Origin of the sequence: Methylobacterium sp. J-043 (assembly GCF_022829505.1) — a bacterium.
Classification (GTDB): domain Bacteria; phylum Pseudomonadota; class Alphaproteobacteria; order Rhizobiales; family Beijerinckiaceae; genus Methylobacterium; species Methylobacterium extorquens_A.
In genome coordinates, this window is record NZ_JAKSYB010000075.1 from 112884 (window position 1) to 170021 (window position 57138).

Annotated in this window: 48 protein-coding genes (2 of these 48 running past the window's edge); 28 read left to right on the forward strand and 20 right to left on the reverse strand. The window is 69.0% G+C overall.

Translation table 11 applies throughout. From position 1 onward, the window contains the following. From MKK50_RS23755 to MKK50_RS23775, 5 genes are all read right to left on the reverse strand, one after another. On the reverse strand, positions 1-37 hold the 5' portion of the coding sequence (locus MKK50_RS23755) for a hypothetical protein (RefSeq protein ID WP_012255296.1). 161 nt of this gene lie to the left of the window's left edge; 37 of the gene's 198 nt are visible here — the first part of the coding sequence; the start codon lies at positions 35-37; the stop codon falls past the left edge of the window. A gap of 180 nt (positions 38-217) precedes the next feature. Beyond that, the gene (locus MKK50_RS23760; protein ID WP_499025642.1) at positions 218-586 is read right to left on the reverse strand and encodes a DUF6481 family protein; all 369 of its coding nucleotides are present in this window, start codon (positions 584-586) and stop codon (positions 218-220) included. Positions 587-688: 102 nt separating this feature from the next. Next, positions 689-898: a cold-shock protein gene (locus MKK50_RS23765; protein ID WP_003599086.1), complete on the reverse strand. Its 210-nt coding sequence runs from the start codon at positions 896-898 to the stop codon at positions 689-691. Between the two features lie 351 nt (positions 899-1249). Further along, a complete protein-coding gene (mfd, locus tag MKK50_RS23770) occupies positions 1250-4840 on the reverse strand; it encodes a transcription-repair coupling factor (protein WP_499025643.1) in 3591 nt (1196 codons plus the stop codon). Between the two features lie 194 nt (positions 4841-5034). Beyond that, entirely contained in the window at positions 5035-5331 is a 297-nt protein-coding gene (locus tag MKK50_RS23775; RefSeq protein WP_499025645.1) for an FAD assembly factor SdhE, read from the reverse strand. Between the two features lie 226 nt (positions 5332-5557). On the opposite strand from MKK50_RS23775, the gene recG reads away from it, so the two are divergent. Together recG and MKK50_RS23785 are read left to right on the forward strand one after the other, a co-directional pair. Continuing rightward, positions 5558-7741 (forward strand): ATP-dependent DNA helicase RecG, encoded by a 2184-nt coding sequence (gene recG, locus MKK50_RS23780; protein ID WP_499025772.1) that lies wholly within the window; start codon positions 5558-5560, stop codon positions 7739-7741. Between the two features lie 356 nt (positions 7742-8097). Beyond that, on the forward strand, positions 8098-8424 hold the full coding sequence (locus MKK50_RS23785) for a hypothetical protein (protein ID WP_499025646.1): 327 nt from the start codon (positions 8098-8100) through the stop codon (positions 8422-8424). 21 nt (positions 8425-8445) lie between these two features. Here the strand turns inward: MKK50_RS23785 and MKK50_RS23790 are convergent, their stop codons facing one another. Next, positions 8446-9291: a DUF502 domain-containing protein gene (locus tag MKK50_RS23790; protein WP_499025647.1), complete on the reverse strand. Its 846-nt coding sequence runs from the start codon at positions 9289-9291 to the stop codon at positions 8446-8448. 193 nt (positions 9292-9484) lie between these two features. On the opposite strand from MKK50_RS23790, the gene MKK50_RS23795 reads away from it, so the two are divergent. After that, positions 9485-9919 carry a GlcG/HbpS family heme-binding protein gene (locus MKK50_RS23795; RefSeq protein ID WP_253369719.1) on the forward strand — a complete coding sequence of 145 codons (435 nt, stop codon included), beginning with the start codon at positions 9485-9487 and terminating at the stop codon, positions 9917-9919. Positions 9920-9968: 49 nt separating this feature from the next. Here MKK50_RS23795 and glmS read toward each other — a convergent pair whose 3' ends face one another. From glmS to MKK50_RS23815, 4 genes are all read right to left on the reverse strand, one after another. Then, positions 9969-11795 (reverse strand): glutamine--fructose-6-phosphate transaminase (isomerizing), encoded by a 1827-nt coding sequence (glmS, locus tag MKK50_RS23800; protein WP_499025648.1) that lies wholly within the window; start codon positions 11793-11795, stop codon positions 9969-9971. A 176-nt stretch (positions 11796-11971) separates the two neighbouring features. Then, the gene (gene glmU, locus MKK50_RS23805; protein WP_499025649.1) at positions 11972-13357 is read right to left on the reverse strand and encodes a bifunctional UDP-N-acetylglucosamine diphosphorylase/glucosamine-1-phosphate N-acetyltransferase GlmU; all 1386 of its coding nucleotides are present in this window, start codon (positions 13355-13357) and stop codon (positions 11972-11974) included. Between the two features lie 365 nt (positions 13358-13722). Beyond that, positions 13723-14250 (reverse strand): DUF2243 domain-containing protein, encoded by a 528-nt coding sequence (locus MKK50_RS23810; protein ID WP_499025650.1) that lies wholly within the window; start codon positions 14248-14250, stop codon positions 13723-13725. Between the two features lie 11 nt (positions 14251-14261). Continuing rightward, complete coding sequence (locus tag MKK50_RS23815; RefSeq protein WP_499025651.1) at positions 14262-15161, reverse strand: MBL fold metallo-hydrolase; 900 nt, start codon at positions 15159-15161, stop codon at positions 14262-14264. A 339-nt stretch (positions 15162-15500) separates the two neighbouring features. Here MKK50_RS23815 and MKK50_RS23820 point away from each other — a divergent pair, with 339 nt between their 5' ends. Beyond that, entirely contained in the window at positions 15501-16235 is a 735-nt protein-coding gene (locus tag MKK50_RS23820; protein ID WP_499025653.1) for a DUF4336 domain-containing protein, read from the forward strand. A gap of 111 nt (positions 16236-16346) precedes the next feature. Here MKK50_RS23820 and MKK50_RS23825 read toward each other — a convergent pair whose 3' ends face one another. Continuing rightward, positions 16347-16544, reverse strand: coding sequence for a hypothetical protein (locus tag MKK50_RS23825; RefSeq protein WP_499025655.1), 198 nt, complete (start codon positions 16542-16544; stop codon positions 16347-16349). A gap of 150 nt (positions 16545-16694) precedes the next feature. After that, positions 16695-17576 carry a S1 family peptidase gene (locus tag MKK50_RS23830; protein ID WP_499025656.1) on the reverse strand — a complete coding sequence of 294 codons (882 nt, stop codon included), beginning with the start codon at positions 17574-17576 and terminating at the stop codon, positions 16695-16697. Between the two features lie 370 nt (positions 17577-17946). On the opposite strand from MKK50_RS23830, the gene MKK50_RS23835 reads away from it, so the two are divergent. The 14 genes from MKK50_RS23835 (at position 17947) to MKK50_RS23900 (ending at position 30578) form a co-directional block, all read left to right on the forward strand. Beyond that, complete coding sequence (locus MKK50_RS23835) at positions 17947-19827, forward strand: methanol/ethanol family PQQ-dependent dehydrogenase (protein WP_003599114.1); 1881 nt, start codon at positions 17947-17949, stop codon at positions 19825-19827. A 280-nt stretch (positions 19828-20107) separates the two neighbouring features. Then, positions 20108-20986, forward strand: a complete 879-nt coding sequence (gene moxJ / locus MKK50_RS23840) for a methanol oxidation system protein MoxJ (protein WP_499025657.1) — start codon at positions 20108-20110, stop codon at positions 20984-20986. A 44-nt stretch (positions 20987-21030) separates the two neighbouring features. Then, positions 21031-21624: a cytochrome c(L), periplasmic gene (gene moxG, locus MKK50_RS23845; protein ID WP_253373999.1), complete on the forward strand. Its 594-nt coding sequence runs from the start codon at positions 21031-21033 to the stop codon at positions 21622-21624. A gap of 149 nt (positions 21625-21773) precedes the next feature. Further along, entirely contained in the window at positions 21774-22064 is a 291-nt protein-coding gene (locus tag MKK50_RS23850; protein ID WP_253369736.1) for a methanol dehydrogenase [cytochrome c] subunit, read from the forward strand. Between the two features lie 178 nt (positions 22065-22242). Beyond that, on the forward strand, positions 22243-23274 hold the full coding sequence (locus MKK50_RS23855; protein WP_253369738.1) for an AAA family ATPase: 1032 nt from the start codon (positions 22243-22245) through the stop codon (positions 23272-23274). Next, the gene (locus MKK50_RS23860; RefSeq protein WP_499025658.1) at positions 23271-24140 is read left to right on the forward strand and encodes a DUF58 domain-containing protein; all 870 of its coding nucleotides are present in this window, start codon (positions 23271-23273) and stop codon (positions 24138-24140) included. Before MKK50_RS23855 ends, MKK50_RS23860 begins: the two co-directional genes overlap by 4 nt. Positions 24141-24145: 5 nt before the next feature. Further along, complete coding sequence (locus tag MKK50_RS23865; RefSeq protein ID WP_499025659.1) at positions 24146-25069, forward strand: nonribosomal peptide synthetase MxaA; 924 nt, start codon at positions 24146-24148, stop codon at positions 25067-25069. 4 nt (positions 25070-25073) lie between these two features. Beyond that, positions 25074-26156, forward strand: a complete 1083-nt coding sequence (locus MKK50_RS23870; RefSeq protein WP_499025660.1) for a vWA domain-containing protein — start codon at positions 25074-25076, stop codon at positions 26154-26156. Next, positions 26156-26794: an MxaK protein gene (locus MKK50_RS23875; RefSeq protein WP_499025774.1), complete on the forward strand. Its 639-nt coding sequence runs from the start codon at positions 26156-26158 to the stop codon at positions 26792-26794. The genes MKK50_RS23870 and MKK50_RS23875 overlap by 1 nt, the downstream gene beginning before the upstream one ends. Then, positions 26791-27801: a vWA domain-containing protein gene (locus MKK50_RS23880; RefSeq protein ID WP_499025662.1), complete on the forward strand. Its 1011-nt coding sequence runs from the start codon at positions 26791-26793 to the stop codon at positions 27799-27801. The genes MKK50_RS23875 and MKK50_RS23880 overlap by 4 nt, the downstream gene beginning before the upstream one ends. Beyond that, complete coding sequence (locus tag MKK50_RS23885; protein WP_499025663.1) at positions 27801-28331, forward strand: SRPBCC family protein; 531 nt, start codon at positions 27801-27803, stop codon at positions 28329-28331. The genes MKK50_RS23880 and MKK50_RS23885 overlap by 1 nt, the downstream gene beginning before the upstream one ends. Then, positions 28328-29284, forward strand: a complete 957-nt coding sequence (locus tag MKK50_RS23890; protein ID WP_499025665.1) for a YncE family protein — start codon at positions 28328-28330, stop codon at positions 29282-29284. The genes MKK50_RS23885 and MKK50_RS23890 overlap by 4 nt, the downstream gene beginning before the upstream one ends. Continuing rightward, positions 29281-29892, forward strand: a complete 612-nt coding sequence (locus MKK50_RS23895; RefSeq protein WP_253369752.1) for an MxaH protein — start codon at positions 29281-29283, stop codon at positions 29890-29892. Before MKK50_RS23890 ends, MKK50_RS23895 begins: the two co-directional genes overlap by 4 nt. Beyond that, positions 29889-30578, forward strand: coding sequence for a response regulator transcription factor (locus MKK50_RS23900; RefSeq protein ID WP_253369753.1), 690 nt, complete (start codon positions 29889-29891; stop codon positions 30576-30578). Before MKK50_RS23895 ends, MKK50_RS23900 begins: the two co-directional genes overlap by 4 nt. A 217-nt stretch (positions 30579-30795) precedes the next feature. Here MKK50_RS23900 and MKK50_RS23905 read toward each other — a convergent pair whose 3' ends face one another. Genes MKK50_RS23905 through MKK50_RS23915 form a run of 3 tightly spaced genes read right to left on the reverse strand, consistent with a single transcriptional unit; the run spans position 30796 to position 33984 of the window. Further along, the gene (locus MKK50_RS23905) at positions 30796-31155 is read right to left on the reverse strand and encodes a hypothetical protein (protein ID WP_253369756.1); all 360 of its coding nucleotides are present in this window, start codon (positions 31153-31155) and stop codon (positions 30796-30798) included. Between the two features lie 9 nt (positions 31156-31164). Beyond that, the gene (locus MKK50_RS23910) at positions 31165-32574 is read right to left on the reverse strand and encodes a mannose-1-phosphate guanylyltransferase/mannose-6-phosphate isomerase (RefSeq protein ID WP_499025666.1); all 1410 of its coding nucleotides are present in this window, start codon (positions 32572-32574) and stop codon (positions 31165-31167) included. Between the two features lie 39 nt (positions 32575-32613). Further along, complete coding sequence (locus tag MKK50_RS23915; RefSeq protein ID WP_499025667.1) at positions 32614-33984, reverse strand: polysaccharide biosynthesis/export family protein; 1371 nt, start codon at positions 33982-33984, stop codon at positions 32614-32616. A 450-nt stretch (positions 33985-34434) separates the two neighbouring features. Between MKK50_RS23915 and MKK50_RS23920 the strand changes: the two genes are divergently transcribed. The 6 genes from MKK50_RS23920 to MKK50_RS23945 all read left to right on the forward strand — a co-directional run bounded on the left by MKK50_RS23920 (position 34435) and on the right by MKK50_RS23945 (position 41820). Beyond that, positions 34435-35436: a UDP-glucuronic acid decarboxylase family protein gene (locus tag MKK50_RS23920; RefSeq protein WP_499025669.1), complete on the forward strand. Its 1002-nt coding sequence runs from the start codon at positions 34435-34437 to the stop codon at positions 35434-35436. Next, a complete protein-coding gene (locus MKK50_RS23925) occupies positions 35433-36212 on the forward strand; it encodes a WecB/TagA/CpsF family glycosyltransferase (protein WP_499025670.1) in 780 nt (259 codons plus the stop codon). The genes MKK50_RS23920 and MKK50_RS23925 overlap by 4 nt, the downstream gene beginning before the upstream one ends. A gap of 465 nt (positions 36213-36677) precedes the next feature. Beyond that, on the forward strand, positions 36678-37685 hold the full coding sequence (locus MKK50_RS23930) for an NAD-dependent epimerase/dehydratase family protein (RefSeq protein WP_253369765.1): 1008 nt from the start codon (positions 36678-36680) through the stop codon (positions 37683-37685). Positions 37686-37748: 63 nt separating this feature from the next. Beyond that, the gene (locus MKK50_RS23935) at positions 37749-39284 is read left to right on the forward strand and encodes an exopolysaccharide biosynthesis polyprenyl glycosylphosphotransferase (protein WP_499025672.1); all 1536 of its coding nucleotides are present in this window, start codon (positions 37749-37751) and stop codon (positions 39282-39284) included. A gap of 71 nt (positions 39285-39355) precedes the next feature. After that, positions 39356-41560, forward strand: coding sequence for a GumC family protein (locus tag MKK50_RS23940; RefSeq protein ID WP_499025674.1), 2205 nt, complete (start codon positions 39356-39358; stop codon positions 41558-41560). Then, positions 41560-41820 (forward strand): hypothetical protein, encoded by a 261-nt coding sequence (locus MKK50_RS23945; protein ID WP_499025675.1) that lies wholly within the window; start codon positions 41560-41562, stop codon positions 41818-41820. Before MKK50_RS23940 ends, MKK50_RS23945 begins: the two co-directional genes overlap by 1 nt. Before the next feature lie 136 nt (positions 41821-41956). Here the strand turns inward: MKK50_RS23945 and MKK50_RS23950 are convergent, their stop codons facing one another. The 5 genes from MKK50_RS23950 to MKK50_RS23970 all read right to left on the reverse strand — a co-directional run bounded on the left by MKK50_RS23950 (position 41957) and on the right by MKK50_RS23970 (position 52714). Next, positions 41957-43384 (reverse strand): right-handed parallel beta-helix repeat-containing protein, encoded by a 1428-nt coding sequence (locus MKK50_RS23950; protein WP_499025676.1) that lies wholly within the window; start codon positions 43382-43384, stop codon positions 41957-41959. A 479-nt stretch (positions 43385-43863) separates the two neighbouring features. Further along, positions 43864-45294, reverse strand: coding sequence for a calcium-binding protein (locus MKK50_RS23955; protein WP_253369774.1), 1431 nt, complete (start codon positions 45292-45294; stop codon positions 43864-43866). Positions 45295-45687: 393 nt separating this feature from the next. Next, on the reverse strand, positions 45688-47211 hold the full coding sequence (locus MKK50_RS23960; protein ID WP_499025678.1) for a phosphomannomutase/phosphoglucomutase: 1524 nt from the start codon (positions 47209-47211) through the stop codon (positions 45688-45690). A gap of 77 nt (positions 47212-47288) precedes the next feature. Beyond that, on the reverse strand, positions 47289-52013 hold the full coding sequence (locus MKK50_RS23965; RefSeq protein WP_499025679.1) for a malectin domain-containing carbohydrate-binding protein: 4725 nt from the start codon (positions 52011-52013) through the stop codon (positions 47289-47291). A 509-nt stretch (positions 52014-52522) separates the two neighbouring features. Continuing rightward, positions 52523-52714: a hypothetical protein gene (locus MKK50_RS23970; protein WP_253369780.1), complete on the reverse strand. Its 192-nt coding sequence runs from the start codon at positions 52712-52714 to the stop codon at positions 52523-52525. 635 nt (positions 52715-53349) lie between these two features. Here MKK50_RS23970 and MKK50_RS23975 point away from each other — a divergent pair. The 4 genes from MKK50_RS23975 to MKK50_RS23990 all read left to right on the forward strand — a co-directional run. After that, the gene (locus MKK50_RS23975) at positions 53350-53547 is read left to right on the forward strand and encodes a hypothetical protein (RefSeq protein WP_499025681.1); all 198 of its coding nucleotides are present in this window, start codon (positions 53350-53352) and stop codon (positions 53545-53547) included. Positions 53548-53789: 242 nt separating this feature from the next. Further along, the gene (locus MKK50_RS23980) at positions 53790-56132 is read left to right on the forward strand and encodes a TonB-dependent siderophore receptor (protein ID WP_253369784.1); all 2343 of its coding nucleotides are present in this window, start codon (positions 53790-53792) and stop codon (positions 56130-56132) included. Positions 56133-56143: 11 nt separating this feature from the next. Next, positions 56144-56446 (forward strand): iron transporter, encoded by a 303-nt coding sequence (locus tag MKK50_RS23985; RefSeq protein ID WP_499025682.1) that lies wholly within the window; start codon positions 56144-56146, stop codon positions 56444-56446. Next, positions 56443-57138: the 5' portion of a PepSY-associated TM helix domain-containing protein gene (locus MKK50_RS23990; protein WP_499025683.1), read on the forward strand. Its footprint extends 897 nt past the window's final position; the window shows 696 of its 1593 coding nt (coding positions 1-696); the start codon lies at positions 56443-56445; the stop codon falls past the right edge of the window. Before MKK50_RS23985 ends, MKK50_RS23990 begins: the two co-directional genes overlap by 4 nt.

The following is a 57138-nucleotide window of genomic DNA, read 5'->3' on the forward strand; positions in this document are numbered from 1 at the left end:
GGCGGACGCGCTGGCCGATCTTGAACTTATGAAACATCGATGTCTCCTCGAACGCTTGCCGTCGAAGCGGGAAGCCGCTTCGGCGGAGGAGAGCCCCTTCAAGACAACGGGCCAGAGCTGGTCTCGATCGCGATGTTCGACCGAAAGCGGCCCCAGCTCCGTACCGGGGCAAGACCACGAGCCGGGGATCCGACTCACGGAAAAGCTATCAGCGCGCTCAGCGGCGCAGCTTGATCTTGGCCTTGCGGGCGGCGTAGCGGGCGTCCCGCTCTTCCTTCTGCTTGGCCTGAGCCTCGCGGGCACGCTCGGCGGCAGCCTCGATCTCGGCGGCCTTGCGGGCCACTTCGGCCTCACGCTCGGCGGCGGCGGCAGCAGCCAGCCGCTCGGCCTCGAGGCGGCGCTGCGTCTCGCGCTCCTTGACCCGCTCGTCGCGCGCAACGGCGATCGCGCGGCGCTCAGCCTGGCGGGCCTGCACGGCCGGATCGTCGTTGGAGGGGCGGGCGCGGAAGCGAGCGAGCATGGCTTCCCGGGAGGAAGCCGAATCCTGGCGACGGTCGTCGAAGGAGTTTTGTTTGGTGAAGCTCACAGAGTATCCTTGATCGTGCCGGGCCCAGGACGGACCACGGCCTTAAAAGCGCAAAGCCGCTCCAATGCGGAGCGGCTTCGACAAATCGGGTTCAAGCGCGAATTACGCGACTTGGAGCTGACCCGCCGACTGCTTGCCGGAGCGGCGGTCGGTTTCCATCTCGTAGGAGACCTTCTGGCCCTCGGTGAGGCCACGCAGGCCGGCACGCTCGACGGCGGAGATGTGGACGAAGACGTCCTTCGAGCCGTCCTCAGGCTGGATGAAGCCGAAGCCCTTCTGCTCGTTGAACCACTTGACGGTGCCGATGCTCATAAAATGTCCTTGTCTCCGCAGGATGTAGCTAGAGAGCCCAGCACCATGCAGCGCCGAGCTATGTCGTTCGACCGATAACGAAGGAAAATGAGAACCGCCCTGCGGAGGCGTCACGGCCCAGAAAATCCGGCCTCGCATCGATAAGATCTATATGCGACTCGAATGAAGCTTTATCAAGGCTTGTTTTATTTTTCGAGATGCAAGAATTGTTGGCACGTCACTCGAAATGACCTGCCGCTTCAAGCGATTCATCAACGCACAGCGTGAGTTGAGCGAGATCTCCCGCGCCGCGATGTCTCTTGCACGTGACACGCCTGCGCCGTCGATCCCACTCCAACGGCGAAGGCCCGGTCACGCCGCCTTCTTGGCGCGCTTTGCAATCGTCACGAGCCCGCGCAGGATCTGCGTCGTCTCCTTCAGCCGCCGTGGGATGCCGTCGAGTTCGCGGATGAACACGACGCTCATGTCGGGCCGCACCTTGGCGAAGGAGCCCTGCTCCACGACCATGGCGGCGAGCCCCTGCGGGTTGGCGAAGGACTTTTCGCGGAAGTGGACCACGACGCCCTTTGGCCCGGCTTCGACCTTCTCGACATTGGCCTCGCGGCACAGGATCTTGATGGTCACGATCTTCAGAAGCTGCTCCACCTCCGGCGGAAGCGGCCCGAAGCGGTCGATCAACTCGGCGCCGAAGCTCTCCATCTCGGCGTCGTTCTCAATGGTCGAGAGGCGGCGGTAGAGGCCGAGCCGGACGGTGAGATCCTCGACATAGTCCTCGGGGATCGTGACCGGGGCGCCGAGCGCGATGGTCGGCGACCACGCCTCCTCCACCGGCTCCTCGATCCCCGCCTTCAGGGCGGTGACCGCATCCTCCAGCATCTGCTGGTAGAGCTCGTAGCCCACTTCCTTGATGTGGCCGGACTGGGCATCGCCCAAGAGGTTGCCGGCGCCGCGGATGTCGAGATCATGGGAGGCCAGCTGGAAGCCGGCACCCAGCGTATCGAGGCTCTGGAGTACCTTCAGGCGCTGTTCGGCCTGGGTCGTGAGCTGGCGGTTGGCCGGCGTCGTGAACAGGGCGTAGGCCCGCGCCTTCGAGCGCCCGACGCGCCCGCGCAACTGGTAGAGCGCGGCCAGACCGAACATGTCGGCCCGGTGCACGATCAGCGTGTTGGCGGTGGGGATGTCGAGGCCGGATTCGACGATGGTGGTCGAGAGCAGCACGTCGTACTTGCCCTCGTAGAACGCGGTCATCACGTCCTCGAGCTGGCCCGCCGCCATCTGGCCGTGGGCGACCGCGACGGTGGTCTCGGGCATTTCGGTGTCGAGGAAGCGCTTGACCTCGGCCAGATCCTCGATGCGGGGGGCGACGTAGAACGACTGGCCGCCGCGGTAGCGTTCGCGCAGCAGCGCCTCGCGGACCAGCAGCGGATCGAACGGCGTCACGAAGGTGCGCACCGCCAGCCGATCCATCGGGGGCGTGGCGATGATCGAGAGTTCGCGCACACCCGTCATGGCGAGTTGCAGCGTGCGCGGAATCGGGGTGGCCGAGAGCGTCAGCACGTGCACGTCGGCCTGGAGCGCCTTGAGCCGCTCCTTGTGAGCCACGCCGAAATGCTGCTCCTCGTCGACGATGATGAGGCCGAGATCCTTGAACGCGACGTTCTTGGCGAGCAGGGCATGGGTGCCGACGACAATATCGACCTGGCCTTCGGCCAAGCCCGCACGGTTCTGCCGCTGATCGCCGGCGGAGACGAAGCGCGAGAGCTGGGCGACGTTGATGGGCAGGCCCTTGAAGCGTTCGGCAAACGTACGAAAGTGCTGGCGGGCGAGCAGCGTGGTCGGCACCACCACCGCCACCTGCTTGCCGGAGATCGCCGCGGCGAAGGCCGCGCGCAGCGCCACCTCGGTCTTGCCGAAGCCGACATCGCCGCAGACCAGCCGGTCCATCGGGCGGCCGGCATTGAGGTCGTCGAGCACCGCGTCGATGGCGTTGGCCTGATCCTCGGTCTCCTGGAAGGCGAAGCGGGCCGCGAACTCACCATAGAGGCCATCGGGCGCCTGGAGGCGCGGGGCGGATTTGACGAAGCGCGCGGCGGCGATCTTGATGAGGTCGCCGGCCATCTCGAGGATGCGGCGCTTCATCTTGGCCTTGCGGGCCTGCCATGCCCCGCCGCCGAGGCGGTCGAGCGCGACCTCCGAATCCTCGGAGCCGTAGCGGGTCAGGAGCTCGATGTTCTCGACCGGCAGCAGCAGCAGGCCGCCGGCATATTGCAGTTCGAGGCAGTCGTGCGGCGCGCCCACCGCGGTCACGGTCTTGAGCGTGACGAAGCGGCCGATGCCGTGGTCGGCATGGACCACGAGGTCGCCGGGCTGGAGCGCCTGCACTTCCAGGATGATGTCCTGCGGGCGCTTGGACTTGCGCTTCTGGCGCACCAGCCGGTCGCCCAGGATGTCGCCCTCGGCCACCACCGCGAGCCGGTCGAGGGTGAAGCCGGATTCCAGCCCCCAGACCGCGACCGCCAAATCGGTGCCGCGCTTGAGCGCGTTGACCGCGGCGAAGGTGTTGATCACCGTCGGCTTCTTGAGCCCGTGGTCGGTCAGCACGCCGCAGAGCCGGTCGCGCGAGCCTTCGGACCAAGATCCAAGGATCACGTGATGCCCGGATGCCTGGAGATCGCGGATATGCGCGACCGCCGCATCGAACACGCTGGCCGCGTCGTCGGCCCGCTCGGGCGCGAAGCTTCGCCCGGCCCTGGCGCCGCAATCGATCACCGCAAGCGCGTCGGAATCCGGCATCGCGAACGGGGTGAGCCGGGCCACCGTGCCGGCCTCGACCTTGCTCTTCCACTCGTTGGGCGTGAGGTAGAGCGCGCGCGGCGGCAGCGGCTTGTAGGGCGCGACGCCGCTCTGCGGGTTCTTCAGCGCCGCCTCGCGGGCCTGGAAATAGTCCTGGATCAGGGCGAGCCGCTCGGTGGCCGCCTCCTCCACCTGCGGGTCGAACAGCATCGGCACGTCGCCGAGATAATCGAACAGCGTGTCGAGGTGCTCGTAGAACAGCGGCATCCAGTGCTCGAGGCCGGCATAGCGCCGGCCCTCGCTCACCGTCTCGTAGAGCCGGTCGTCGCGGGTCGCCGCGCCGAAGCTCGACAGATAGCCCTGCCGGAAGCGCCGGATCGTCTCGGTGGTGAGCTGCACCTCGCTCATCGGCACGAGATCGAGGGAGCGCAGGCTCCCCACCGTGCGCTGCGTCTCGGGATCGAAGGCGCGGATCGATTCGAGGGTGTCGCCGAAGAAGTCGAGGCGGATCGGGTTCGGCAGGCCAGGCGGCGACAGGTCGAGGATGCCGCCGCGTACGGCGTATTCACCCGTATCGCGCACCGTTCCCGTGCGCAGGAAGCCGTTCGCCTCGACCCAGGCCACGACCTTGTCCATCGGCACCACGTTGCCGATCGCCGCCGAGAAGGTCTCGACGGCCACGCGCGACCGCGGCGGCACCCGCTGCACCAAGGCGTTGACGGTGGTGCAGAGGATGCGGGGCTTCTCCTCCGACGAGCGCGAGCGGGTAAGCCGAGAGAGCGCGGTCATGCGCTGGGCGGCGATGGCCCCGTTCGGCGAGACACGGTCGTAGGGCTGGCAGTCCCAGGCCGGAACGCTCATCGCCTCGATCTCGGGGGCGACGAACTTCAGCGCGTTCTGGAAGGCGTTGGAGCGGCCGGAATCGCGGGCGACGTGGACCAGCACCGCCGGCCCCTCGAACGAGCCGGACAGCGCGCGGGCGAGATCGGCCGCCACCAGCGCGTCGAAGCCGTCGGGGACGGAGGCCAGCGTCGGGCTGTCGCCGCGCTTGATCGCGTCGAGCGCCTTGGTCAGCGGCGCCGATTTCGGCAGGGCGAAGCGGGCGGTCTGCGGCTTCGGAGCGGGCGGCTTGGGTTGGGGCTTGGCCATCGGTTCGTTGATTTCTGCGTGCGCTCGACGTCGTCGCCCTCCCCTTCTTACGGGGGAGGATGACCCTCACGTCAGCGAGGGCCGGGTAGAGGGGAGCGCCGCTTCCAGAGGGGCATGAACCGCCCCTTCATCCGCCTGCTCGCGCAAAGGGAATGCCGGTGGGTCCTCAGGAAGCTGTCCGCGGCGGCAAACGTTCAGTTGTGGATCGGCGCGTCGTGCCGATGAAACGCCTTGAGCCGGCGATACACGGCGGTGTCGTAGTTCTCCGGCGTCGCGTCCTCGCCGGTGAGCCAGCGGAACAGGTCGCGGTCGGGCACCTCGATCAGCGCCTCGAACTGCGTCAACTCCTCCTCGGACAATTCACCGATCTCGGCATCGGCGAAGCGGCCCATGATCAGGTCCATCTCGCGGATGCCGCGGTGCCACGCGCGAAACAGCGCGCGGCGGCGGCGCGGGTCGAGGTCGGCGCTGGTGCGGGTGGTGCCGGACATGGGCTGTCCCCTGGTAATCCTGAACCCGCATGTAGAGGGGCAGGCGGCTGCGGGCAAACGGCGTGTCGGCGCAGAGCGCAGCCGGAGAGGCGGCCGATGCGAGCGGCGGCACGGAAGCCTCATGGTGGCAGAGCCGGTGGGAACTGCGCCCCCGATGCCGTATGCACGCGATGCGGCCGAAGCACGAAGTGCGGTAACCTCGGCCGGCCAGCATGACGCCATCCTGATGCCCTCGGACACCACCCCGGCCCTCGAACGCGACGCAGCCCCTCCCCGCCCCGGCGGAGAAGACGCTCCCGGCCTTCGCCCCAGCCTCCTCGACCCGCTCTTCGCGCCCGCCCGCGGCCTGCCCGGTGTCGGGCCGAAGATCGCGCCGCTCATCGAAAAGCTGCTCGGCTCCGAGGAACGGCCGGCTCGCGTCGCCGACCTGCTGTTCCACCTGCCGCAAAGCGGCGTCGCCCGGCCGCTCTGCGGCTCGATCCGCGATGCGCCGACGGGCGAGCCCGTCACGCTGGGCGTCACCGTGGTGGCGCACCGGCCGCCGATGCTCGGCAAGCGGGCCTTCCGGGTGCTGGTCGAAGACGGGACCGGCGACATCAGCCTCGTCTTCTTCGGCATGCCGCGGGGGCGCATCGAGAAGATGCTGCCGCTCGGGGCACACCGCTACGTCTCAGGGAGGATCGACCTGTGGGACGGCACCCGGCAGATGGTGCATCCCTCCCGCATCCTCGACCAGGACGGGCTCGCCGGCCTGCCCGCCGTCGAGCCGATCTACGGCGCGACCGAGGGGCTGACCTCGCGGGTCATCAGCAAAATCGTGCACGGCGCGCTCGACCGGCTTCCGGTGCTGCCCGAATGGCAGGACGCGTCCTACCTCGCCCGTAACCGCTTTCCCCCCTTCGCCGAGGCCCTGCGCATCGAGCACCGTCCGGAGGAGGCGCCCCCGCCCCCGGTCGAGGGGCAGGCCCCGCCCGCGAGCCCCGCGCGCAAGCGTCTCGCCTACGACGAATTGCTCGCCTCGCAGCTCGCGCTCGCCCTGGTGCGGGCCCGGCAGCGGCGCAAGCCCGGCCGGGTCAATGCCGGCGACGGGCATCTGAAAGCGCGCGTCGAGGCGGCGCTGCCCTTCGCGCTGACCGGCGCGCAGGCGCGGGCGGTCGAAGAAATCCGCGCCGACATGGCCGCCGAGCGGCGGATGCTGCGCCTGCTCCAGGGCGATGTCGGCTCCGGCAAGACGGCGGTCGCGTTGCTCGCCATGGCCTCGGCGGTGGAGGCCGGGCGGCAGGCCGCCTTGATGGCACCGACCGAGATTCTGGCGCGCCAACACTACGAGCGCTTGGTGCCGCTCGCCGGTGCCATGCGCCTGCGGCTGCTGACCGGCCGCGACAAGGCCGCCGAGCGCCGGGCGACGCTGGCGGATCTGGCGGCCGGCGAGATCGACATCGTGGTCGGCACCCACGCCCTGTTCCAGGATGCGGTGGCGTTCCGCGATCTCGGCCTCGCGGTGGTGGACGAGCAGCACCGCTTCGGCGTGCACCAGCGCCTCGCGCTCGGCGCCAAGGGCGAGGCGGTGGACATCCTCGTGATGACCGCCACCCCGATCCCACGCACCCTGGCGCTGACCTTCTTCGGCGACATGGACGTCTCGGTGCTCGACGAGAAGCCGGCCGGGCGCCAGCCGATCAAGACCATCACCGTGCCGGTGGAGCGCATCGACGAGGTGGTGGGCGGGCTGCACAGGGCGCTTCAGGGGGGCGACCGGGTCTACTGGATCTGCCCGCTGGTGGCGGAATCTGAATATGTCGATCTCGCCGCCGCCGCCGAGCGATTCGAGGATCTGCAGAAACATTTCGGCGACGCGGTCGGCCTGATCCACGGCAAGATGCCGGGGCCGGAGAAGGACGCGGCGATGGAAGCCTTCGCCGCCGGCCGCACCCGCGTGCTCGTCTCGACCACGGTGGTGGAGGTCGGCGTCGATGTGCCGGAGGCCACCATCATGGTGATCGAGCATGCCGAGCGCTTCGGATTGGCCCAGCTCCACCAGCTCCGCGGCCGGGTCGGGCGCGGGTCGAAGGCCTCCTCCTGCCTGCTGCTCTACCGCGGCCCCCTCGGGCAGGTGGCCAAGGCGCGCTTGGAGATGATGCGTTCGAGCGAGGATGGTTTTCGGATTGCCGAGGAAGACCTGCGCCTGCGCGGCGAGGGCGAGGTGCTCGGCACCCGCCAATCCGGCGCCGCCGCCTTCCGCCTCGCCCGGCTCGAGACCGACGGCGACCTGCTGGAGGCTGCCCGCGACGATGCGCGGCTGATCGTGGAGCGCGACCCACGCCTTCAGAGTGAGCGCGGCCGGGCGCTCCGGGTATTGCTCTACCTGTTCGAGCGCGAAGCGGCGATCCGGCTGATCGGTGCGGGGTGACCCCGCATCCGCGCCGTGGTCGAGGGTAGCCCGCTTTCTCCATCCGGAGGGGGTCTTCGGACGCCGAATATGACCGCCCGTTCAGAAAACCGTTCAGAAACGGACGATCCTGAACGACCCGTTCAGGAAGCCGCGGCCGCCACCTCGGACATTCCCGGCTGCGGCAACTCTGCGCGGGAAAAAGGATTTTTCCGTTTTCTAGTCAATCCCTTGCACAGCGCCGCTCGCGCTCGAAGCGAGCGTGCGGCAGGGCGGAAAAATCGGAATTACCTTGTATCTGCCCCAATTGCCGCTTAACTGAAGATGAACAAACGGCCTCGTAGACCGGGGTGCCACTGGAAAAAAGGAGGATCGCGATGTCGATCGCACCGTTCCAACGCCTGCCGGGTTCCTCCGAGAATTGGGGAGCCGACACGCTTTCCGTCGACCCTTGGCTCATGCCGATCTCGGACCGCGAGACACGTAATGAGAACACGACGGACGCTCTGGTGAGCGCCGTGCGGCAATCCTCGCGCCGGCTCTGGATCGCGGCCAACGCGCTGTGTGCGGGCCTCGCCCTGCTGGTGACGGTTCAGATCGCCAGCGATTGGTCCTCGCCGGTCGCCCGCCCCGCGGCCACACATCAGGTGGCCGACGCGACCCCGCCGACGCTGCCGGTCGAAAAGGCGTCGCTCCAGCACTGAGACCTCAGGTCTCGGAACGCTCTACAGATCCTGGCGCGCCGGTTCCCGGCGCGCCTTTTCCGTTTCTGAGGCCTCGCCTTCCTGCATCTGCGCCTGCCGCAAGGAAGCGGCCATGGCCTGAAGGCCCGCCCGCGGATCCTCCGGCTGGATCACGCCCGCCGACATCACGAGTTTGGCCGCGTCGTCCACGCTGATGCCGACCTCTACGATGTCCGAGCGCGGCAGGTAGAAGAAGAACCCCGTGGTCGGGTTCGGCGCGCAGGGCAGGAACACGCCGACGTAATCCTTGGCCTCGCCCCCCTCCTTCGCATGGAGCGCCCCCTGCACTTCATTGGCCGCGGGCGCGGAGAGGAACACCACCGACCACGTCCCCTTAACCGGAAACTCGACGAGTCCGACGGTGCGGAACGAGGTGCCGTTGGCCGAGAACAGCGTCTCGAAGATCTGGCGCAGGCCGCGGTAGAGCCCGGAGATGACGGGCGTGCGGGCGAGCAGCACCTCGCCGAACTCGACCACCGAGCGCCCGACGAGGTTGGCGGTGAGAAAGCCCAGCAGCGTCACCGCGACGAAGGCGATGACGAGGCCGATTCCGGGGATCGAGAAGGGCAGGTAGTGGTCCGGTAGGTAGCTGACAGGCACCAGCGGCTTCACCCATCCGTCGATGAGGGCGATGAACCACCACGTGATGTAGATCGTGATCGCGAGCGGGCCCGCGACGATCACGCCGGTGAGGAAGTAGGTCCGCAGCCGGCCTCGGGCGCTGACGCGCGTCTTGGACGAAGCGGGTTCCGGGGCATCCGGAATCGGCGAGAGGGTCGGCGCCACGCATGCACCTCGAGAGACGGACGAGCGGACGGACGGATCCATCCCGGCCTCCGGCTCTCCGGGGCAGAGACGTAGCGGCTGCGCATCGGCGGCTCAAGAGCGACCGGTGCCGGAGAGCGGCCAGGGCCCGGATTTGAGTGGTGCGCGAGGCAACTTGATCGGGGCCCGCGAAATCTTACCTCGAAGCGGCCCGGTGTGGCCAAGGTTCAGCGACAAGTTTCAGGGAGAAGACGCGATGCACGTCACCATCGAACAGGCGGAAAAAGCGATTCAAGCGGCCCGCGCCAAGGCGGTCGAACTCGGTACTCAGATGTGCATCGCGATCGTCGATTCCGGCGGCAACCTCAAAGCCTTCCACCGCATGGACGGCGCCTGGGTCGGCTCCATCGACATCGCGCAGAAGAAGGCCAAGACCTCCGTCTTCTTCGGCATGAAGACCGGCCAGATCGGCGCCCTGTCGCAGCCCGGCGGCTCGCTCTACGGCATCGAGCACTCGAACCAGGGCCTCATCACCTTCCCCGGCGGTATCCCGATCGTCGATGCGGACGGCGAGATGTCGGGCGCGATCGGCGTCAGCGGCTCGTCGGTGGAGAACGATGACGCGGTGGCGCTCGCCGGCGCCAGCGCGATCGGCGACACCGAGCTGCCCGACCACCCCTGGCGCACCTGATTTTCTGGCAGGCGCATCGGTCCGGAGGCCGGATCGATGCGCCACCCGCTCACTCCACGGTGACGGACTTTGCCAGATTGCGCGGTTGATCGACGTCTTTCCCCATGAAGACGGCGGTATGGTAGGCGATGAGCTGGATCGGCACCGCGTAGACGATCGGCGCGATCACCGGGTCCACGTCCGGCATGGTCAGCGTGGCCAGCGTGTCGAGCCCGGCGGCCGCCGCGCCCTTCGCGTCGCCGACTAGGATGATCTTGCCCCCGCGGGCGGCGACCTCCTGCATGTTCGAGACAGTCTTCTCGAAGATCGCGTCGTGGGGGGCGATCACGATCACCGGCACGCTCTCGTCGATCAACGCGATCGGCCCGTGCTTGAGTTCGCCGGCCGCATACCCTTCCGCGTGGATGTAGCTGATTTCCTTCAGCTTCAGGGCCCCTTCGAGCGCCATCGGGTAGCTCGTGCCGCGGCCGAGATAGAGCACGTCGCGCGCCTTGGCGATCTCGCGGGCGAGAACCTCGACCTCGGCCTCCATCGTTACCGCCTCGGCCATCAGGCCGGGGGCGGTGATGAGCGCATCGACGACGGCGCGCTCGCGCTCCGCGCTCAGGGTACCGCGGGCGCGCCCGGCCGCCAGCGCGAGGCAGAGCAGAACCGTGAGCTGGCAGGAGAAGGCCTTGGTCGAGGCGACTCCGATCTCGGGCCCGGCGAAGGTCGGCATCACTGCCGAGGATTCCCGGGCGATGGTCGAGGTCGGCACGTTGACCACCGCCAGCGTGTGCTGCCCCTGCGCCTTGGCGTAGCGCAACGAGGCGAGGGTGTCGGCGGTCTCGCCCGATTGCGAGATCACGAGCGTCAGCCCGTCCCGCTCCAGCGGCGGCTCGCGGTAGCGGGTCTCGGAGGCGACGTCGATCTCGACCGGCAGACGCGCCAGGGTCTCGAACCAGTACTTGGCCACCAAACCGGCATAGTAGGCGGTGCCGCAGGCGGTGATCGAAAGGCGCGAGAGCCGGGCGAAGTCGAAGGGCAGCTCTTCCTGCAGGACGACCTGACCGCGCGCCATGTCGATGTAGTGGGCCAGCGTGCGCCCGACGACCTCGGGCTGCTCGTGGATCTCCTTGGCCATGAAGTGGCGGTGGTTGCCCTTGTCGACGAGATAGGCCTGGGTCGCGATTCTTTGGCGCGGCCGGTTCACCGTCGCGCCGGCAAGATCCCGGATCTCGGCGCCGTCGCGGGTCAGGATCGCCCAGTCGCCCTCTTCGAGATAGGTGATCTGGTCGGTGAAGGGCGCGAGCGCGAGCGCGTCCGAGCCGAGATAGGTCTCGCCCTGCCCGAAGCCGATGGCGAGCGGCGCGCCGTGGCGGGCGCCGATCAGGAAGCCGTCCTCGCCCGAAAACAGGAAGGCCAGGGCGAAGGCGCCGTGCAGACGCGGCAGCGCCGCCTCGACGGCGGCCACGGGCCCGAGCCCCTGCCCCATCAGGTGGCTGACGAGCTGCGCCACCACCTCGGTGTCGGTCTCGCTCTCGAAGCGCGCGCCCGCGGCCACGAGCTCGACCTTCAACTCGCGGAAATTCTCGATGATGCCGTTATGGACCACTGCCAGCCGCTCGGTGGCGTGCGGGTGGGCATTGATCTCGTTGGGGCGTCCGTGCGTGGCCCAGCGAGTGTGGCCGATGCCGATCGCGCCCGGAAGCGGTGCCTGGACCAGCTTGAGCTGCAGGTTCGAGAGCTTTCCAGAAGCCCGGCGGCGGTCGAGCCGGCCGTGTTCCAGGGTGGCGACGCCGGCCGAATCGTAGCCGCGATATTCGAGCCGCCGCAGCGCCTCGACCAACGCGTCCGCGACCGATTCACGCCCGACGATGCCGACGATTCCGCACATGGCCGATCCTGAAGCCGTTGATCAGAGGCGCCGTTCCATCCCGTGATGGGATGTCCGCCCGAGGCGGGGCTTCCTGTGGTGCAAGGGAAGCCCGACCTTGGGCGTGGCGCGGATGGAAGGGCTTGTACGGAGCGCAGCGCGAGAAGACCAGCGCCCGCCGCCCCGTGACTTTCCGCTCAGTCCTTCTTCGCCTCGCGGGCAGCCTTGGCAGCCTTCAGGGTCTGGCGCAGGGTCTTGGCCGCCCCCTCGCGGGTAATCTGCCGCCCCCGCGCGACGGCGAGTGCGTCCGCCGGCACGTCGCGGGTGACGACCGAGCCGGCCCCGACCAGCGCGCCCGCGCCGACGCTGACCGGCGCCACCAGCGCCGAGTTCGAGCCGATGAAGGCGCCCTCGCCGATGAGCGTGCGGTGCTTCGACACACCGTCGTAATTGCAGGTAATGGTGCCCGCGCCGATATTGGCGCCCGCTCCGACCTCGGCGTCCCCGAGATAGGTCAGGTGCGAGGCCTTGGCGCCCGCATGGAGGGTCGCGTTCTTGATCTCGACGAAGTTGCCGAGATGGACGCCCGCCCCCAGCACCGCACCACCGCGCAGGCGCACATGCGGGCCGATATCGGCGCCCTCCATCAGCCGGGCGTCGTGCAGGTGTGAGAAGGCGCGGATGGTGCAGCCGTCGCCGACGACGACGCCGGGGCCGAACACGCAATGCGGCTCGACGACGACGTCGCGGCCGAGGATCGTATCGACGCTGAGAAACACCGTCTCGGGCGCGATCAGCGTCGCCCCACCGAGTTGGGCCGCCCGGCGCAGGCGTGCCTGGATCGTCGCCTCCGCTTGACTGAGCTGCACCCGGTCGTTGACGCCCTGCGCCTCCGCCTCGGCCACGGGCACCACGGCGACGGAGTGACCGTCGGCGGCAGCAAGCGCCACCGCGTCGGTGAGGTAGTATTCGCGGTTGGCGTTGTCGTTGCCGATCCGCTCCAAGAGGCCGAGGGCGTGGGGACCGGACAGCGCCATCAGCCCAGCATTCGACAGGTTGACCCGCCGCTCGTCCTGCGTGGCATCCTTCTCCTCACGGATCGCCAGGACGCGGCCTCCTTCCGTCAGCACGCGCCCGTAGCCGGTGGGGTCGGCGGCCTCGAAGGCGAGCACCGCCACCGCCGCACCCTCGCGCAAGGGCGCGCGCAGGCGGGCATAGGTTTCGGCCGTGACGAGGGGCGTGTCGCCGAAGGCCACGATCACGTCCTGCCCGCCCTCAAGGGCGTCGCGGGCGGCGAGCACCGCGTGCGCGGTGCCGAGCCGCTCGGCCTGCGGATGGATGCCGGCACCGGGCGCCAGCCGCTCGATCTCGCGGACGACGTCCTCGCGGCCCGGCTCGACCACCACGGCGAGGCGGGAGGCTCCTGCCTCCTGCACCGCGGCGAGCACGTGGCCGAGCATCGAGCGGTTGGCCAAGGCGTGCAGGACCTTGGGCCGGTCGGAGCGCATCCGCGTGCCCTTGCCGGCCGCCAGCACGATCGCGGTGAAGCCGCTCTCCGCCCCGTGGTTCGCACCTGCCGTCATCGAAATCCGCTCTCTGCCGTCGAGAAGTGCTTCACGAAACACCCGGCCACCGACCGCGACGGCGCAGCGGGGCAACGTGAAAGACACTGAATCGAGGGTCCGTTTAGCCGATCGGACGGCGTGCGCGAAGAGCGTGCGGAACGGCGCTGCTCCAGCGGCGCGAGGACGAGGCCGCGACCGAAGAGATACTCACCACGGCAGGCAGCGGATCTGAAGCAGATCCTCCGCGCTCATCCGGATTCCAAACGCCAGAACGCGCCAAGCCGGCATCGTCGCCAGGCCGAGGCCCGCGGCGAGGACGAGCCAAGGCCAAGCCCTCCGCAGGGTCTTCGTTTGCCGCCGCAGGCCGCCCTCTCCCGCCCGCCTCATCGCCGCAGCGCGGCGGGAGCCGCCCCGGTCGGCCGGCGCCTCGTCCGCAACAGCCAGACGCCGCACAGCAGCATGGCGAGGCCCCAGGCGAGGAAGCCGAGATCCCAGGCCAGCCAGTGCGACCGGTCCACCTGCTCGTTGACGTGGTGCACGCCGAGCCACTGGTGATCGATCAGTCCTTCGACGAGGTTGAACAGCCCCCAGCCGACGAGAAGGCTGCCGGCCAGCGCCCGATTCGACCAGCGCAGATTCCGTCCCCGCGCCCGGCGCCACAGGATGAACAACCCGGCCACGACGAAGACGTAGGTGGCGCTGTGGAAAATCCCGTCCCACAGCGTGTTGAGTTCGAGGTTGTCGATCGAGGTGATCGGGTACCAGGAGCTGAGCATATGGTGCCATTGCAGCACCTGATGCAGCACGATTCCGTCGAAGAACCCGCCGAGGCCGAGCCCGAACAGCACGCCTGCCGCGACCGGGAAGTCGGCCCCCTCCGTCGGTGCGGGAGCGCTCGCTTGATCGCGCATCGACGCCGGCCTCACGGCGAGCGGTAGGCGGAGCCATCCTCGGCCCGCGCCGGGGTCTCGACGTAGCGGCCCTGATCCGGCACGGCGACGCGTTCGAAATCTTGCGCCAGCGCATCGAGGCCGCGGCGCAGCTCCGGCCCGTGGAGGGCGCGTCCGTGGCCGGTCACCACACGTTCGGGCTTAAGGGCGGCAAGGCTGCGCACGGAGGCGCCCGCGGCCGGCCAATCGAGGGTCAGATACATCGGCGGGCCGTGCACCTCCGGCGCCTGCGTGACCACGGCATAGGCCGATTCCTGGGCGGTGGTGACGAAGGCGTCGCCCGCGATCAGGCTGCCGTCGGCCTCACGCCAGAACGAGACGTGGCCCGGCGCGTGGCCCGGCGTATGGAGCCAGCGCCAGCCCGGCATCGGCGGCACGCTGCCGTCGGCGGGCAGAACTTGCAGGCGCGACGACACATCCACGGGCTTGGTGGGGTAGAGCGGCGCGATGCGCGCCATCAGGCCGCCACCAACGCTCGGATCCGGCGTCGGGTAGGCGGCGCTGCCGTCGAGAAAGGGGCGCTCGAGCCCATGGGCGTAGACCGGTGCGTCCCACTCCTCCGCCAGATCCTCCAGCACGCCGACATGGTCGAAATGGCCGTGGGTCAGCACGATGGCCGCCGGGCGCGCACCCTCGCCGAAGCGGGCGGCGGCGGCGCTGCGGATCGCGGCCTTCGATCCCGGAATGCCGGCATCGACGAGGACCCAGTTGCGGTCACCCGCGCCGGAGAAACCGACGAACACGACGTTGGCCAGCACGAGGCGGCGATAGGCGAGATCGGGCGCGATCTCGTGGGTGCCGTCGTCGCGCTCGGCATCGGCCCGCGGATCGTCGGCACGGGCCTCGCGGCTGATCGGGATCTGCTGCGCCATGGCCTTCTCCTGTGCGAGGGAAGACGGGAGCCGGTGAGCGCTCCGGCCTGCGGGAAGGGTCGTCACGGGAAGGCCGGGGCGAAAGCTTTGTTCCCGCACCGCGACAGGACAGAAACGGCGGCCGCGGGGGCATTCATTCGGAAACCGAGCGTGCGCGCTCCGGTTGGAAGCCTACCCGCCACCGGGGCGACCCGGCCTATACGCGTTCAGGGTCCGTCACCGTGCCCATGATGTCCCGTGCCGCCTTCGATGCGCCTGTCACGCGGCTGCCGAGCGGCGGCTCCATAACCGGCCTCATGACCGGCCTCCCGCAAAGCCCTCGATTCCGGACCTGATGCCGTGAGTGATCCCACCTATCCGCCCCTCGACAGGCTCAAACCCGTAGCCTTCGGCCTGTGGATCGTGGACAGCGGCCCGATCCACGCCGCCGGCCTGCCGCTGCCCGTGCGCATGACCGTGGTGCGACTCGCCGATGGCGGCCTGTGGCTGCACTCGCCAACCCGCTACGACGCACGTCTGCACCGCGAGATCGAGGTGCTCGGGCCGATCCGCCACCTCGTCGCGCCCAATGTCGGGCACTGGACCTATCTGAAGGAATGGCAGCGGCATTGCCCGCAGGCCCTGACCTGGGCCGCCCCGAACCTGCGCGAGCGCCGGCAGGTCCGTCAGGCGGGCGTGCGGCTCGACCGGGATCTCGGCGACGCGCCGCCGCCCGAATGGGCCGACGACCTTTCGCAGGTGGTCGTACCCGGCGGCTTCGGCTTCCGAGAAGTAGCCTTCTTCCACGCCGCCTCGGCCACGCTGATCCTGACCGACCTCGTGTTGAACTTGGAACCGGATAAGCTCCCGCCCCTGCTGCGCCCGCTCCTGCGGATCGCCGGGGCAACTGCACCCGATGGGCGGGCGCCGATCTATCTCAGGCTGGTGGTGCGCCTGCGCAAGCGCGACGCGGCCCGTGCCGCCGCCGCACTCGTCGCCCTTTCGCCGGAGCGGGTGGTGTTCAGCCACGGCGCCTGGTTCGATCGGAACGGCACAGCCGAGCTGCGCCGCTCCCTCCGCTGGTTGCTCGACTAAATATCTCTCACAAGACTCCCGCCGCGCTGTCGTCGCCAGAACGAGAACGGTCGAGGACCGGGAGTTTTGTGAGGCAGTTTAAGACCAGCCTGGCGCTTCCCCGCCGATCGCTCAGGCGTTCGAGCGCCCGCGGTGATCGGGATCGACCCCGCCCTCCGGCGTGGTCTCGTTCTCGACATCGCCCTCGAAGGTGGAATCCCCCTCGATCGCCTCCGGGTCGGTTCCGGTCAGTCCCTTCGACTGCCCGATGCCCGGATTACCCTTCAGGTCGGCATCGCTCGGCGTATCCGTCTTCAGATGCTTCGACATGCGAACGTCGTCTCCCGGTGTCTTCGGTTTGAGTCCGGGCAACCGGGCTTCTCGGAGGGTGTTCCGGGCGCATCCTGTCTCACCCGCGCAAGCGGGGCCGGGCTTGCCTGCGGAAATCCTTCGCTTTCCAGAGCCGGTACGGGTCGCGGCTTACGGTGCCTGCGGCGGCGTGTCCTCCCGCTGCGCCCGGCGCAGGGCGTCGAGCAACGCGCCCTCGATGAGCAGGGCGGAGCCGTAATGGAACTCGATGTCGAAGGCGTGCCGGGAGTTCATGGAGAGCGAGGCGCTCTGCATGGCGACAAGCCGCCCCGCCTCGTCGAACAGCCCCGAGCCCGAGCCGCCATAGCCGTCGTTGCAGTCGTGCCGGGCCCGCCGGATGCCGCCTTCCGTCGGCGGATCGATCCGGCGCACCGTGCAGGTCTCCAGGCTGCTGTCACCCCGGTAGTTCTGGTGACCGCCGGGGGCGACCAGGGTCACGGCGAGCGACAGGTCCCCGGTGGAAAGGTCGGGGGGCGCATCGGGCAGCGGCTGGCGCAGTGCCTCGGCCGGCCGCACGAGGCGCAGGAGCGCCCAGTCGTCGGTGATGTGGAGGCGCGTCGCGTCCGCCGCGACGCCGAGATGCAGGCTCTCGGCAACGAAATCATAGTTGCGCCCGCCAATCTGAAAGTAGCAGTCGCCGACCTGCCGCGTCGTTTCGAGTTGCCGGTTGCGGAAGTTGTGCGCGTTCAGCATCACGAGCGAGGGCGTGCCAATCAGCCACGCGGCGGCCGCCTTCTGCGGCACGCCGTCCGAGCGGCGGCACCAGAGGACACCCGCCCCCGGATAGCGGGCCCGGTCGCCGCTGGTCAGGTCGCGGCGCCCGTCCTGGGGATAGAGCGCGGCCGTTTCGGTGACGTCTCGCGTCTGTGTTCGGGCCGGTGCATCGGGCGGCGGGTGCGGCGCATCGTCTCCGCGTGCGGTGCCAGCCCACGCCACGAGGGCGAAGAACCCACACACCGCTAGACCGCCCCGCGCGCGCTGCCCCTGCGCCATGGCCGAAAAGCCTCCCACTCGGTCGGGCCGCTTCGCGAGGGCCCGTTGACGGCCACGGTGCGACGGGTCCCGCCCCCGGTCAAGACAAGGCCAACACGTTGCGACACTACGCCTTAGCACATTTATGATTGCCTTATCTTCCTGATAAGAAATGTCCGACCAGCTAAAGACATCGCGTCCAATCAAAGCCTAGAAAATATAGGCGAAGGGACGCTAATAAGTCTTTCATAAGACCGCGAAAATCTAAGAATGTTCTTAGATCTACGGTGCGGCACTTCGAAGGACTTCCGAGCGGTCCTGGAACCTCAGAAGAACGTCTGAGAGATACCGCGAGGCCGAAAGGCGAGGCGGTTCAGCGAGGAGACGCAGGATGAGCAGGTTTGTGACATCAGTCTCGGCCTTGGCGATGCTGGCGCTCGCGCCGGCCGCGCTGTCGAGCGGGGCCTACGCCAACGATAAGCTGGTCGAGCTGTCGAAGAGCGACGACAACTGGGTGATGCCCGGCAAGAACTACGATTCAAACAACTTCAGCGACCTGAAGCAGATCAACAAGGGCAACGTGAAGCAGCTTCGGCCGGCTTGGACGTTCTCGACCGGCCTTCTGAACGGCCACGAGGGCGCGCCGCTCGTCGTCGACGGCAAGATGTACATCCACACCTCGTTCCCGAACAACACCTTCGCTCTCGGCCTCGACGATCCGGGCACGATCCTGTGGCAGGACAAGCCGAAGCAGAACCCGGCCGCCCGCGCGGTCGCCTGCTGCGACCTCGTCAACCGCGGCCTCGCCTACTGGCCCGGCGACGGCAAGACCCCGGCGCTGATCCTCAAGACCCAGCTCGACGGCAACGTCGCCGCCCTCAACGCCGAGACCGGCGAGACGGTGTGGAAGGTCGAGAACTCCGACATCAAGGTCGGCTCGACGCTCACGATCGCCCCCTACGTCGTCAAGGACAAGGTCATCATCGGCTCCTCGGGCGCCGAGCTCGGCGTGCGCGGCTACCTGACCGCCTACGACGTGAAGACCGGCGAGCAGGTGTGGCGCGCCTACGCCACGGGTCCGGACAAGGACCTGCTGCTGGCCTCCGACTTCAACATCAAGAACCCCCATTACGGTCAGAAGGGCCTCGGCACCGGGACCTGGGAGGGCGATGCCTGGAAGATCGGCGGCGGCACCAACTGGGGCTGGTACGCCTACGATCCGGGCACGAACCTGATCTACTTCGGCACCGGCAACCCGGCGCCGTGGAACGAGACCATGCGTCCGGGCGACAACAAGTGGACGATGACGATCTTCGGCCGCGACGCCGATACGGGTGAAGCCAAGTTCGGCTACCAGAAGACCCCGCACGACGAGTGGGACTACGCCGGCGTCAACGTCATGATGCTCTCCGAGCAGAAGGACAAGGACGGCAAGGCCCGCAAGCTGCTGACCCACCCGGACCGCAACGGCATCGTCTACACGCTCGACCGTACCGACGGCGCGCTCGTCTCGGCGAACAAGCTCGACGACACGGTCAACGTGTTCAAGTCGGTCGATCTCAAGACCGGCCAGCCGGTGCGCGATCCGGAGTACGGCACCCGGATGGACCACCTCGCCAAGGACATCTGCCCCTCGGCGATGGGCTACCACAACCAGGGTCACGACTCGTACGATCCGAAGCGTGAACTGTTCTTCATGGGCATCAACCACATCTGCATGGATTGGGAGCCCTTCATGCTTCCCTATCGTGCGGGTCAGTTCTTCGTCGGTGCGACGCTGAACATGTATCCGGGCCCGAAGGGCGACCGTCAGAACTACGAAGGTCTCGGCCAGATCAAGGCGTACAACGCGATCACCGGCGACTATAAGTGGGAGAAGATGGAGCGCTTCGCCGTGTGGGGCGGCACCATGGCCACCGCGGGCGACCTCGTCTTCTACGGCACGCTCGACGGCTACCTGAAGGCGCGTGACTCCGACACGGGCGACCTTCTCTGGAAGTTCAAGATCCCGTCCGGCGCCATCGGCTACCCGATGACCTACACCCACAAGGGCACGCAGTACGTCGCCATCTACTACGGCGTCGGCGGCTGGCCGGGTGTCGGCCTCGTGTTCGACCTCGCCGACCCGACCGCCGGCCTCGGCGCGGTGGGTGCCTTCAAGAAGCTCGCCAACTACACCCAGATGGGTGGCGGCGTGGTGGTGTTCTCGCTCGACGGCAAGGGCCCCTACGACGATCCGAACGTCGGCGAGTGGAAGTCGGCCGCCAAGTAAGGCGACCATCGGACCGAAGGTCCGTGCCGCCTGACGGCGGATGACGACCGCCCCTCCCCCCTCGCCCGGGGGAGGGGCTGGGTTGAGGGAGCGCTGGCCTCTCGCGGGCTCCGCGATCGGTCGGCGCTCCCCGCCCCTCTTCGCAGGACGGTGCCGGGCCGGCAGAGGGCCGCCCATCCTGTTCTGCACGGGAGATGCGCGATGCGAGGATGGACGAAACAGGTCCGCGCCGAGAGACCCCGCGCCAAGACTCGATAAGAATAATCCAGAGGAAACGAAGATGTCGCTCGTGAACGGACGCCGCCGGGCCGTCGCCTCGGCCGTCGCCCTCGCTGCCTTGACCGGTCTGTGCGCGCCCGTCCTGGCGCAGGATTCGAAGGCCGCCGAGACCGCGAAACCCGATGCCGGGACCTTGCGCGTCTGCGCTGCCGAGCAGCCGCCGCTCTCGATGAAGGACGGCTCGGGCCTCGAGAACCGCATCGCCACCGCCGTCGCCGAGGCGATGGGCCGCAAAGCCCAGTTCGTGTGGCTCGGCAAGCCGGCGATCTACCTCGTGCGCGACGGGCTGGAGAAGAAGACCTGCGACGTGGTGATCGGGCTCGATGCCGACGATCCCCGCGTGCTGGCCAGCAAGCCCTATTACCGCTCGGGCTACGTCTTCCTCACTCGCGCCGACAAGGATCTCGACATCAAGTCCTGGTCCGATCCGCGGCTCAAGGAAGTGAGCCACATGGTGGTCGGCTTCGGCACGCCCGGCGAGGCGATGCTCAAGGATATCGGCCGCTACGAAGAGGATATGGCCTACCTCTACTCGCTGGTGAATTTCCGCGCGCCGCGCAACCAGTACACCCAGATCGATCCGGGCCGGATGGTGAGCGAGGTCGCCACCGGCAAGGCCGAGGTCGGCGTGGCCTTCGGGCCCGACGTCGCCCGCTACGTGCGCGACTCCTCGACCAAGCTGCGCATGACCCCGGTGCCCGACGACACTGCGCGCAGCGACGGCCAGAAGATGCCGCAGAGCTTCGACCAGTCGATGGGCGTGCGCAAGGACGACACCGCCCTGAAGGCGGAGATCGACGCCGCCCTGGAAAAGGCCAAGCCGAAGATCGAGGCGATCCTGAAAGAGGAGGGCGTCCCCGTGCTGCCCGTCTCGAACTGATCCGTCGAACGATCCCGATTGCGATGAGGACCAAGAACAAGACGATGATGAACCGGACAAAGATCGGTGCCGCCCTCCTCGGCCTCGCGCTCGTCGGCGGCTCTCTGCCGGCCCTGGCGCAGCCTCAGGCCGGACCGCAGACGGGCGTGACCTTCCGCAACACCGTGACCGGCGAGGCGCTCGACGTCACGCAGGGCAAGGAAGGCGGCCGCGACACGCCCGCCGTGAAGAAATTCCTCGAGACCGGCGAGAACAGCTACATCGACGACAAGTCCTGCCTACGGAACGGCGAGAGCTTGTTCGCGACTTCGTGCTCGGGCTGCCACGGCCACCTCGCCGAGGGTAAGCTCGGCCCGGGGCTGAACGACAATTACTGGACCTACCCGTCCAACACGACGGATGTGGGCCTGTTCGCCACGATCTTCGGCGGCGCCAACGGCATGATGGGCCCGCACAACGAGAATCTGACGCCCGACGAGATGCTGCAGACCATCGCCTGGATTCGTCACCTCTATACGGGGCCGAAGCAGGACGCCGTGTGGCTGAACGACGAGCAGAAGAAGGTCTACACGCCCTACAAGCAGGGCGAAGTCATCCCGAAGGACGCCAAGGGCCAGTGCAAGCCGCTGGAGGAGTGATCCTTTCGGGTTTCGGGCCGGCTCGAACCGGCGCGATCGAGGGGGCGGGCCGTGGGATCGCATCGCCGCTCGCGGCGAGATCCCCGGACGATCAAGCCCCAAGAAGAGCAGGCTCAGCCAAGAGCAAGTCTCACAAAGTGGAGGAAACCATGAAGACCACTCTCATCGCCGCCGCGGCCATCGCCCTGTCCGGCCTCGCCGCCCCGGCGCTCGCCTATGACGGCACCAAGTGCAAGGCCGCGGGCAATTGCTGGGAGCCGAAGCCCGGCTTCCCCGAGAAGATCGCCGGCTCCAAGTACGATCCCAAGCACGATCCCAAGGAGCTGAACAAGCAGGCCGATTCCATCAAGCAGATGGAAGAGCGCAACAAGAAGCGCGTCGAGAACTTCAAGAAGACCGGCAAGTTCGAGTACGACGTCAGCAAGATCGCGGCAAACTGAGCCGTTTTGTCCCCTCCCCTCGCGGGGAGGGGTTCGGGGCGGGGGTGGTCCAGGAGGCACCGCCCGGCGCCCCATCCGGACAGGCCCTGCCCCGATCCGTTCTCCGAAACGGAGCGGAGGCAGCGGCGGCCCATGGCGCCTGGGGCGCCCAAGACGGCAAACAAAGGCCAACCGCCGAATGAACACCTTGCGCCCCGGCGACGCCATGCTCACCGACTGGCGGGATTCCGCCGCGCGCTTCGAGCGCGAGATCGGCAAGGCCGTCGTCGGCCAGGAACGGGCGATCCGCCTCCTGACGATCGCGATCTTCGCCCGCGGCCACGTCATGCTCGAAGGCGATGTCGGCGTCGGCAAGACCACGCTGCTGCGCGCGGTCGCCCGCGGCCTCGGCGGCGCCTACGAGCGCGTCGAGGGCACCGTCGACATGATGCCGACGGATCTGATCTATCACACCTATCTCGGCGAGGACGGCCGCCCGCGGGTCGAGCCCGGCCCGGTGCTGCGGCGGGCCGAAGACCTCTCGGTGTTCTTCTTCAACGAAATCAACCGCGCCCGGCCCCAGGTCCACGCACTGCTCCTGCGCATCATGGCCGAGCGCAGCGTCACCGCCTTCAACCGAGAATACCGCTTCCCCAACCTCCAGGTCTTCGCCGACCGCAACCGGGTTGAGCGCGAGGAGACCTTCGAGCTTCCGGCCGCCGCCCGCGACCGCTTCCTCATGGAGATCGGCATGGAGGCGCCGCGCGACGCGCAGGCCCGCCGCGACCTCGTGTTCGATCCCCGCTTTCACGACACCGACCGGCTCACCGAAGAGGTCGCGGCCGGCGTGCTCGATTTCGAGCGCATCGGCACCATCGCCAGCGCGATCCAGCACGCGATCTCGGCCGAGCCGGCGATCGAGGCCTACGTCGTCGGCCTGTGGGAGGCGCTGGTGCGTCCCGGCCCCGCCGGCATCCGCCTGCCCGGCATCGACATGGACCGCCTCATCCAGGGCGGCGCCTCGCCCCGCGGCGTCGCCTTCCTCGTGCGCGCCGCCCGCGTCCGCGCTTGGCTGGAGGGCCGGGACTGGCTGGTGCCGGAGGATATCCGCGCCGTCTTCCCCGAGGTGATGGCCCACCGCGTCTTCCTCGAACCTGTCTACGAGATGCGGCGCGCGCAGATCGTGCCCGACCTCATCCGCGCCGTGTTCGAGACGGTGCCCGCCCCGTGAGCGGCCCGGAGGACGGGGTCAACGATGGGGCCGACATCATCTATCTGCCGCGCTGGCGGCCCGGCGGACACCGAGTCGGCGCCCATCGCGGGCGCGATGCGGGCGGCCTCGGCACGTTCCGCGATCAGGTCAGTTTCGCGCGCCTGCCGGATGCCCAGCGCATCGACCTGCGCGCGTCGCTCCGCGACCCGTTCGAGGGCGTGTTCGTGCGCCGCTTCGAGGCGCGCAGCCCGGTCGAGACTTACGCGCTGATCGACCTCTCCGCCTCCATGCGCTTCCGCGGCCGGGCCGACCGGCGCGAACTGGCGCAAACCTTCTGCGCCACGCTCGCCCGCTCGGCGACGCGGATCGGCGACGGCTTCGGCGTGATCGCCTGCGACGACACGTTGCGCGACGACCTCACTCTGCCCGCGACCCGACACCGCGCCGCCGCCCAGGCCGCCGCCGCGCGCCTGCGCGAGGCGACCTGCGATGGGCACGGCGCCGCGGGCCTGCTGGAGGCCGCGCGCCGCCTCGCCGGGCGCCCGAAGCTGATCTTCCTCGTCTCCGATTTCCGCTGGCCCGAGGCGCTGATCGAAGGGGTGTTCTCGGCGCTGGCGCTGCACGACGTGACCCCGGTGCTGCTTGCCGATTCCGCCGAGTCCGAAGACCTGCCGGCCTGGGGCCTCGTGGAACTCGACGACCTGGAGGGCGCCGGGCGACGCCTCGTGTTCCTGCGCCCGTCCTTACGCCGCCGCTGGATCGCCCGCGAGGCCGAGCGCGTCGAACGCTTGCGCCGGATCTGCGCGCCCTTCGCCCGTCCGCCCTTCCGGCTCGCCGACCGCTTCGACGCCGAGGCGCTGAGCCGCCACCTGATGACGACGTGAGAGCGATGCGCGCGCTTCCCCTCGCCATCCTCCTCGCGCTGGTGTCGCTGCCGGCCGCCGCCCAGGTGCGCAGCGTCGAGCTGCGCACGCCCCGCGCTTTCGGCTATTTCCAGGGCGACCTCGTACAGGTCCAGGCCGAGATCCGCACCGATCCCGGCTTCACTCTGCAGCGCCCGTCGCTGCCCAAGCCCGGCCCGGTCACCTACTGGCTCGACCTGCGCGACGTGCGCACGGAGGAAAGCCGGGCTGCCGACGGCGCGCATGTGATCCGGCTGCGCCTGACCTATCAGGACTTCTACGTCGCGCTCGATGCCCGCACCCTCGAAGTGCCGGGCTTCCCCGTCACCGTCGAGAGCGCCGGCACGAACGGATCGACCACGGCGGTGGCGCAGGTGCCCACCTGGAAGATCGGCGTCTCGCCCCTGCGCGAGGTGCAGCCCGAGCGGCGCGACGACCCGGCCGAGTACCTGCGGCCCGACGGGCGCGCCCCGCGCCTCGATCCGCAGCCGGCGCTGGCCTCCGCCGCCGGCTTCCTGGCGCTCGCCGTCCTGGCGCTGGGGCTGCTCGCCTACGACCGGGCGTGGTGGATTTTTGGAACCCGCCGCGGTCGGCCCTTCGCGCAGGCGCTGAAATTACTCGGCCGGGCGAAGCGGCAATCGCAGGGGGAAGCCCTGTACCGCGAGGCGCTGCTCGCCCTGCATCGCGGCCTCGACGCGACCGACGGGCGCCGAGTGCTCGCCGACGACCTGCCTGACTTCCTCGGCCGCCATCCCGCCTTCCGGGGACAGGCGAGCGGCCTCCAAAAGTTCTTCTCGGCCTCGCGGCTGGCCTTCTTCGGCCGGGACACCGCCGGGGCCGGGACGACGCTGCCCCTGCCCGAAGCCGAAGCGCTGCTGCGCCGGCTCGGCGCGGTCGAGCGGAGCGCGTGACCCGGTGACGGCGCTCCTCCCCGCACTCGGCGTGGCCACGCCCTGGCTGCTGTGGCTCCTGCCGCTGGTGCTGCTGCCGCTGCTCCTGTCCGTCACCCGGCGCAGCGCGGTGTCGTCGGTCGCGGCGGCCCCCGAGGACCCGCTCTCCTCCGGCCTGCGGATCGCCCTGACCGCCGCCGGCATGCTGGCAGTCGGCGGCCTCGTCCTGGCGCTGGCCGGGCCGTACCGCGCGGGCGAACGCGTGACCCGCACCGGCATCGGCGCCCAGATCTCGATGCTGATCGACCGCTCGGGCAGCATGAACGAGACCTTCGCCGGCCGGCAGCCCTCGGGAGCGGAGGAATCGAAGGCCGCCGCCTCCCGGCGCATCCTGCGCGACTTCGTCGGCGAGCGCGCCCATGACCAGTTCGCGGTGACCGCCTTCTCGACCGCGCCGATGCTCGTGGTGCCGATGACCGACCGGCACGATGCCGTGCGCGCGGCGGTCGCCGCCATCGACCGCCCCGGCCTCGACTACACCAACGTCGCCCGCGGCCTCGGGATGGCGCTGTCGCAGTTCGGGGCGGGCGCCCCGGGGGTGTCGCGCGCCCTGCTGCTGGTCTCGGACGGCGCGGCGGTGATCGATCCGCGCATCCAGGGGCAGTTGCGCGCCGAGTTCACGAAAGTGCAGCCGAACCTCTACTGGCTGTTCCTGCGCACCAAGGGCTCGCCCTCGATCTATGACAAGCCTGCGGGCGAGGACACGCCGCAGGCCGCGCCCGAGCGCCATCTCGACCTGTTCTTCAAGAGCCTCGGCGTGCCCTATCGCGCCTTCGAGGCCGAGGGCGCCGACGCGGTGGCGAATGCCGTGCGCCAGATCGAGGCGCTGGAGCGCGACCCCATCCCCTATACCGAGGAGCGCCCGCGCCGCGACCTCACCGGCTGGGCCTACGCGCTGGCGGCCTTCGGCCTGCTCCTCCTCGTGCTGGCCAAGCTGGCGGAGACGGATTTTGTCCACGTGTCGGCGCGGGCGCCGTCACGGCGCCCCGCTGATCCGGCTCCCGCCACTGGTGAGGCGGTCGCCGTCTCCAAAAGGGCCGCCGCATGATGCCCTCCGCCCTCTCCCACGCGCATTCCCAATCCCCTTCTCCATCCCTGCGCGCCCGGATCGGTGCGGGCGCGGCGCAGGGCTGGCGCCTCTTTCGCCCCTACGGGCTCGTGCTGCTGCCGATCCTGCTGCTCGCCGCCGCCGCGGCCCTCGCGCTCACGGCCTGGCGGGACGCGCGCACCAATGCGGTCATCGCGGAGCTGGAAGCGGGGCGCGACATCGCCATCCCGCCGGACGCCCCGGACGCTCTCCTCGTCGCGCGCACGAAATTCCTGGCGTTTCGCGACCGCATGAGTGAGGCCGAGCCGCTGCTGGAGACCCTCGACCATCGGCGATCCGCCGACGCGGCGGCGCGCGCCCGCTACATCGTCGCCAATGCCCGCATCCGCGAAGCCTTCCGGCTGATCGAGCGCAGCGAACTCGACAAGGCGGGCCCGCAGGTCACGCTCGCACGCCAGGACTACCGCCGGGCGCTTCAGGCCCGGCCCGACTTCTGGGACGCGAAGTTCAACTTCGATGTCGCCTCGCGCCTGATCCGCGACTTCCCGGAATTCGACCGCAAGTTCGGTGACGAGCTGAAGGCCGAGCCCAAGCAGATCTGGACCGACATCCCCGGCCAGCCGCGGGGCGGGCCATGAGGAGGCCGGGGGCCAGCGTCTGGGCCGAGCTTCCGTTCGCCAGAAACCTGCGCGACCGCCGCTTCCAGGCGCTCGCCGCGGCCTTGCTTCTCGCGGTGCTCGCGATCGTCGTGCCGCCGCTGCCGCTCACCCGCTCGGGTGTGGCGGTGCTGGCGGTGGTCGACATCACTGGCAGCATGAACGTGCGCGACTATACAAGCGATGGGCGCCCGGCGAGCCGGCTCGACACCGCCAAGGCGGCCCTGCGCGCGCTGATCCCCGAACTGCCCTGCGGCTCGCGCCTCGCGCTCGCCCTGTTCACCGAGCGGCGGCCGTTCCTGCTGTTCGGGCCGATCGAGGTCTGCGCCGATTTCGCGCCGCTGGACGGGGCGATCGCGGCGCTCGACTGGCGCATGGCCTGGGAGGGCGACAGCCGTATCAGTTCGGGCCTTCACCGGGCCGTCACGATGGCCGGGGAACTCGACACCGACCTCCTGTTCATCACCGACGGCCAGGAGACGCCACCGCTCCCCGCCAACGGCATCCCGCCCTTCGAGGGCAAGCCGGGGGCGGTGCGCGGCCTGATCGTCGGGGCGGGCGGCCACGCGCTGGCGCCGATCCCGAAGTTCAACGATCGCGGCCGCGAGACCGGCTTCTACGCCGAGACCGACGTGCAGCAGGAGAACCGCTTCGGCCCGCCGCCGGCCGACGCGGAATCGCGCGAGGGCTACAACCCGCGCAACGCCCCCTTCGGCGGCGCGGCGGCGCGCGGCGAGGAGCATCTCTCCTCCGTGCGCGAGCCGCATCTGAAGGCTTTGGCTACGCAGACCGGCCTCGCCTACGCCCATCTCGACGGGCCGGACCTGCGCGCGCCCCTCCTCGCGGCCGCCACGCCGCGTCCCCTTCCGAGCCGGCTCGACCTGCGCCCCTTCCTCGGCGCGGCGGCTCTGGCCGTCGTGCTCGCCGTCTTCCTCGCGGGTGCGCTCCGCGCCCGCTTCACACCCTCCACCCCCAGCAGGATGTCATAATGCGTCTGTCCCTTCTCGTTCTTCCGCTCGCGCTCGCCGCGACCGCCGCACTCGCCCACGGCCCGACCCCGCAGAAGGTCTCCCAGTCGATCACGATCAAGGCGAGCCCGGACGCGGTGTGGAAGGTGGCGGGCGATTTCGCCGGCATCGGAAAGTGGCACCCGGCGATCGAGAAGGCGGAGGGCAGCGGCTCGAAGGATGGCGGCACCCGCACCCTCACCTTCAAGAGCGGTGGCAAGATCGAGGAGAGCCTCGACGAGTACAAGGCAGAGGGCCGCACCTATTCCTACCGGATGGGCGAGCCGGACCTGAAGGCGCTGCCGGTCTCGTCCTACTCGGCGACCTTCACCGTGAGCCCGGAGGGCGACGGCTCCAAGGTCGAGTGGATGGGCCGCTTCTATCGCGGCGACACCGGCAACGAGCCGCCGGAGAACCTCAGCGACGAGGCCGGCAAGGCGGCGATGAACACGTACTTTTCCGAGGGCCTGAAGGGCCTGAAGGCGGCCGTGGAGGGTGGCAAGGCGAAATGATCCGTCCCGCCCTCGCCGCGCTGATCCTCGCGCCCACCCTCACCGGCCTGCCCGCCGGGCAACCGGCTCAGGCTGCGACGGTCTACGTCGCGAGCCAGCAGGGGGCGCAGGTCACGCGTGTCGAGGCGGGCGCGGTCGCGGGCCACGCCACCGTCGCTTCTGCCCCCGCGACGGTGGCGGCGGGCGGCGGGCTGGTGTTCCTCAGCCATCCCGACGGACACGCGATCACGGTCGCCGACGCCGCCACGGGGGCGGTGTTGCGCCGCCTCCCCTACAAGGGCCAGGGCTTCGGCCTCGCCGCCTCAGCCGACGGGCGAACCCTGTTCGTCGACGACTGGTCGGGCAACCGCGTCGATCGGCTCTCGGCCGCGGACGGCACGGTCGAGGCCTCCGCCGAGACCGGCCGGGATCCGGCGCACATCACCCTCGACCGGGCCGGCCGGCTCTACGTTGCCGACCGGGAGAGCCATGCGATCAGCGTGTTCGACGGGGCGCGGATGACGCGGCTCGCGACGATTCCCGTCGGCACCGCCCCCTTCGCCCTGGCGCTCAGCCCGGACGAGCGCCGCCTCTACGTCGGCAACGTGCGCAGCAACGACCTCACCGTGATCGACACGGGGGCGCTCAAGGCGCTGGCCACCGTGCCGGCCGGCGCCATGCCCTACGGCATCGCCGTGAGCCCGGACGGGGCGCGGGTGTTCGTCACCAACCAGCATGCCGGCACGGTCACCGTGCTCGATGCGGGCACGCTCGCAACCGCGGCGACCGTCGGCGTCGGCCGCTACCCGGAGGGCATCGTGATCGAGGGGGGAAAAGCCTACGTGGCGAACTGGTTCTCCGACACCGTGTCCGTCATCGATCTCGCCACGCTGAAGGAACTCACCCAATTGCCGGTCGCTGAGGGCCCGCGCAGCCTCGCGATCGCCGCCCCGGCGAAGGAAACCCTGCGATGAGACCGCTCGCCGCCGGTCATTTTGTCGGTCTTGCGGCCGGGCTCGCCGCCCTGCTTCTTCTCTCCGCCTGCGACCGCGGCGAAACCTCCGGCGAGGCGTCGAACGCGGCGCCCGACCGGGGCGATGATGCAGCCATCGTCGCCTCGACCGCGGAAGACCACCTGCCCGACTGGCTCTCGCCCACCGACGGCACGGATCCTGCCCGTTGGCTCGCGGGGCGCGAGGCGGGACACCCCTTGCCCGGCGACGCGGCTGCGGTCAGGGAACTGCGCGAATCCCTCGACCGGGCGCGCAGCGCCTTCGTGGAAGACAAGCGCATGATCGCCAACCGCACGGTGCAACTCGGACAGATGCTGTCCGAGATCGGCAAGACGGAATCCTATCGCGGCCTGATCGACGGCCTCGGCGCGATCGCGTCGGTGCGGGGGCGCCACAAGAGTCTCTACGGCGAGATGTGCCAGCACTACTACAACACCCGCGCCCAGGGCGCCGACCACGCCACCGCCCTCACCCGCCTCGAAGCCCGCGAGCGGCCGGACATCGCCGCGCCGGAGATGCCGCCCGATCCGCCCCGGGAAACGGAAAAACAGACGGGAGGGCGGCCTTGAGTGATGGACGTGCCTCCGCCCGGCCCCTGCCTCGGACCTTGCCGGTGCGTCCGGAGACGATGCTCGTCATCGACGACCACCCGATCGTGATGCAGGGGGTGCGCCGGCTGGCGGAGGCCGCGGGCGTGGCCCGAGTCTACGAGGCCGCCGACATCGTCTCGGGCTACCGCCTGTTCCATCGGCACCGGCCGGCCCTCGTCGTGGCCGATCTGAGCTTTCGCGACGACGGCCTGTCCGGCCTGTCGCTGATCCGCCGCATCCGGGCGCTCGATCCGGCTGCACGCATCCTCGTCTTCAGCATGCATGCCGACCCGGTGCTGGTCTCCCGCGCCCTGGAGAGCGGCGCCCTCGGCTTCGCGCTCAAGGATGCCGGATCGGACGCCTTCATCGAGGCCCTCGACGCGGTCCACGCCGGGCAGGGCTACCTGCCGCACGCGCTCGCCACCGACGTGGCGATGCTGAACCGCAGCGCCCGGCCCGCCCCGCTCGCCACCTTGAGCGCGCGCGAATTGCAGATCCTGTCGCTGCTGAGCCAGGGCAAATCCTACGACGCCATCGCCAGCGCCATGGCGGTGAGCTACCGCACGATCATCAATGCCAGTTCCAGCATGCGCAAGAAGCTCGGCGTCGAGTCGCGCGCCGGCCTGGTCCAGATCGCGGTCAACCGGCGCAACGCGCTGCTGTGATACGGTTTCCGCTGATCCAAGCGGGGATCGTATCGCTCAGCCCGCGCGGCGCCTGAGCGAAGCCCAAATCCGCCATCCCGAAGGGATCAGCCGGATCTGGTATGAGTCCGCTCGAAGGGACGGCCGGCGGGCAAGCGAACAGTCATCCCGTCCTCACCCTCTCCTGAGGTGCCCGCGACAGCGGGCTTCGAAGGATGAGGGGCGGGTTGGATCGCCGTCATTCGGCGAACGGGGCCCGCGGGCTGGCATCGCCCGCGGGCGTGGCGAAGGGCAACGTCAGGGCCGCCGCCGCGAGCATGGCGGTGATCCAGCGCTTCGGCCGATCGGGCTGGCTCGCGGTGCGCGTCGGACCGTTGAGGCGGGGCCGGTGCAGCTCCCCGCCGAGCGGGGCCGGACGGCGGCCCTCCTCCGGCCCGCGGTCCCGGCCCCGATCGAGGTTCCGCTCGACCGCGCCGAGCAACGCGGCGGCGTCCCCATCCAGGCTGTCCCAGTGCCGGGTCAGGGCGCCGTGCTCCGCCGGCTCGGACGCCGCGGCGTCCGGTCCGGTCTCCGTTATCCGCTCCTCGGGGGCTGTCATGGCGAGCGGTCAGGCGCGGTGGTAGGCGTCCTCGAGGCGGACGATGTCGTCCTCGCCGAGGTAGCTGCCGAGTTGCACCTCGATCAGTTCGACATCGTCGTTGCCGGGATTCTCGAGGCGGTGGATGGCGCCGAGCGGGATGAAGATGTGCTCGCTCTCGCGGTAATCGGCGACCGTGTCGTCCACGGTGACCCGGGCGCAGCCGCGCACCACGACCCAGTGCTCGGCCCGGTGGCGATGTTTCTGAAGGGAGAGCCGGCCGCCGGGTGCAACGGTGATCCGCTTGACCTGGAAGCCGTCGGAAGCCTCCAGCACCCGGTAGCTACCCCAGGGGCGGTGCGAGGAGGCGTGCCACTCGGCCTGGGGCCGGCCCTTGCTGCGCAGGATCTCGACCATCTTGCGCACGTCGCCGGAGCGGCTGCGGTCGGCCACCAAAATCGCGTCCTTCTCGGCCACCACGACGAGGTCGCGCACGCCGACGAGCGAGGTCACCATCCCCTCCGAGGAGACGAAGCAGCCCTCGGTGTCAAACAGCTCGGCCGCGCCGCGGCTGACATTGCCGAGGTCGTCCCGCTCGCTGATCGCCCAGAGCGCGTTCCAGTTGCCCACATCCGACCAGCCGCAGCGCATCCGCGCGACCGCGGCGCGGCTCGTCTTCTCCATCACCGCGAAGTCGAGGGAGGTCTTGTGGGTGCCGGCAAACCCCTCGGCGTCGAGGGCGACCGCCCCGCCCTCGTCGGCGGCGGCCTCGACCGCCCGCGTGGCGGCGGCGGCCGTGTCGGGATCGAACGCGGCGTACTCGGCGCACAGGGTGTCCGCCCGCATCAGGAAGTTGCCGGAGTTCCACAGCCAGCGGTCCGAGAGGTAGGTCGCGGCACGGGCCGCATCCGGCTTCTCGGCGAAGGTGTGGACCGCATGGCAGCGCGCCTCGACGCGCGTGCCGGGCCGGATCCAGCCATATTCGGTGCTGGCGTGATCCGCCTCGATGCCGAAGGTGACGAGCCGCCCCGCCCGCGCCGCCGGCAGGGCGGAGGCCACCGCCCGGCGGAAGGCGCGCGGCTCGGTGACGATGTGGTCGGAGGGCAGCACGAGCACCACCGCGTCCGGATCCTGCCGCGCCACCAGGGTGCAGGCGGCCAGGATCGCCGGGCCGGAATCGCGGCGCTCCGGCTCCAGCAGCAGGGTGACGCCCGCATCGATGGCCGCCGCCTGCTTCTCGACGAGGCAGCGGTGATCGCGGTTCGCCACAACGATCGGCCGGGCGAAGAGCGGGCCCTGGAGCCGCATCAGGGTCTGCTGGAAGGTCGAGTGCGGCCCGAGCAGGGGCACGAACTGCTTCGGCATCGAGCTGCGGGAGGTGGGCCAGAGCCGCGTTCCCGAGCCGCCGCAGAGGATGACGGGCTGGATCCGTGCAGGCATCGACGGGCGTCCTTTTGTGCTGGGACTTGGGAAAAGGGGTCAGGGGGTTTCGACCGCGCTGCGCAGGGCGGGCGCCGCCTGCGAGACGGGACCGGGAGCGGCCGCCCCGCCACGGGCGGGGGCGGGGGCAGGGGCCGGCGCCTCTCCGGTACCGGCCTTGGCGGGCGAGACCTGCACGACGTCGCCCGGCAGCAGCACGGAGGTCAGGCTGGCCCGGAACGTCACCGCCCGGTCGCGCAGGGTCCGCGTCACCTCGACGGCCCAGCCGGTAGCCTCGGTGCCGCCGTCGGAGGCGGCAAGCCGCCGGGCGCGGCTCTCCAAGAGGTCGCGGGCGATGGGCAGGCTCGCCTCCGTCTCCAGCAATTGCTGCCGGGTGGCCTGAAGGTCGGCCACGACCCGGCGGCGATGCCCGTTCTCGGTGTCGCGCTGGCGTAGGGTCATTTCGCCGGTGGCGGTGCCGTTGCGGGCGAGTTCCGCGTCGATCCGGGCGAGTTCCGCCCGCACCCGGGCGTTCTCCCGCTGCCGGTCCACCATGATCGTCTGCAGGCCGTGACCGTTATCGGTCAGCCGCGCATAGTTGCGGACCTGGGCCTCGGTCAGCTTCACCTGCTCCTCGATCAGGGACCGCTGCTGGGTCAGCGACGTCCGCTCGGTCTCCAGCCGCTCGACCTGCTGGCGCATCAGACCGATTTCGCTCCGCTCCGTCTCGCGCTGGAGCGAGAAGATCTCCTGCTCGCCGCGCAGCAGCGCCGTCGCCTCCGGACCGATCAGCTCGTCCGAGACGAAGCTTGCGCGCCCGTCGCGCTGGGCCTCCAGCCGAAGCTGCCGGGCGCGCTGGGCGAGCCGAGCGAGTTCCAGGCTCCGCAGACGCTCGCGCGCGGTCAGCACCTCGCCCTTGAGTTCGGTGATCGAGCGGTCGCCGACCCGCCCACCGCCGGCGAGCGCCACCGCGCCGAGCACGGTGAGGCCGTAGCGGTAAGTGTAGCTGCCGGGCGAGCGCACCTCGCCGAGCACGTAGACCGGCTTCATCTCGGACAGCCGCAGGCTGACGGTGGCCGAGCGCAGGTAACCGTCGTTGAGGCGGGTGCGCACCAGGGTCTCGGCCTGCTCGGACGACAGCCCGGCGACCCGGACGCGCCCGACCATCGGCAGGTTCAGGTCGCCCACCGCATCGACCACGTACTCGCCGGTCAGGTCCGTCTGGCCGAAGACGACCATCGTCACCTTGTCGCCGCTCGACAGCAGCAGCGCGGTCTCGGCGGAGGGCTCCGGCAAGGCCTCCGGAGCCTGCGCCTCGGCGGCCAGGGGGGCGCTCGCGAGAAGGAGCACGAGGCCCGAGCCGAGCATGGCGCCGAGCGCTGCGCGGCGCCCCTCGCCGTCCCAAAACCGCAATGTCCTGAAATCGAGCATGCTTTCGCCTCTCGGGCCGCTTGCAGTCCGCTTGCCGGGCGCCGGCCGGCGACGCGGCCGTTCGGGAGACTTGCCCGCTCGGCCGGTACCCCGGCGGTGCCTGCCCGAAGCCTTCCGTGCTCGAGGGAGCACCGGGGAGAAGCGGGAGGCGGCCGGGCTGTCGTGACGCCCTGTTTGAATGCCAGAGCTCCTCTCCGTTGGCTCTGGCTATTCGGTCACCTGAGGGTTCGCGACCGGGTTAGTCCGACGGGGCCGGTTGCGGCGCCGCGGCGCGGTTGGGAACCGATTGCGCGCGCGCCGCTTGGCCCACGGCAAGAACGGGCCTCACGCCTCCCGATCGCGGTAGACCGCCTTCGCACGCAGGACGTCGCGTCTTCCTCGAAACAGCAATGCCGCACCCGATCAAGGTCTTCTAAGCTGAGATCGACCGACAATTGGAGACGTCGAGCGATGAAGAAGCGTATCCTCGTGACGGGTGGAGCCGGATTTGTCGGTAGCCACCTGTGCGATCGACTGGTGGCGCAGGGGCACGACGTGCTCGCGGTCGATAATTTCTACACGGGCGACCGGGCGAACCTGGCAGGGCACCTGAGCAACCCGCGCTTCGAGGTCATGCGGCACGACGTGACCTTCCCGCTCCATGTCGAGGTGGACGAAATCTACAATCTCGCCTGCCCCGCCTCACCGATCCACTATCAGCGCGACCCGGTACAGACCACGAAGACGAGCGTGATCGGCGCCATCAACATGCTCGGGCTCGCCAAGCGGCTCGGCATCCCGATCCTCCAGGCCTCCACCAGCGAGATCTACGGCGATCCAGACGTGCACCCGCAGCCGGAGGATTATCGCGGCCTCGTCAGCGTCAGCGGCCCGCGCGCCTGCTACGACGAGGGCAAGCGTTGCGCCGAGACCCTGTTCTTCGACTACCAGCGTCGGCACGGCGTGCAGATCCGCGTGGCGCGCATCTTCAATACCTACGGGCCACGGATGAACCGCGACGACGGCCGGGTCGTCTCGAACTTCGTGGTGCAGGCGCTGCGGGGCGAGCCGATCACCCTCTACGGCGATGGCCGCCAGACCCGCGCCTTCTGCTTCGTCGACGACCTCGTCGAGGGGCTGATGCGCCTGATGAACGTCGAGGGCACGCTCGACGGCGCGGTCAATCTCGGCAACCCGACCGAGGTGACCATCGCCGAGATCGCCGGGCGGATCATCGCGCTCACCGGCTCGCGCTCGGAGATCGTCTACCGCCCGCTGCCGCAGGACGACCCGCGCCAGCGCTGCCCCGACATCACCCGGGCGAAGGCAATGCTGCACTGGACCCCGAAGGTCGATCTTGACGAGGGGCTGACGCGGACGATCGGCTATTTCGAGGCGCTGCTCTCGGCCTCCGGCTCGAGCGTGACGCCGTTCGAGCCGGCATTGCCCGAACTCGCGAAGACCGGCTCATGAGCGTGCCCCTCCCCCGCGTTCCGATCCTGGGGGTGCCGGTCAGCGCGATCACCCTGGACGAGGCGGTGATGGCGGTCGAGGACTGGATCCTCGGCCGCCAGCGCCATTACGTCTGCATCACCGGCGCCCACGGCGTCATCGAGTGCCAGACGGATCGCGCCCTGCGCGCGATCCACGAGGGCGCCGGCCTCGTCACGCCGGACGGGATGCCGCTGGTCTTCATGGCGCGCCGGCTCGGCTTCCCGCACACGCAGCGGGTCTACGGACCCGACCTCATGCGCGCGCTCACGGCCCTGTCCGCCCGCAAGGGCTACCGGCAATACTACTTCGGAGGCGGCTCCGGCCTGCCCGAGCGGCTGGCCGCGCGGCTGACGGAGCAGTTCCCCGACCTGCCCGTCGCCGGCACCTTCTCGCCTCCCTTCCGCCCGGCCACGCCGGAGGAGGACGAGGCGATCATCGCGCGCATCAACGCGGCGGCGCCCGACATCCTGTGGGTGGGCCTCAGCACCCCGAAGCAGGAATACTGGATGGCGCGCCACCGCGACCGGCTCGATGTGCCGGTCATGGTCGGCGTCGGCGCGGCCTTCGACTTCCTCGCCGGCACCAAGCGTCAGGCGCCGGCCTGGATGCAGCGGCGCGGGCTCGAATGGGCCTTCCGCCTCGGCACCGAACCGCGCCGGCTGTCGCGCCGCTACGGGCGGATCGTGCCCGAATTCATGCTGCGCGCCGCGTTCCAGCTCCTGAACGCGCCGTCGCGACCGCGCCGATCGTTCTAGAAACCGTCCCCGAGAGGGACGCGCTTCTCAAAAAACGATGCACAGCAGGAGCTTGACGCCTGTCGTGGACGGGGAAACTCGCCAGCGGCAGGGCTACATACGGTTTCCGGCTGATCGCTTCGGGCGCCGTTGGCTCCCGTCTCCCCGCAGGCTGCTAAGCGATCAACCGGTCACCGCACCAGCCCCTGTCCGGAGACGTGGCCCGATCCGACACGATCGGGCCACGTCTCCGGCTGTCTTCATTCAAGGGGCTTTCTCATGCCGATATCGCGAGCAGCGGGGCTCTTGCGGGGCACCCGGCACGCGCTCCGTCAGGCTCTCTTTCGACGTGCCGGGCTCCACTTGGTCGCGCAGCGCCCCAAAGGATTACCGTAGCGCGAAAGTATGATCGCCCATCGAGAAGATATGCTTAGACCGCCCTCGAAATAAGAATGGAAGCGCCAAAGCAGAAAAGGCGTCACACCCATGTCGAAGAGCGCAGTTGTTACCGGGGCCGGCGGTTTCATTGGTGGACATCTGGTGACGTACCTGCGTCGCCACGGCTATCACGTCCGCGGCGTCGATATTAAATACCCCGATTTCGGGCACAGCGACGCTGACGAGTTCATGCTCGCCGATCTGCGGTCCTTGGAGGAATGCCGCGAGGCGGTGAAGGGCGTCGACGAAGTCTACAATCTCGCAGCCGACATGGGCGGGATCGGCTACATCTCCGGCGCACACGCCTCGATCACGTTCAACAACACGATGATCAGCGCGCAGATGCTGAAGGCCGCCTTCGACGCACGGGTCGAGCGGTTCCTGTTCTCCTCCTCGGCCTGCGTCTACCCGCAGCACCTGCAGGACGTGCCGAGCGTGATCCCGCTGAAGGAGGAGGATGCCTTCCCGGCGGCTCCGGAGGAGGGCTACGGCCTGGAGAAGCTCTACACGGAGAAGCTCTGCCAGTACTTCACCGAGGATTACGGCTTCCCGACCCGCTCCGTCCGCTTCCACAACGTCTACGGGCCGCTCGGCACCTATGACGGCGGCAAGGAGAAGGCGCCCGCCGCGCTCTGCCGCAAGATCGCGCGCACGCCCGACGGCGGCACGATCGACATCTGGGGCGACGGCCAGCAGACCCGCTCGTTCATGTATGTCGACGACTGCGTCGAGGGCATCTACCGCATCATGCAGTCGGACCATCACGGGCCGCTCAACCTCGGCACGGATGAACTCGTCAGCATCAGCGGCCTCGTCGATCTCGTGGCCGAAGTCTCCGGCAAGACGATCCACAAGTCGTTCGACCTGAGCAAGCCGCAGGGCGTGCGCGGGCGCAACAGCGACAACACCCGCCTGCGCGAGGTTCTGGGCTGGGAGCCCGGCATCCACCTGCGCGAGGGCCTGCAGCCGACCTACCGCTGGATCGACGAGCAGATCCGGGAGGTCCAGGCCCAGGCGGCACAGGCGGACACCGCCCCCCGGCAGGCCGCCGAGTAAGCGCGGGCCGATCCCGCGCCTTCCGCCCGCCCCTCCCGCCCGTCACGCAGCACGAGCGAGCCCATGCCGGACGTCGATGTCGCAAATACCGGCCTCGTGCCGTCCGGCGGAGCCGGCTGGCAAGGGCGCCTGCAAGTCCGCCTGAAAGAGCGTCTCAAGGAGCGTCTCGGACCCGCCCGGTCCGGACGCGCCGAGACGATCGCCGAAGCGCGGCGCCGGATCGTCACCGGCGCCCTGCTCGGCGGCGATGTCGTCGCCGTGCTGGCCGCCTGCGGGGGAAGCCTGCTCGTGATGGCGGCGACCGGAACGGCCTCCGGCCTCGCGCCGGCCCTGCTGATCGGCTGGTGCGCCCTGCAGATCGGCACCCTGGCCCTGTGCGGCCTCTACGAGCCGATCGAGGCGGAGCCGATCGAGCGGCTGCGCCGCCGCGGGCTGGCCGCCGCCCTCGCCTTCGCCGCCGCCGTCCTGGTCGGCGGCGGGCCCTGGTCCTGGCCGTGGTCCTGGGCCGCCACCGGGATCGCCGCCCTCCTCGCCATCCCGCTCGGGCACTACGCGGAGGGGTTCGTGCGTGCGCGTCTCGTCCGGCGGGGCATGTGGGGGGCGGCGACCATCGTCTACGGCGAGGGCGCCGCCGAACTCGCCCGCAGCCTCGCCGCGCGGCCGGAACTCGGGCTCAGACCGATCGGTATCGTCCGGAACGCCGATCAAACCGTCGAGCCCTTCCGCACCAACCTGCCGCCGGGGCCGGCGGAGGACGCCGAGCGGGCGGCCGAGCGCATGGCGAGCCTGCTGGACGCGGCCGAGGTCGCCATCTGCACGCCCGGCGAGCGCGAGCCCGCCCGCTTCGCCTGGCTCATCCGCCACCCGTTCCGGCAGGTGCTCGTGGCCCACCACGCGCCGGAGGTGGAGACCGTGCGCCTCCAGACCCGCTGCCTCGGTCCCGTGGTCGGGCTCGTCGTGCGCCGGGCGATCTTCCTGCCGCACAACCTGCGCCTCAAGCGCGCGCTCGATCTTGCCGTGACGGTGCCGGCCCTTCTCGTGTTCGGGCCGCTGATCGGCGTGCTGGCGCTTGGCGTGAAGATCGCCGATCCGGGCCCGGCCTTCTACGTCCAGCCCCGCGTCGGGCGGGATGGCCGCACCATCCGCGTGTACAAGCTGCGCAGCATGTTCCGCGACGCGGAGGCGCGGCTCGCCGATCATCTGGCCGCCGACGAGGCCGCCCGGCGCGAATGGGACCGGTTCTGCAAGCTGCGCGACGACCCCCGCGTCCTGCCCGGCATCGGCGGCTTCATCCGCCGCACCAGCCTCGACGAGTTGCCCCAACTCCTCAACGTGCTGCGCGGCGACATGAGCGTGGTCGGGCCCCGCCCCTTCCCCGCCTACCACACCGAGCGGTTCGGCCCGGCCTTCCAGGCGCTGCGGGTGAGCGTGCCGCCGGGCCTGACCGGCCTGTGGCAGATCTCGGCCCGCAGCGACGGCGACCTCACGGTCCAGGAGCAGCAGGACAGCTTCTACATCCGCAACTGGTCGATCTGGACCGACCTGTACATCCTCCTCGAGACGGTGCCGGCGGTGCTCACCGCCAAAGGCGCCCGCTGACGAGGGGCCTGCCGGCCCCTCCTCCCCTCGCGACGCGCTCCCCTTCTTCGATCCCGACGCAGGCGTGACCCATGGATCCGTTCCACGAAGCCGACCCGCCCGGCGGCGGGCGATCGCTGACCTCCCACTACGAGGCGGTCACCGGGCACGCCCTCGCGGTGCTCTGGCGGCGCCGGCTGATGATCGCCTCGATCGCCGGATTGTCGGCGCTGGCGGCCGGAGCCGCCTCGCTCGCCCTGCCGCCGAGCTACACCGCCGAGGTGCTGCTCCAGTTCGATTTCGGCCAGACCCAGGACGTGCGCGGGACCGGCAAGTCCGGCCCGCAGATCGCTCTGGAGCCAGCCTCGGTCGTCGAGAGTGAGGCGCGGATCATCCGCTCCTTCGCCATCGCGCAATCCGTGGCGGGCCGGCTCGAGGAAGCCGGGCAAGCCAAGCGGGCGGCACAGGCGGGGCAGGCCGCCAAGGAGGCATCCGCGGGATGGGTCGGTTCCCTGCGGCAAGCCCTCGAGAATCGGGTTCAGGCCGCGCTGCCCGCCCTCCCCGGCACCCATCCGGAAGACACCGCGCAGCAGGAGACCGAGCGGGACGCCCAGGCCCAGCGGCTCCTGCGCGGGCTCACCGTCGGCAACGACGCCAAGGCCTACCTGATCACGATCGGCTACCGCGACCGCGATCCGAAGCGGGCGGCGGAGACCGCCAACACCTTCGCCACCGAATACCTCGCCCGCAAGATGCAGGCGGCCTCGCTCGCCACCGAGCGGGCGAGCCGCTGGTACGCCGAGCAGATCGGGGTCTCCCGCGGCGAACTCGCCCGCCTGGACAGCGAGATCGACGCCTTCCGCAAGCGCACGGGCTTCGTCGAGTCGGTGCGCGAGGGCGTGGACCTGCGCGAGCAGCAATTGCGCGACGCCCTCACCGAACTCTCCAGCGCCTCGGCCAAGCGGCTGGCGGAGGAGGCGCGGCTGCAGCGCGCCGGGGACGTGATGCGCTTCGGCGGCGTGCCGAACGCCAGCGACACGACGATCTCGCCGGTGATCCAGCAGATGCTGGCCGACGACAGCAAGCTGCGCCAGGAGCTTGAGCAGCTCACCGCCGTCTCCGGCGACAACCATCCCAGCGTGCTGCGCCTCAAAGCCTCGATCGCTGCGCTCCAGCAGCGGCTGCAGCTCCGCATGGCCGAGGTGCTGAAGCTGGTGGAGGTCGATCTCGGCGCCGCCCGCGGGCTCGAAGCCTCGGCCGAGGCGCGGGTCACGACGGTCCGCCGCTCGCTCATCGAGAGCAAGGCGCTCGAATCGAAGCTGCGCGCGCTCCAGGCCGACGCGACGGCCGCCCGCGACCGCCTGCGCGTCCTCGATGAAGGCTACCAGACCGCCAACGCGCTGAGCGAACTCAAGCCGGTGATGGCGCAGATGCTGGCGCCGGCCAAGGTGCCGACCCTGCCCACCGGGCCCGGCCTCGGCCTCGTGCTCGGCCTCGGCCTGTTCGCCGGGGCCGGTGCCGGCTCTGTGCTGGCGCTCGGACTCGACCGCCGCGACCGGGGCTACCGCAGCCAGGGCGAGATGGAGGCCGAGACCGGCCTGCCCTGCCTCGCGCTGCTGCCGAACCGGCCGGCGGGTGCGCAATCGGGCGAGCGCCTGGAGCAGGATCTCGTCTTCCGCGAGGCCGTGCGGGCAGCCGTGGCCGAACTCGTCGCGGTGCGCGAGCCGCTCAAGGTCGTCCTCGTCACCTCCGCGATGCCCGGCGAGGGGAAATCCGTCGTCGCCCGCTCGGTGGCACGCTCGCTCGCCGCGATGGGGCGCCGGGTGCTGATCCTCGACGGCTCGCCTCGCCGCGCGGCGATCGAGGACGCCCGCCACGGCAATCTCGGCCACGAGACGCCCGCCGACGACGAGGAGGCGGAGGGCCGCATCTCGACCATCCGCCGCGTTTCCGGCCTCAAGGACGGGCACGACATCTACGCCGAGCCGACCTTCGGCATGCTCGTGCGGGAGGCGCGCGAGCGCTACGACATCATCCTCGTCGAGGTGCCCCCGGTGCTGCTGCTGGGCGACGTGGCGCTCCTGCGGCAGCACGCCGACGCCGTGGTCCATGTCGTGGCGTGGCACGGCACGCAGAAGGCCGCGGTCACGGCGAGCCTCGCCTACATGCACCGGCTCGGCCTGACGGTCGCCGGGCTCGTCCTGAACAAGGTCGATCTGAAGCGCCACCACGGCCGCGCCGCCGATCGCGGCACGCTCTACCGCGACTTCTCGCACTACTACCGGAACAGCGCGTGATGGGCGCGCAATCCGCAGCGGGCCCGGGGGCGGCGATCCTCGTGAGCGCGGGAACCTTCGCCTGCGCGGCCTGCGGCTCCCCCGCCGTCACCTGGCCGGCGGACCCGACCGCCGAGGCGGCCATCGCCTGCGGCGGCTGCGCCCGGCCGCTGGGCACGCTCGCCGCGTTCCGGGCCGGGATCGAGCGGGTCCTGGCCGCCCATCGCTGCCACGGGCACGGCCAGGGCGTCGATGCTTTCCCACCCACGGCCTCATCCTGAGGTGCTGCGAAGCAACCTCGCAGGATCTTCCGGAGCCCGCGCGATCCCTGGAAGATCCTTCGAGGGCCGCTGACGCGGCCCCCTCAGGATGAGGCGGAGGGGTGGATTTTTCCGCCTCACCGGGCGGACATCGCGGTCAGACGAACAGGATGTGGCCCGCGCTCAGCTCGGCCTTCTGGGTGTCGGCGAGCCAGAGCGTATCCGATCCTGAGCGGATCGCGACATCGGTGCCGACATTCTGCGCCGCGGCCAGGACGGCATCGAACGAGCCGAACATCGACCGGCTGATCTCGATCGCGTCGGGGGCGGAGCCGCCGGTCTCGAAATCCTCGACCCAATCGGTGCCGTTGCCGGCCTTGAACGCGAACCGGTCGGCTCCGGCCCCGCCCCAGAGATGATCGGTGCCGCTGCCGCCGTCGAGCCGGTCGTTGCCGGCCCCGCCGTAGAGGCGGTCGTCGCCGGCGAGCCCATTGAGCGTGTCGTTTCCGCCCATCCCGTCGAGGTCGTCGGCGGCGTTCGATCCGGTCATCGTCTCGGCCCCGGCGGTGCCGTCGCGGTTGAGGCTGGTGCCGGAGGGTGAAGCGGCGACCGAGGGCGATGCCGGGCTGTTGCCCGTGACGGCCCCGGCGACGGCGCCGACCGTGCCCGCGACCCAATCGAACACGTTGTGGATCGGCGTCATCGGCGTCGCCGAGGGCGCCGACGACACGTCCGCGCCGGCTGAAGACGGGCCCCAGGCGATGTTGTTGGCCACCGCCGGGTCGGTATAGGTCGAGTCGAGGATCGACACGTCGTCGCCGGTCGCGTTCCAGATGACGGCGTTGGACAGGGGATCACCCCGGCCCTGGTCGTCGGCGATGTTGTCGAAGGAGCGGGTATCGATGAAGGTCACGTCGTCCGAATAGGATGAGAAACCGCCATTGCCCATGTGGATCACGTCGACGTTCTGGACGTGGCCGCCTTGGGACTCGCCCTCGAACATCACCCCGACGCCGCTCGGCGAGTTGTTGCCGTCGATGACGCCGTTGCTGATCGAGACGTTGGGGCTGTCGATGATCGAGACGTTGTCCTCGACATGCGAGCCGTTCGGATCGTTGCTGACGGCAAAGTTCGAGAGGCTGCCATCCGGTGATTGGTAGAACTGGACGAACTGACCCGACGGATAGAGCCCGTGGAAGTCGTGCCCCTCGATGTGGGAGAGCGTCGCACCGGGCGATTGGCCGAGATAGATGCCGGTCCCGCTGTCCTGCAGGGTTACGTGCGAGGCGGTGAAGTCGGGCGCATTGACGACCCGAATGCCCGTGGCCTCGCCGGCCAGGCCCTGGTTGCCGTCGGGCGGGTCGGAATTGACGATCAGGCTGTTCTCGACGGTGACGCCGCTGGAATCCTCGACGACGATGCCGTTGCCGTCAGCGTGATGAATGGTGACGTTGCGGATGACGACGTTGTCGTGCTCGACGCGGATGGCGTCGCCGTCGGAGACCCAGAGATCCAGATTTTCGATGACCTGTCCGTCATGCGTCGTACGGATGGGGGTGCTGCTGGTGGTCAAACCCGTGGGCATATTGGCTCCATTTGTTAATATTACAACAAAATCAACAAATATATGAATAGAATCAGTGGATCGACCTAGCAAATCTGCAACGCAATCAATCTGCGCTAGGCCATGAGGCCTACTCGGCCCGGGAAGTCATTAACAGCAAAGCTTTTAGCCACGGCATCGCGGCTCGATATTTCTCGCAGCGCACAACCGGTGTGACCATATGGCCACGCTTGTTCGGGCGGCGGGGGATTCGCTGGCGCGGCGGTGCCGGTCGCGGCCGCGGAGGATCCCGCGGCCGCGACCGGCCAATGCGCTTCGGGCTGGAGCATCGTCCTGGATATCGGATCCAGGGCGATGCTCCAGCTTCTTGTTTCTACATCATCTTTTTCCGAAAGCCTGCGGCCACCTTTCGGGACGATGCTCTGGCCCTGCGAAACTTCCGGTGACCGATCCGCCTCCCTTCGGAGGCGACGGCGCACCGGACGCTTCGCGAGAATTTCTCAGACGAACAGGAAGTCGCCGGCCGAGAGCTGCGCCTTGTGGATGTCGGCGAGCCACAGCGTGTCGGCGCCCGAGGTGATAGCGACATCCGAGCCGACATCGTGGGCCGCGGAGAGCAGGGCGTTGAACGAACTGAACATCGCCTTGCTCACTTCGACGACGTCCTGTGCGGTGCCGCGCAGTTGGAAGTCCTCGACCCAGTCGGTGCCGTTGCCGGCCTTGAACACGAAGTGGTCCGCGCCGGCGCCGCCCCAGAGGTGGTCGGTGCCGCTGCCGCCGTCGAGCCGGTCGTTGCCGGCCCCGCCGTAGAGGCGGTCGTCGCCGGCCATCCCCTTGAGCGTGTCGTTGCCGCCCCGCCCGTCGAGGTCGTCGGCGAAGCGCGAGCCGGTTATCGTGTCGGCGGCCGCCGTGCCGTCCCGGTCGAGTCCCGTGCCGGCCGGTGCCGGGCTGGCGGCCGGAGCAGTCGGGGTCGGGGCAGGCGCCGGAGGCGCAGCCGGCGCACTGCCCGGCACCGTCCCGTCGAACACGTTGTGGATCGGCGTCATCGGCGTGGCCGAGGGCGCGGCCGACACGTCCGCGCCGGCCGAGGAGGTGCCCCAGACGATGTTGTTGGGAACCCCAGGATCCGTGTAGGTCGAGTCTTCGATCGTGACGTTGTGCCCGCTCGTATTCCAGATCAGCCCGTTCGACAGCGACACGCCGCGGCCCTGATCACCGGCATCGTTGTCGAAGGAGCGGGTGTCGACGAAGGACACGTCGTCCGAGTAGGACGAGAAGCCGCCATTGCTCATGTGGATCACGTCGACGTTCTGGACGTGGCCACCCTGCGAATTCCCCTCGAACATCACGCCGGCACCGCTCGGCGAGTTGTTGCCGTCGATCACGCCGTTGGCGATCGAGACGTTCCGGCTGTCGATGATCGAGACGTTGTCCTCGACATGCGAGTGGCCCGGATCGTTGGTGACGGCGAAGTCCGAGAGACTGCCGTTCGGCGACTGGTAGAACTGAACGAGCTGACCGCCGGGGAACGGCCCGTGGAAGTTGTGGCCCTCGATGTAGGAGAGCTTCGCGTTCGGGGATTGGCCAAGATAGATGCCGGTTCCGCTGTCCCGCAGGGTCACGTGCGAGGCGGTGAAGCCGGACGCGTTGACGACCCGGATGCCGGTGGTCTCCGCATCGGTCTCGCCGCCGTTGCCCGTGGGCGGGTCGGAATTGACGATGAGGCTGTTCTGGACGGTGACGCCGCTGACGTCCTCGACGACGATGCCGTTGCCGTCGGCGTGGTGGATGGTGACGTTGCGGATGACGACGTTGTCGTGATCGACCCGGATGGCGTCGCCGTCGGAGACCCAGAGATCCAGATTTTCGATAACCTGTCCGTTGTACGTCGTGCGGATGGGGGTGGTGCTATAGGTTTGGCCCGTAGGCATGACGGCTCCTTGAGATGCGGTGATCGCAACGGAGCGGGGCCTAACGAATGTTAAGGGGTAGATCGATTACGTAAATCTGCAACGTACCCCGTGAGGACTAATCCCCCCGAGGTATCGACACGCGAAAATGGTTCAGCCCAATGCTGTTTTCTTAGCGAGCTTTGTCGGAAATTTTCTGACAGACGAACGATTTGTTGCCGAACGGCCACGTTTGCTCGCCCGGCCTGGGTTTCGCCGGGCCGGCTGCCTGCCATTCCTCCTTCCTGGGGCGTGCCTTAACTACGGTCTTCGGTTGGCTGGTGCGGCCCTCTCTCCGCGCACGAGGAGAGGGCCGCACCCATAACCGAGGTGATCCGCTGGAAACGTGATCACATGCCCCTTCGGCAGGTGTGTTCAAATGGTCTGGTTGTAGGCGCCCACCTCGGGATGCTGGCGCAGCACCCCGTCCACCGCGGCGAACATTTCGCGCAGCCGCGCCTCCGAGACCGGGCTCTCCACCACCACCACGAGTTCCGGCTTGTTCGAGGAGGCCCGCACCAACCCCCAGGTGCCGTCGGCGGTGGTCACGCGCACGCCGTTGACCGTGACGAGACTGGTGATCGGATGGCCGCCCACCGGCTCGCCCGAGGCCTGGAGCGCCCGGAACCGCTCGGTCACCGCATCGACCACGCCGTACTTCACCTCGTCTGCGCAATGCGGCGACATGGTCGGCGAGCCCCAGGTCTTCGGCAGCGCCCGGTAGAGGTCCGCCATGGTCTGCCCCGGATTGCGGTCGAGCATCTCGATCACCGCGATCGCGGTCAGCAGGCCATCGTCGTAGCCGCGGCCGACCGGCGCGTTGAAGAAGAAGTGACCCGACTTCTCGAAGCCGGCCAGCGCCGAGAGTTCGTTGACGCGGCGCTTGATGTAGGAGTGGCCGGTTTTCCAGTAGTCGGTGCGCACGCCGCGGGCCTGCAGCTCGGGGTCGGCGGCGTAGAGGCCGGTCGATTTCACATCGACCACGAAGGTCGCGTTCGGGTGGAGCTTGGACAGGTCGCGGGCCAGCATGACGCCGATCTTGTCGGCGAAGATCTCCTCGCCCTCGTCATCGACCACGCCGCAGCGGTCGCCGTCGCCGTCGAAGCCGAGGCCGACATCCGCACCGGTCTCGCGCACCTTGTCGGCGATGGCGTGCAGCATCGCCATGTCCTCGGGATTGGGATTGTAGCGCGGGAAGGAATGGTCCGGCTCCACGTCGAGCGGGATCACCTCGACCCCGAGCCGCTCCAGGAGTGCGGGGGCGAAGGCGCCGGCCGTGCCGTTGCCGCAGGCGGCCACAACCTTCAGCTTGCGGGTGACGGGTTTGGCGCGCGCCACGAGGTCGTCGAGATAGACCTGAGCGAAGTCGGAGACGAATTCGTAGGCGCCGCCGTCGCGGTACCGGAACGCGCCCGTGGTGACGATCTCCTTGAGGCGGCCCATCTCGTCGGGACCGAAGGTCATGGGCCGCTCGGCGCCCATCTTCACGCCGGTCCAGCCGTTGTCGTTGTGCGAGGCGGTGACCATGGCCACGCAGGGACAATCGAGGGCGAACTGGCCGAAATAGGCCATCGGCGAGAGCGCGAGCCCGATATCCTTCACCCGCAGGCCCGCCGCCTGCATCCCGGCGATCAGCGCGAGCTTGATCGAGGACGAGTAGCTGCGAAAGTCATGGCCGGTGACGATGTCGGGGCGCACGCCGCGCTCATGGATCAGCGTACCGAGGCCGAGGCCCAGCGCCTGGACACCCATCAGGTTGATCTCCCCCGGGAACAGCCAGCGGGCGTCGTACTCGCGAAAGCCGGTGGGCTTGACCATCGGCAACTGCTCGAACGCGAAGGTATTGGGCTCGAGCTTCGGAACGGGCGTGGGAAAGGCCTTGGAGGTATCGACGGACATGACGGACCTTTCGCGAGGGCGACGGCGGCCGAGAGGCCGCACGCCGCCGGAAGGGAAGCCGGAAATCGGTTGAGAGTTTAGACCAAGAGGCCGTCTTGAGCCGAGGCGGGATTGACCTTCCACACCTCGATCGCCGCCACGGTCGGGTTCTCCGCCGCCCCCTGCCAGAAGGCGAGGTCGAGCGTCCCGTCGGTGACCGAGACCGTCCGCGTCAGGGTCGTCGCGGTGGCCCCGGCGGCCGCCGCGGCCCAGATATCGTAGTTGGCGATCGCGGTGCCCTCGATGCCGATGTTGAACTGGCGCTGGCCCGCCCCGCTGAGGCCGCCCGGATCGTCGGGTTGGTTGTAGATCTCGGCGAAGTGCAGGATCACCTCGTAGGAGCCGGAGGCCAGGGCGCTGCCATCCGCGTTCTTGACGGCGTAGCCGAAGCGCCCGTCATCGGCATCCGTGGTCGAGGCGCTGGCCCAGCCGAAGCGCTGGTTCTGGTAGAGCGCGTCGTCGGTGGTGCCGGCGATCGGATCGACGTCGGAATAGGTCGCGTTCCCGTCCTGGCCGGCGACGTAGAAGCGGTGGGGGGCGGCCGCCGTGTCGGCCTCGAACACCGTCCCGTCCGCGCGGGTATGGGCCGCCCCGCCGGAATTGATGGCCATGACGAGGGTGTCGCCACCGGGCGTCACGTCGATGGTGAAGGCGTGCGAGGCGGCGGCGTTGGTGTTGGCCGCCGGGCTTGCGTCGGCGATCTCGCCGGCCTTGACGGTCGCGGTGTATTGGCCGTCGGCCCAGCCGCCGTTCGGGGCAGCGACGAGGTAGGTGGCGGTGGCCGAGGTCGCGCTGGTCGCCACCTTCGATTGCAGGCTGACCGCCCCGGCCGCACCGGCTCCCGTCACCGCGAGGTCGGCCCCCGTGATGCTGGCGAGGTTGATGCCCGAGGCGTCGTTGTAGACCACCGTCACGCTGGCCCCACCCGTGCCGGAGGCGGGAGCGTCGACGGTGAAGGCACCGATGCTCGGCCCGGTCGTGTCGGTGCTGCCCGTGGCCTGACGTACGATGATGCCGCTGAGCTTGGCGTTGTCGATGCCGTTGGCAAATTGCAGGTCGAGCGTGCCGTTGGCACCCGCCGCGATCGGACCCGAGACGTAGCTGTAGGGCGTGTTGAAGTTGCCGGTCTGGGCCAGGATGTCGAGGTCGTTGAGGAGGGTCTGGCCCTCCAGCGACACGTCGAACACGCGCTGGCCCGGACTGCTCCACCACAACTCGCCGAAGCGCAGCTCGACGGTGTAGGCTTGGCTCGTGCTGGCGACCGGGATCGCGTAGCTGAAATTGCCGTAGCGCTCGGTCTGGTAGACGGTGTTGGTGAAGACCGATTGCAGGCCGTTGCCGCCGGTGCCGTCGATGAAGGTGGCGCCGCCGGTAAAGTACTGGTCGGCCGAGAAGCTGATCCCGTCTTGGATCAGCGCCCCGCCGCCCGCATTGATCGCCGCGACGATCCCGCCCGCGCTGCTGGTCTGGACCGAGAAGAGCTGCGAGGCCGCGAGGTTGGTGTTGCCCGCCGGGCTCGCATCCGCCACCTCGCCGGTCTTGACGGTGGCGGTGTACTGGCCGTTGGTCCAGCCACCCGTAGGGGCGGCGACGATGTAGGTGGCGGTGGCCGAGGTGGCGCCCGTGCTCGTCTTGGATTGCAGGCTGATGGCGCCGATCGCGCCGGGCCCCGTCACCGCGATGTCGGCCGCGGTGATGCTGGCGAGGTTGATGCCCGAGGCGTCGTTGTAGACCACCGTGACGCTGGCGCTCGCGTCCCCCGCCACGGGCGCCTGGACCGTGAAGGGCCCCACCGTCGGCTTGGTCATGTCGGTGCCGCCGCCCCCGCTCGCTTGGCGCACGACGATGCCGCTGAGCTTGGCGTTGTCGATGCCGTTGGCGAATTGCAGGTCGAGCGTGCCGTTGGCACCCGCCGTGATCGGCCCCGAGACGTAGGTGTAGGGCGTGTTGAAATTGCCGGTCTGGGCCAGGATGTCGAGGTCGTTGAGGATGGTCTGGCCTTCGAGCGTGACGTCGAACACCCGCTGGCCCGGATTGCTCCACCACAGCTCGCCGAAGCGCAGTTCGACCGTGTAGGCCTGGCTCGTGCTGGCCACCGGGATGGCGTAGCTGAAATTGCCGTAGCGTTCGGTCTGGTAGACGGTGTTGGTGAAAGCCGATTGCAGGCCGTTGCCGCCGGCCATGTCGATGAAGGTGGCGCCGCCGGTGAAGTACTGGTCGGCCTCGAAACCGATCCCGTCCTGCGTCAGCGCCCCGCCGCCGGCATTGATCGCGGCGACCACCGGGTTCGTCGTGCCCGATTTGGCGGTCGTCGTGATGGTGATCCCGTCGAAATCCGCCGTGAAGGGCTCGCCGTCGTTGGAGGTGGCGAGCAGGCCCACCGCCATTCCGCTCGCCTTGCCGCCGACGGTGTAGTCGCCCTGGATCGCCTTCAAGAGCGCGCTGCCGCTCGGCACGCTCAGGCTGGCGCCGGCGGTGAAGCTGGTGTTCGCGTCGGTGGCGGAAGAGACCGCCCCGGTGCCGAAGCGCCAGTAGGGCGTGACCGTGTTGGTCTCGAGGTTCACGGCAAGGCGCAGTTGCACCCAGCTCGCGCTCGTCGCGCTCAGGAGCGCGTTGTTGGTCACCGCCGCGGTCTGCGCGACGCCGAGATTCTCCATCGAGGTCTCGAAGATCGCGCTCGTATACTTGCCCCCGGCGCTTTCGCCGCGCCCACCCAGCACCAGCTTGATGAAGTTGTCCTGGTCCCCCGTGCCGATCTGAAGTCCCGCCGAGGGGAAGCCGCCGTTGCTCGTGGCGTTCGGAATCCAGTTCGACATCGTCATGGTGACGTTGGCGGTGGCCACGCTGTCGTCGAAGGTGACGCCGGCCTGGAGCGCGTCCCTGAGGGTGTTGTTCCCTTCCGTGAAGTCGCCCTCCTGCACGTTCTTCAACTGGATGACGCCGCCCGCGCCGCCCGCGATGATGTTGGCCGAGGTGTAGAGGCCGCCATCGAGGAACGGGTCGAGCCCGTTGATCATCGCGCCGGTGAGCCCGCTGCCGCCGAAGGTGCCGGGGATCGAGCCGGATTCGAAATTGAACACGATCGTTTCGCCGCCCGAGATCACGTCCGTGCCGGCCGTGCCGTTGTCGGGATCGAGGGCGAAGGGGTCGAGCGTGTTGTTGATCCCGTCGCCGTCGAGGTCGAGGTTCTGCGGGTTGGTCGGTCCCGGCGTCAGCACCTTGATGTTGCCGTCGGCCAGCGTCGTCACCCAGACGGTGCCGGCGAACGGCTTGCCGTCGCCGACCGCGTCGATGCCGAGCGGGGCGCCGCCGCCCATCGGCACGACCTGCTTGCCCGCCGCCACGATCTGGCCGGCGGCGCCGATGGTGGTGTCGACCCCGCCCGAGGCGTTGCGCGGGATGATGTGGAGGTAGCCCGCCAGATCGGTGACGAGGATCGCGCCCTTGATGCTCGTGGCGCCGCCGTCGGCCGTCGCCCAGGTGGTCGAGGCGGTGTATTCGGCCAGCCCGTTGAGCGAGCCCTGGCCGGTATCCAGCGCCCCGTCGCTGATGCCGCCCTCGAAGAACACGCTCTCGCGCGGGTCGGCGGTGCCGGCCGGGATCACCGAGTCGAAGTCGGCAGGCAGGCCGGCGCTGCCCTGGGGAAGGAAGGTCGCACCCGTGACGCCCGCCCCCGGCGTCAGAATCCAGCCGGCCTGGCCCCCTACCGCCCGCACGAGGTTGGGGTGGCCGCCGTAATAGCCCTCCCCCGTGATCTCGTGGAGCTGGTCGTAGTTGAGCCGCTTGGTGCCGCCGTCGAGATCGGGGGTGTTGAGCGGGATCTGGTTCTGGTTCGTGACGACGTTGCCGTTGGCATCCGACGGGCGCCCGCCCCAGCCGTTGTTGGCGCCGTTGTCGTAGGTGAACATCTTGCCGTCGGAGGTCAGCAGCACGTCGTAGGCGTTGCGATAGCCGGGCGAGTAGATCTGCACCGGGCTGTCGGCGGTGATCTTGGCCATGTTGAACCCGTCGCGGCCCCCGAACGGGCCGCTGACGTCCGAGCCGTCCGGGTTCTCGTTGCCCGCTGTCCCGTTGTTGGGGCGGTAGGGGTCGTCGAGGGTCGGCAGGTCGTAGAGGTAGGGGTTGAGCCCGTTCGGGTTCTTCAGCGTCATGGCGTCGAGCGCCGTGAGATCGACCTTGAGCACGGCCGCCGCGTAGGCGAATTCCGGCAATCCGGCGAAGTTGTTGGAGGGTGCGCCGGCATTGGTGTTGCCGCCCACCGCCACGTAGAGCGTCTTGCCGTCGGGCGAGATCGCCATGCCGTTGGCGGAGTGGTTCTCCTCCGAGCGGGGCAGGCCGCGCACGAGATCGAGCTTCTTCCACGTGTCGGTCGCGGAATCGAAGGTGAGCCGCGAGATGATCGATGAGTTGGTGTCGAGATTCGTGTCCTCGCCGCCATTGCCGGCGCCGATGCGGGGATCGCTCGACGTGACGTAGAGGACCGGGTTGTCGGCGGTGCCGGTGACGAGGATGCCGGTGACCTGCCGCTCCTTCAGGCTCGCATTCAGCGTGCCGTCGTCGTCGTGGTTCGGCAGGTTCAGGATGAGGTCGATCGATTCCGTCTTGGTGACGACGTAGCCGTTGCCGTTCTGGGCGACCGTCAGGGCCTTGATGCTGCCGAACCGCTCGGCAACGTAGAGTCGCCCGTCCGGCCCCCATTGCAGAGCCGAGGCCAGCCCCGAGTAACCGGCAAGTGTCGACTGAGAAAACGTGACGTCGGCCATGGTCATCCCCCTCACGCCAGACTTGAGATCAGACTCAACATCAGACTTGCGGGCGACCGTATCCGCGCCCGATCCGGGCTTCATGCGCGCAGCGGTATTCCGCGGCGCTCTTCCGGGCTAGGGCGCTCTCCACCGAAGTGGATGCCGGTTCAGCGAAAGAGCAGGCCTCGGCACAAGGAGTAAGAGCCGCTCTCGATCGTACGGCGCCGGGAGCGGAGCATTCGAGCAGAGCTTAGAGCGTCGTCCCGAAAGGTGGCCACCGGCTTTCGGAAAACGACGATGCAAAAACATGAACTTAGAGCGTCGTCCTGGATCCGATATCCAGGACGATCTAGCCGGCCATGCGCCGGACGATGCGCGGGTGCTGAATTCCGAGAAGGGCCGTCGCCTCGGGGATCGAGCCGTCACAGGTGGAAGAATACCCGAGCCGGGATCGCCCCGCGCCGGCCGATCCTCGCATCAGAGAGGACGGGCCGCTGTTCGCGCGGCCGGCAGCGGTCGGTATGGGCTCAGATGTAGTGGCGGTAGACGATGGAGCGGGTCGCTTCCTCACCGTCGCGGTCGCGGTCGACATCCGCCGTCCGGCCGGACGAGAGGCCGACCATCGAGACGAGCGCGAGAGGAATCACCTTGGGCGAGAGGCGGACGAAACCGTGCACGGCGGAGGCCAGGCCCCGCGTGAACCGAAGCAGAAGCGTCATGCGCAGGATCTCCCTTCGCCGGTACGCGCCTCACGATGCCCCATCGATGATGCCGCTTTATGTCGGAAATCGGCAGGACGCCGCATCGGAGCGCCGCCGCCCGATCCAGCGGGCGGCGATGTCGTGCGTCAGGACGCGGGACGAAGACGCCCGAACGCCCAGGCGCCGAACGCAAGGGCCCCCACGGGGGCAATCAGAAGAGCCATTACCGTCAACACGCTTGTCATTGGGGGCCGGTCTCCATCGTCGAAACTGTTCGCCCCCCGATCACTCGGAACCGTGGAGCCGTTGCAGGCTCCTTACATGAAATATGGTTCATGACATAGGCGGGGCACATCACTATTGCGCAAGATCGTGTGCCGCGCTTCGGTCCGTGCCCGTCACTTCGTCGCGGCGTCCCCATCGGATGCGCTTGAGGGCTCTGGTCCGGCCAAACGACCACAGGCCGGGGCGGGGCGGGGCGCGCGATCCATCCGGCACATGTCCCGATCCGACACAAACACGGTGGCATCCCGCTCGCACCGGGGGCCGGCATCGTATCGGATGAGGTTTCGATGTTTCCCAAACTCGTCGGATCTGCCGCGCTCCTCGCGGCCGGATCCGTGGTCCTTCATAGCTGGGATGCGCCGCGCTGGGTGATCATCGCGCTGTGCGCGTTCGGCACCCTTGCGGCCGTGCTGCTCCTCGCGCCCGCTCTGGAGCAGACGATCGCTCCGGTCGCGGTGATGCCGGCCGACGAGCGATCCAAGGGCCCGGCTCCGGTCTTCGAGGGAATCTGGGATCCGATCGAGCGCCGGCAGGTCCTGAGCGAAGCGGGCCGAACGGATCTGTAGCTCGCCGTCCCGAGCATGTAATCCGAACCGGCGCGACCGATGCGGAACCGCAACAGACCAGAAGAATTTCGGACAGTAAAAATGGTTGTGCGCAAACTTAATCGAGCGCCCAAGTATTTGTACTTATAATAGTTATAAAACATAGATCTTGCATGCATCATTCGGTGTTTGTCATACGCGGGGCACAAATCATCGTGTCCTCTTAGGTTTTCATAACCTAAGTTAAAAGCGTACCGGAAAAGATGTTCGAAGATCGCGCCGTCTCCGCTCGGCCGGCTCCGCGTGCGGGCCGAGTCTTGCGCCTGCTCGCCTCGACATTCCTGTCGGGAACGGCCCTGTTCGGCTTCGCCGTGCCGGGCCTGGCACAGGATGCGGCCGGCGCCGTCGAGCTGTCCGAGTTGAGCGTGACCGGCGAAGGCCGCGGCGCCACGCTCGGCGGCGCGCTGTACGGCCCCGGCGGCGCCTCGGGCGCAGTGCCGGGCTACGTCGCCAGCCGCAGCACCGTCGCGACCAAGACCGACACCCCGATCCTCGAGACGGCCCAGTCGATCTCGGTCGTTGGCCGCAAGCAGATCCAGGATCAGAACGCGCTGACCATCAACCAAGCACTGCGCTATACGCCGAGCGTCACCACGGAGCAGCGCGGCGGCGCGGGCTCGACCCGTCTGGAGCAGTTCTCCATTCGCGGCTTCACCGCGCCGGTCTTCCTCGACGGCCTACCGCTTCCCGGGAGCCGCGACGCCTCGCCGACCATCGATCCCTTCCGGTTGGAGCGCGTCGACATCATCAAGGGACCCGCTTCCGTCCTGTACGGACAGTCGGGGCCGGGCGGCATCGTCAACCTCGTCTCCAAGGTGCCGCAATTCGTCCGTCACGGCGAGATCTTCGTGCAGGGCGGCGGCTTCAACGAGGTGCGTGGCGGCTTCGATGTCGGGGGCCCGGTCGGCGACGGCACCGGCGGCGTGGCCGACCAGTTCGCCTACCGCGTGATCGGCCTCGGCTGGAAGGGCGACGGGCCGGTAGTGACCACGGAGGTCGAGCGCTTCTTCATCAATCCGAGCCTCACATGGCGGCCCGACGCAGATACGCAGCTCACGGTCATCGGAAACTACCAGCGCGACCCGTTCTCGGGCTTCTATGGCGGCTTCCCGGCAATCGGCACGGTGTTCCCGCGCAATTTCGGCAACGGCGTGATCGGGCGCCTGCCGGTCGATTTCTACGACGGCGACCGCAACATTGAGCGCTCCGACCGCACCCAGGCCTCGGTCGGCTACCTGTTCGATCATCGCATCAACGAGCACCTGCGTTTCCACTCGGCAGGCCGTTACTTGCGCACGGAAGGTGACTATCGCAGCGTCTACGGCGCCTTCAACACGGTGACCGCGTCCACCGGACCGATCCTCGGCCGCTCGCAGGGGGGCACCCAGGTCGGCATCGACGCCTGGACGATGGACAACAACTTCGTGGCCAACTTCGAGACCGGTCCGGTGGCGCACACCGCCCTGCTCGGCGTCGATCACCGTACGTTCCGCACGCGCACGCTCGCGACCCCGTTCCCGCGCGCGCCCGACCTGAACGTGCTGTTCCCGAACTACGAGATGAACATCAACTTCCCGGCCTTCACCACGGAGGCGGCGATCACCGCCGAGCAGACCGGCGTCTACTTCCAGGACCAGATCAAGTTCGACCGGCTCGTCCTGACACTGGGCGGTCGCTACGACGTGGCCCGGCAGAGCGGCCCGACGCGTACGCTGGCCACCGGCGCGCTGGCGATCCAGAACGTCCCGGCCGATGCCTTCACGGGGCGGGCGAGCCTTCTCTACCTGTTCGACAACGGCATCGCGCCGTACGTCTCCTACAGCGAGGCGTTCGAGCCGATCACCGCCGGGCGCATCTTCGATCCGGCCTTTGGCACGATCGGCCGCATTCCGGAGCCGATCTCCAGCAACCAATACGAGGCCGGCATCAAGTACCAGCCCCCCGGCACCGACATCCTGCTGACCGCGGCGGCCTTCGATATCCGCCGCTCGAATGCGACGCAGCCGGACCCGAACCCGGAGCGGCGCAACTTCGTGGTCCAGACCGGCGAGGTCGGCGTCCAGGGTATCGAATTCGAGGCACGGGCCAACATCACCGAGAACCTGAACCTCATCGGCGGCTTCTCGATCCTCGATACCCGGAACGTCAGCGACATTACCCTCACGACCAACGAGCTGACCGGGCAGTCGGTGCCGCTCGCCGGCCGCCGGCCGGTGCAGGTGCCGGACTCCACCGCCTCGCTGTTCGTGGATTATCGCTTCACCGAAGGGCCACTGCTCGGACTCGGGGTCGGCGGCGGCGTCCGATACCTCGGCCCCTCCTGGGGTGATCCGGCCAACACCTTCAAGGTGCCGGCGAGCATTCTCGTCGATGCCCTGCTCACCTACGACCTGAGACACCTCGACGCGACGCTGCAGGGCTTCCAGCTCCAGGTGAACGCGCAGAACCTCCTCGACGAGCGCTACGTGACCGGTTGCTTCAGCTATCAAACCTGTTTCTACGGGTTGCCGCGCACGGTCTACGGTGCCTTGCGCTACCGCTGGTAGGAGGCCTTCGCATGGCGGCACAGGGCAGAACGACGGCGCTTGAGCGGGCCTCCGTGGCCGGCCGGGTCGTGCTGGCGGCGGGCGGGGGCTACGGCGTCGCGGCGCTGGCCACCGCGCTGCTGTCGCTGACCCTGCCGATGGCGCGCTCGGAGGCGGTGGCGACGGCGACGCTGCTCAGCTTCGCCGTGATGGCGGGCATCGTCGTCCTCGTCTTTTCGACGCGCACGCTGCTGCGGGCACTCCTCACCGTGGCCGGCACGGCCATCGTGCTGGGCGCCCTCCTCTGGCTGGCGATGGGAGGATCCACGCCATGAAGGGAAGCTTCCGCCAATCGATGGCGTGGCTGCACACGTGGTCCGGCCTGATCGTCGGCTGGGTGCTGTTCGCGATCTTCGTCACCGGCACCGCGAGCTACTACCGGCCGGACATCTCCCGCTGGATGCGCCCCGAATTCACGCAGGTCGAGCCGGTGGAGGCCGCCGCCCTCGGAGCAGCGGCAGAGCATGCGGTGGCCTATCTCGGCCAGCACGCGGCCAAGGCCCGGACGTGGTATGTCGGCCTGCCGCAACCCGACAATCCCGTGCTCGACCTGTTCTGGCGCACCCGGCCGGGCGAGCGTCCGGGCCATGTCCTGCTCGATCCGCGCACCGGGGCCGAGTCCACCGTGCGCGACACGCAGGGCGGCGACTTCCTCTACCGCTTCCATTTCGAACTGCACATGCCGCCGCTCTGGGGGCGCTGGGTCGTCGGCCTCTGCGCGATGATCATGCTGGTGGCGCTGATCTCCGGCATCGTCACACACAAGCGGATCTTTGCCGACTTCTTCACCTTCCGCCGCGACAAGGCGCCCCGGCGCAGCTGGCTCGACGCCCACAACGTCACCGGCGTGCTGGCGCTGCCGTTCCACGTGATGATCACCTATACCGGGATCGTCACCCTCGCGACCTTCTACATGCCTTGGGGCGTGACCACCGCCTACAAGGGCAACAGCCAGACCTTCTTCACC

Excerpts from the sequence above, each read along its gene's own strand:
- MKK50_RS23765 (WP_003599086.1), bottom strand. The coding sequence starts at position 898 with ATGAGCATCGGCACCGTCAAGTGGTTCAACGAGCAGAAGGGCTTCGGC.
- mfd (WP_499025643.1), bottom strand. The coding sequence starts at position 4,840 with ATGGCCAAGCCCCAACCCAAGCCGCCCGCTCCGAAGCCGCAGACCGCC.
- MKK50_RS23775 (WP_499025645.1), bottom strand. The coding sequence starts at position 5,331 with ATGTCCGGCACCACCCGCACCAGCGCCGACCTCGACCCGCGCCGCCGC.
- recG (WP_499025772.1), top strand. The coding sequence starts at position 5,558 with ATGCCCTCGGACACCACCCCGGCCCTCGAACGCGACGCAGCCCCTCCC.
- MKK50_RS23785 (WP_499025646.1), top strand. The coding sequence starts at position 8,098 with ATGTCGATCGCACCGTTCCAACGCCTGCCGGGTTCCTCCGAGAATTGG.
- MKK50_RS23790 (WP_499025647.1), bottom strand. The coding sequence starts at position 9,291 with ATGGATCCGTCCGTCCGCTCGTCCGTCTCTCGAGGTGCATGCGTGGCG.
- MKK50_RS23795 (WP_253369719.1), top strand. The coding sequence starts at position 9,485 with ATGCACGTCACCATCGAACAGGCGGAAAAAGCGATTCAAGCGGCCCGC.
- glmS (WP_499025648.1), bottom strand. The coding sequence starts at position 11,795 with ATGTGCGGAATCGTCGGCATCGTCGGGCGTGAATCGGTCGCGGACGCG.
- glmU (WP_499025649.1), bottom strand. The coding sequence starts at position 13,357 with ATGACGGCAGGTGCGAACCACGGGGCGGAGAGCGGCTTCACCGCGATC.
- MKK50_RS23810 (WP_499025650.1), bottom strand. The coding sequence starts at position 14,250 with ATGCGCGATCAAGCGAGCGCTCCCGCACCGACGGAGGGGGCCGACTTC.
- MKK50_RS23815 (WP_499025651.1), bottom strand. The coding sequence starts at position 15,161 with ATGGCGCAGCAGATCCCGATCAGCCGCGAGGCCCGTGCCGACGATCCG.
- MKK50_RS23825 (WP_499025655.1), bottom strand. The coding sequence starts at position 16,544 with ATGTCGAAGCATCTGAAGACGGATACGCCGAGCGATGCCGACCTGAAG.
- MKK50_RS23830 (WP_499025656.1), bottom strand. The coding sequence starts at position 17,576 with ATGGCGCAGGGGCAGCGCGCGCGGGGCGGTCTAGCGGTGTGTGGGTTC.
- MKK50_RS23835 (WP_003599114.1), top strand. The coding sequence starts at position 17,947 with ATGAGCAGGTTTGTGACATCAGTCTCGGCCTTGGCGATGCTGGCGCTC.
- moxJ (WP_499025657.1), top strand. The coding sequence starts at position 20,108 with ATGTCGCTCGTGAACGGACGCCGCCGGGCCGTCGCCTCGGCCGTCGCC.
- moxG (WP_253373999.1), top strand. The coding sequence starts at position 21,031 with ATGATGAACCGGACAAAGATCGGTGCCGCCCTCCTCGGCCTCGCGCTC.
- MKK50_RS23850 (WP_253369736.1), top strand. The coding sequence starts at position 21,774 with ATGAAGACCACTCTCATCGCCGCCGCGGCCATCGCCCTGTCCGGCCTC.
- MKK50_RS23855 (WP_253369738.1), top strand. The coding sequence starts at position 22,243 with ATGAACACCTTGCGCCCCGGCGACGCCATGCTCACCGACTGGCGGGAT.
- MKK50_RS23865 (WP_499025659.1), top strand. The coding sequence starts at position 24,146 with ATGCGCGCGCTTCCCCTCGCCATCCTCCTCGCGCTGGTGTCGCTGCCG.
- MKK50_RS23875 (WP_499025774.1), top strand. The coding sequence starts at position 26,156 with ATGCCCTCCGCCCTCTCCCACGCGCATTCCCAATCCCCTTCTCCATCC.
- MKK50_RS23880 (WP_499025662.1), top strand. The coding sequence starts at position 26,791 with ATGAGGAGGCCGGGGGCCAGCGTCTGGGCCGAGCTTCCGTTCGCCAGA.
- MKK50_RS23885 (WP_499025663.1), top strand. The coding sequence starts at position 27,801 with ATGCGTCTGTCCCTTCTCGTTCTTCCGCTCGCGCTCGCCGCGACCGCC.
- MKK50_RS23890 (WP_499025665.1), top strand. The coding sequence starts at position 28,328 with ATGATCCGTCCCGCCCTCGCCGCGCTGATCCTCGCGCCCACCCTCACC.
- MKK50_RS23895 (WP_253369752.1), top strand. The coding sequence starts at position 29,281 with ATGAGACCGCTCGCCGCCGGTCATTTTGTCGGTCTTGCGGCCGGGCTC.
- MKK50_RS23905 (WP_253369756.1), bottom strand. The coding sequence starts at position 31,155 with ATGACAGCCCCCGAGGAGCGGATAACGGAGACCGGACCGGACGCCGCG.
- MKK50_RS23910 (WP_499025666.1), bottom strand. The coding sequence starts at position 32,574 with ATGCCTGCACGGATCCAGCCCGTCATCCTCTGCGGCGGCTCGGGAACG.
- MKK50_RS23915 (WP_499025667.1), bottom strand. The coding sequence starts at position 33,984 with ATGCTCGATTTCAGGACATTGCGGTTTTGGGACGGCGAGGGGCGCCGC.
- MKK50_RS23920 (WP_499025669.1), top strand. The coding sequence starts at position 34,435 with ATGAAGAAGCGTATCCTCGTGACGGGTGGAGCCGGATTTGTCGGTAGC.
- MKK50_RS23925 (WP_499025670.1), top strand. The coding sequence starts at position 35,433 with ATGAGCGTGCCCCTCCCCCGCGTTCCGATCCTGGGGGTGCCGGTCAGC.
- MKK50_RS23930 (WP_253369765.1), top strand. The coding sequence starts at position 36,678 with ATGTCGAAGAGCGCAGTTGTTACCGGGGCCGGCGGTTTCATTGGTGGA.
- MKK50_RS23935 (WP_499025672.1), top strand. The coding sequence starts at position 37,749 with ATGCCGGACGTCGATGTCGCAAATACCGGCCTCGTGCCGTCCGGCGGA.
- MKK50_RS23940 (WP_499025674.1), top strand. The coding sequence starts at position 39,356 with ATGGATCCGTTCCACGAAGCCGACCCGCCCGGCGGCGGGCGATCGCTG.
- MKK50_RS23945 (WP_499025675.1), top strand. The coding sequence starts at position 41,560 with ATGGGCGCGCAATCCGCAGCGGGCCCGGGGGCGGCGATCCTCGTGAGC.
- MKK50_RS23950 (WP_499025676.1), bottom strand. The coding sequence starts at position 43,384 with ATGCCCACGGGTTTGACCACCAGCAGCACCCCCATCCGTACGACGCAT.
- MKK50_RS23955 (WP_253369774.1), bottom strand. The coding sequence starts at position 45,294 with ATGCCTACGGGCCAAACCTATAGCACCACCCCCATCCGCACGACGTAC.
- MKK50_RS23960 (WP_499025678.1), bottom strand. The coding sequence starts at position 47,211 with ATGTCCGTCGATACCTCCAAGGCCTTTCCCACGCCCGTTCCGAAGCTC.
- MKK50_RS23965 (WP_499025679.1), bottom strand. The coding sequence starts at position 52,013 with ATGGCCGACGTCACGTTTTCTCAGTCGACACTTGCCGGTTACTCGGGG.
- MKK50_RS23970 (WP_253369780.1), bottom strand. The coding sequence starts at position 52,714 with ATGACGCTTCTGCTTCGGTTCACGCGGGGCCTGGCCTCCGCCGTGCAC.
- MKK50_RS23980 (WP_253369784.1), top strand. The coding sequence starts at position 53,790 with ATGTTCGAAGATCGCGCCGTCTCCGCTCGGCCGGCTCCGCGTGCGGGC.
- MKK50_RS23985 (WP_499025682.1), top strand. The coding sequence starts at position 56,144 with ATGGCGGCACAGGGCAGAACGACGGCGCTTGAGCGGGCCTCCGTGGCC.